Genomic DNA, 57,671 nt, shown 5'->3' with positions numbered 1-57,671 from the left:
TCGGCCATGCGACCTTTGGGGGCGTTGTCTTTCACCGGAGCCATGAACTGCAGGAAGTAGAGCGTGTGGTTGAGGCTCTGCCCGGCGTTGTTGTACATCGGTCCCTCGGGCACGGTCTTCACCAGTTCCTCGATATTCCGGCCCTCAAACTCCGTGCCCTCCACCAAATTGTTGATGGTATTCACGTAGTTTTGCAGGTGCTTTCCGTAGTGGAAACTGATGGTCTGCTCGCTGATAACGGGCTCCAGGGCATTGGCTGCATAGGGGAGCTGCGGCATTTGTATCTTCATTTGCTTGTTGTTTTTGTTGTTTATGACTTGGTTTCTTTCACTTTTCACCAGTCGGAAGCTCACTTCCGGCTCGAGTGCCTGCTGCAAGCAGGGCGTGGGGGGCATTTCCATTGCTATCATTTTCGCTTCTTTTTATGGATTGACGATTGCTCTCTTGTTTTATTTTCCGATGCAAAGTTAATCATGCTTCCCGTTGCTTCAAACAGATATTATCTATCCCCGCATTGAAGAAATCTATCCATGCCGCGCAATCCCACTGTTTACGGGCCTCACCATTTATGATGATTTGTCGCGGAAAAGGGAAAAATATAGCCGCCATCGGATGGCGAATGTGGGAAAAAGGCTATCTTTGCATGTCATCATGGCCCAACGGGCAGCCTGCCAACTGCCCATGCAACACAAAATGAAACGATTATGACACTCCAACAAATTGAATACGTGATGGCCGTCTACCGGCACAAACATTTTGTCAAGGCGGCCGAGGCGTGCAACGTGACGCAGCCCACGCTGAGTTCGATGATTCAGAAACTGGAAGACGAACTGGGCGTGAAGCTCTTCGACCGCAAGCGGCAGCCCGTCGTGCCCACGCCCATCGGCCGCATGGTGATAGAGCAGGGATGGAAGGTGCTGGTGCGCGCACGCAGGCTGAAAGAGCTCGTCGAGGAGGAGAAACACTCGCTGCTGGGCACGTTCCACATAGGCATCCTGCCCACCATAGCCCCTTACCTGATTCCCAGGTTCTTCCCGCAGCTGATGAAGAAATACCCGGAGATGGACATACGCATCATGGAAATGAAGACCGAGGACATCAAGCGGGCCCTGCGCCACGGCGACATCGACGTGGGCATCGTGGCCCAGCTCGACGACATGGACGACTTCGAGAGTCTGCATTTGTTCTACGAACAGTTCTTCGGCTACGTTTCCCAGGGCGACAACCTCTATAATAATAAGGTGATCAAGACCACCGACCTGAAAGGGGAATACCTCTGGATGCTCGACGAGGGCCACTGTTTCAGAGACCAGCTCGTGAAGTTCTGCCAGCTCAAAGGGGCCAGCCAGAGCCAGAGGGCCTACTCGCTGGGCAGCATCGAAACCTTCATGCGCATGGTGGAGAGCGGCAAGGGCATGACGTTCATCCCCGAACTGGCGATACTGCAACTCACGGAGAAGCAGAAAAGCCTCGTCCGTCCGTTCGCCATCCCCATCCCCACGCGCGACATTGTGATGCTGACCGCCAAGAACTTCATCCGTACCACCCTGCGCCAAATGCTGGTGGAGGAGATACAAGCCGCCGTGCCCAAGGACATGCTCGCGCTGAAACAGATGCAGCAGAGGGTGTAGCCGAAAGCACCGCAAACGGGCCCGCGCACGGCAACGGCCGGCCACAGGCCCTGCGATTGCGCCGTAACGGCCGCGCGACAACGCCGTAAACGCGATGCGAATGCACCGCAAACGCCACGCGACGACGGCGCAAACGCAGGGCCGCCAGGCCGCAACGGCAAAACGCCCGCAGGGCCCCGGCCGCCGCCGAAAGCCAGTGGGCCTGCATGAAAAGCCGAAAAAAAATTGAGGGCAATCTGTTCACGTTTCCGCATTATTTAGTACCTTTGCCATTGAAAAGACTGATACACAGAGATGAGCGCCCACAACACGACCCTCATGCTGACCGAAACCGTGGCAAGGCTCTCCGAGCCGGCATCGTTGAAAGGACTGTTTCACCAGCATTGTGACGGATACCCCCTCCCTTCAGGCAAGGTGCTTGAAGAGATTGTCGACTTGGCACGCGCCATCCTTTTCCCTGGTTATTTTGGGAAATCGCAAGTCAACATCAACACGATTAGATACCAGATCGGTGTCAATGTCGAGCGGCTGCACAAGCTGCTGGCCGACCAGATTCTGGCCGGACTGAGCTTTTCGCTCGGCTCCGACGGCTGCAACTCGCTCGCGTGCCTGAAAGCACGCGCCGGCGAAATGGCGGCACAGCTCATCGAGCGGCTGCCCCACGTGCGCCACACGCTGGGCACCGATGTGACGGCGGCCTACAACGGCGACCCTGCTGCTACGGGCTACGGCGAGATCATCTCCTGCTACCCCGTCATCAAAACCCTCACCAACTACCGGCTGGCCCACGAGTTGCTGCTGCTCGGCGTGCCGCTCATCCCGCGCATGATGACCGAAATGGCCCACTCCGAGACCGGCATCGACATTCATCCCGGGGCCTCCATCGGCGAGTATTTCACCATCGACCACGGCACGGGCGTGGTCATCGGCGAGACCTGCATCATCGGCAACAACGTGAAACTCTACCAAGGAGTCACGCTGGGAGCCAAGAGTTTTCCCCTCGACGACGCCGGCAACCCCATCAAAGGAATACCCCGCCACCCCATCATCGAGGACGATGTGGTGGTCTATGCCAACGCCACCGTGCTGGGACGAATCACCATCGGCAGGGGCTGCGTGGTGGGAGCCAACACCTGGGTCATGGACGACATGGCCCCGCAAACCCACGTTTACAACAAGGCCAGGTAGAGACCGCCGCCGTTGGAGACGAAGACCAAGGAACCACAATATCACAATTCAAACAAAATGGAATTTGAACTCATAGCCAAGACTTTCATGGGCTTGGAGCCAGTCTTGGCCCAAGAGCTCACCCAGTTGGGCGCAAACAACGTACAAATCGGCAGACGCATGGTATCATTCACCGGCGACAAGGAAATGATGTACCGTGCCAACTTCCAGCTGCACACAGCCATCCGCATCCTGAAACCCATCCGCCACTTCAAGGCCCGCTCGGCCGAAGAGGTGTACGACGAGGTGCAGAAGATAGATTGGAGCGAATATATACTCAAGGGCAAGACCTTTTCGGTGGACTCCGTGGTGTATTCCGAGGAGTTTCGCAACTCGCGTTTCGTGACCTACAAGGTGAAAGACGCCATCGTCGACCAGTTCCGCGAGAAGACCGGCGACCGTCCCAACATCTCGGTGAGCAATCCCGACCTGCGGTTGCACATCCATATTGCCGACGACGACGCCACGCTGAGCCTCGATTCAAGCGGCGAAAGCCTGCACCGCCGCGGCTACCGCCAGGAGAGTGTCGAGGCCCCGCTCAACGAAGTGCTGGCTGCCGGCATGATTCTCATGACGGGATGGAAGGGCGACTGCGACCTCATCGACCCCATGTGCGGCTCGGGCACGCTGGCCGTGGAGGCCGCACTCATTGCCCGCAACATCTCGCCGGGCGTATTCCGCAAGGGATTTGCCTTTGAGAAATGGGTGGACTTTGACCAGAATCTCTTCGATTCCATCTACAACGACGACTCGCAAGAGCGTGAGTTCGGGCACCACATCTATGGCTACGACGTGGACATGAAGGCCGTAAATACGGCTCGTCTCAACGTGAGGGCCGCCGGCCTGTCCAAGGAGGTAACCATCGAACAGCAGGATTTCAAGGACTTCACCAAGCCCGCCGAGAAGAGCATCATCGTGATGAATCCGCCTTATGGCGAGCGCATCTCCACACCCAACCTGCTCGGCACCTACAAAATGATAGGCGAACGGCTGAAGCATGAGTTCGGCGGCAACGAGGCCTGGATACTGAGCTACCGCGAGGAATGCTTTGAACAGATAGGTCTGAAGCCCAGCATCAAGATTCCGGTGTTCAACGGCAGCCTGGAGTGCGAGTTCCGCAAATACGCGCTCTTCGACGGCAAGATGCGCGAATTCCGCCACGAGGGCGGCGTGGTGAAGACCGAAGAAGAGAAGCGCGAGATGGCGCAGAAGCACCGTTTCAAGAAGAACCGCGAGTTCAAGATGCGCCTGGAATCCAACGAATCCAACGAGGAGGGCGACATCCGCTCGTTCACTTTCCACTCGTTGAGCCACGACGACGCCGTGTTTGCCCGCCGCGAGCGCGAAGACCGCCGCGCCAGCTTCAAGGGACGCGAGGGCTTCAAGGGGGAGCGCGAGGGCTTCAGGGGCGGCCGGGACGGCTTCAAGGGCCGTGACGACTTCGGGGGCCGCCGCCGCGACGGAGGCTTCGGAGGCAGCCGCGGCGGCTTCAAGGGTCGGGACGACTTCAAGAACCGCCGCCGCGACGACGACTTCAAGGGCCGCGGCGGCAAGGGCTTCAAGGGAGGCGACCGCCACGGCGGCAGCAAATTTGGACGCGACAGACGCTTTGAAGATGAAGACTAACAGTTGGATGGTCAAGGCATTGATGGTCATGACGAGCATCATCGGGCCGGCAGCCCCCGCCGCCGCACAGGCCGGCGGCAAGCAGTTCACGCTGGAAGACTTGAACTTCGGCGGCACGAACTACCACAACATGACGCCCCGCAACCGCTGGACCACGTGGTGGGGCGACGAGCTGGTGCGGCTGGACGTGGAGCAGTGCTGCCTCGTGGACAAGAAGACGGGCCGGGAACGCACGCTCTTCACCCTCGACCAGATGAACAAATGGATGGGCACCGACGGCGAGAACCGGCTGCATGCCCTCTACCATGCCTCGTTCCCCTACCCCGGCAAGCCGCTCGTGATGGTGGAGGCCGGGGCGCAACGGGTGCTGGTGGACTTCAGAAAGCATGCCGTGGTGTTCAGTCAGAGCACGGCCGGTGCCGGGAACAGCGACTGGAACGCCGCCTCGCGCTTCATGGCCTACACCGAAGAGGGTGGCCATAATCTCTTTGTGCGCACAGCGACAACGGCCGGCGACAACGGCGACCGGCAGCTCTCGACCGATGGTTCGCACGACGTGCTCTACGGCACGAGCGTGCACCGCGACGAGTTTGGCTACGAGAAAGGCACCTTCTGGAGCCCCGACGGCAAGAAGCTGATGTTCACACGCATGGACCAGAGCATGGTGACCGACTATCCGCTGACGGATATTCCCGAGGTGGACTGGAAGCCCGCGCCCGGCCAGAGCCGCATCGCCACCCCCGCCCCCACCAAGTATCCCATGGCCGGCGAGCCGATGCACAAGGTGACCATCGGCGTGTACGACACCGCGACGGGACGCACAGCATATCTGCAAGGCGGCGACCCCACCGACCGTTACTTCACCAATCCCGCCTGGAGCCCCGACTCGAAGACGGTGTTTCTCTTCGAGCTGAACCGCGACCAGAACGACTGCCGGCTGGTGAGCTACGAGGCTGCCACGGGCAAACGGCTGGCCGAGCTCTGGCGCGAGACCGACGACAAGTATGTGGAGCCCCTGCACCCCATCCGGTTCCTGCCCTGGGACAGCAGTCTGTTTGTGCTGCAAAGCCAGCGCGACGGCTACAACCATCTCTACCTGTACCGCCGTGATGGCCGGCTCGTGAGCCAGCTCACCAGCGGCCCGTGGGTGGTGATGGAGGTGCTGGGATTCAACGAAAAGCAGCACGCGGTGGTCTATGCGTCCAACGAGTGCAGCCCCCTGCAGCGCAACACATGGATGGTCAATCTCAAGACGGGCCGACGCACGCTGCTTGACAACGGCCGCGGATGGCACTCGGCCAGCCTGAGCGGCAGCGGCAGCTACCTTTGCGACAGCTACTCGGAACCCGACGTGCCACGCAATATAGACATCATCGACCTGGACTCGCACAAGTCCCGGCGATACTTCACGGCCGACGACCCCTGGCAGGGATACGCCGTTCCCGAATACAAGAGCGGCACCATCAAGGCGGCCGATGGGCAGACCGACCTGTATTACCGCATGGTGATGCCCGTGGGCTTCGACCCCGCGAAGAAATATCCCACCATCGTCTACGTGTATGGAGGCCCCCATGCCCACAACGTGGACGCCCGCTGGCACTGGGCCAGCCGGGGCTGGGAGACCTACATGGCCCAGAAAGGCTACCTGCTCTTCATCCTCGACAACCGCGGAAGCGAGAACCGGGGCAAGGCTTTCGAGCAGGCCACGTTCCGCCATCTCGGCGACAACGAGGTGGCCGACCAGATGGAAGGGGTGAAGTTTCTGAAGTCGCTGCCCTACGTGGACGCCGACCGCATGGGCGTGCACGGCTGGAGTTTCGGCGGCTTCATGACCATCAACCTGATGACTACCCACCCCGACGTGTTCAAAGTGGGCGTGGCCGGCGGCCCGGTCATCGACTGGAAGTGGTACGAAGTGATGTACGGCGAGCGTTATATGGACACGCCGCAGACCAACCCCGAGGGCTACGCGGCCAGCAGTCTGCTGCCCAAGGCCAAGGAACTGAAAGGACGACTGCAGATCATCATCGGGCTGAACGACCCCGTGGTGGTGCCGCAGCATGCGTTCAGCTTCCTCAAAGCCTGCATCGGGGCCGGCACGCAGCCCGACTTCTTCGTCTATCCCGGCGAGCCCCACAACATGCGCGGACACCAGTCCACCCATCTGCACGAGCGCATCAGCCGGTATTTCGACGACAACCTGTAGTCCTGGGCATTGAACTTGATGCTCGCGCGACGGGTTGATTCCGGCGCGGGAGGGCAAAGCTCAAAACTCAATGTTCAAGGTTCAAAGTAGAAAGTTCAAAGGAATAAAAGTTCAAAGACAATATGAGGATACTGCTTTTAGGAAGTGGCGGTCGGGAGCACGCACTGGCGTGGAAGATTGCCCAAAGTGAGAAATGCGAACAGCTGTACATCGCTCCGGGCAATGCCGGGACACAAGCTGCCGGCGAGAATGTGGCCATCGGCGTGAACGACTTCGAGCGTCTCAAGGACTTCACCCTGAGCCACCACGTGGACATGGTGGTCGTGGGCCCTGAAGACCCGTTGGTCAACGGCATTTACGATGCCTTCAGAGACGATGCACGGACGGCCGCCATCCCCGTCATCGGTCCGTCCAAAGCCGGTGCCATGCTCGAGGGAAGCAAGGATTTTGCCAAGGCTTTCATGAAACGCCACCACATCCCTACGGCTGCCTACGAGACGTTCGACGGCACCACCGTAGAGCAGGGCGTCAAGTTTCTGGAGACGCTCAAGGCTCCTTACGTGCTCAAGGCCGACGGACTGGCAGCCGGCAAGGGGGTGCTCATCGTGCCGACACTCGACGAAGCCAAGCGTGAGCTGCGCGAAATGCTCGGCGGCAGGTTTGGCAACGCGTCGGCCAAGGTGGTCGTCGAGGAGTTCCTCTCGGGCATCGAGTGCTCGGTGTTTGTGCTGACCGACGGCCGTCACTATCAGATTCTGCCCGAGGCCAAGGACTACAAGCGCATCGGCGAACACGACACGGGGCCGAACACGGGCGGCATGGGCAGCGTGAGCCCCGTGCTCTTTGCCACCCCCGAGTGGATGCAAAAGGTGGAAGACCGCATCATCCGGCCGACGGTGGACGGACTGGCAGCAGAAGGCATCGACTACAAAGGGTTTATTTTCTTTGGCCTGATTAATGTCGGGGGCGAGCCCATGGTCATCGAGTACAACTGCCGCATGGGAGACCCGGAGACCGAAAGCGTGATGCTCCGCCTGAAAAGCGACATCGTGGACCTGTTCGAGGGCGTGGCCGAAGGCCGTCTGGACACCCGCAAGGTGGAGTTCGACCCGCGTGCAGCCGTCTGCGTGATGCTGGTGAGCGGCGGTTATCCCGGGGCCTATAAGAAAGGTTATCCCATCAGCGGCATAGACCAAGTGGAGGGAAGCATCGTCTTCCATGCCGGCACAGCTCTGAAAAACGGGCAGGTGGTGACCCATGGCGGGCGTGTCATTGCAGTCTCGTCCTATGGACACGACAAGGAGGAGGCACTGCGCAAGAGCTTCTCCGAGGCCCAGAAAATTCAGTTCACCGACAAATATTTCAGAAGAGACATCGGTCAAGACTTGTAGACCGACCCCGCATGAACAAAAGAATACAGAACAGGATAGCACAATCACGCAGGACGCTTCCCGCCACGGCAGGCTATGCCGTGGCGGTCTGTCTGGCGGCAGGGCTTCTCACACGGCAGCTGTGGGTGCAGGTGTTGCTGCTGGTTGTCTCTGCCCTGATGATGGTGGAACTCAACAATGCCAACAGCCTCATCCGTATCTACAGCCGCACGGTGTCGTGTTCTTTTCTCGTGCTGACCACAACGGCGGCTTTCCTCCTGCCCTCCATGGGGGTGGGTGTGACGCAGCTTTCGTACATCGTCTTCTTCATTTTTCTGTTCCGGGCTTACCAGAATCAAACGGCCTCGGGGCAGGTGTTTTATGCCTTTATAGCCATCGGCGTGGCCAGCATGGCGTTTGTCCAGATTCTGTTTTTTGTCCCGGTGCTGTGGGTGTTGCTGGCCACCAATGTGCTGGCATTCAGTGGCCGCACCTTCTTTGCCTCCATTCTGGGACTGCTGACTCCCTATTGGTTTGTGGCGGCCTACAGGTTCTACACGGGCTGTCTCCAGGCTCTGGGCGACCATTTCGTCGGCTTGTTGCAGCTGGGCATGCCGTTCGACCTCTCCATACTCGACGAACACCGGCTGGTGACAGCCATATTCGTGCTTGTGCTGGCCCTTGTTGGCGGGGGACATTTCCTGCTCTACAGCTATCAAGACAAGATTCGCACGCGCATGATTTACGAGCTGTTCATCACGCTTACTGCATGCAGTTTCATCTTCATGATACTGCAACCGCAGCACTTCGACCCGCTCTTGGGCATGGCGATTGTCACCACCGCGCCTCTCATCGGGCACTATCTGGCCCTTGCCCACTCGCGTCTTTCCAACATCTGCTTCCTCGTCATCGTGACGCTGGCCGTGCTCATCACCGCCTATAATCTATGGATGCCATCACCGATCTTCTCATAAACTATGGCTACTGGGGCATGCTGCTGGCGGCCTTTTTCGCCGGCAGCTTTCTCCCATTCAGCAGTGAAGCCGTCATGTTGGGGCTGTTGGCCGCCGGCCTGGATGCCACGATGTTGGTGGTCTATGGCACGATAGGCAATGTGTTGGGCTCCCTGCTGAACTACGGCGTCGGCCGAATGGGCAAACTTGAGTGGATAGGACGCTACCTGCACGTCAGCCAGCAAAGCCTCGACCGGGCCTCGCGCTTCATGGCCGGGCACGGCGCATGGATGGGCTTCTTTGCTTTCCTGCCCATTCTGGGGTCGGCCATCACCATCACACTGGGGCTCATGCGGGCCAACTTGTTCATTTCGCTGGTGAGCATGACACTGGGCAAGATCTTCCGATACTACGTGCTCCTCTATGGTGCAAGCCTGTTCATGGGTTAAGCGCCCCCCTGTTTTTTGTTCCGTTTGTCTGCCATTCGCAATGATTCCCATGGGCGGTTGTGGGTACACGCGGGGGCTGCCCCTGCATTGCAGAGAGGCTGCAAAAATGGCTTTCGCCCAGGGACGAAACGCTAAACCGGCAAAAAAATGGCTTTTGTCCAAGGACAAAACGTTGAACCGGCATAAAAATGGCTTTCGCCCAAGGACGAAACGCTGAACCGACAAAAAGATGGCTTTCGCCCCTGGGCGAAACGCTGAACCGGCAAAAAAATGGCTTTCGTCCAAGGACAAAACGTTGAACCGGCAAAAAAATGGCTTTCAGCAGGTGCTGAAAGCCATTTTTATGAGAGAGACCGTGTTTTGTTGATGATTCATCCAGCATTCAGAACTGCAACGTTCAACAACTTAAGACCCTCCGTGTAATTTTGAATTTTGAATTCTGAATTTAGAATTGAACATTAGTCCAGCGTCTTCAGCTGCTCGGCCACCTCGTTGTTGATACGCTGGGCAAAGTCCTGCATGGACATGGTGGCCTGTTCGCCACCGCCTTGCTTGCGCATGGACACGAGGCCTTCGGCCGCTTCCTTTTCACCCACGACGAGCATATAGGGCACGCGCTTGAGCTCATTGTCGCGAATCTTGCGGCCAATCTTCTCATTGCGGTCGTCTATATAGGCCCGGATGTCGCGGGAATCAAAATAGGTCTTGAGCTTGAGGGCGTAATCGTTGTACTTCTCCGAGATGGGCAGGATGGCCACCTGGTCGGGCGTGAGCCAGAGGGGGAAGTGCCCTGCCGTGTGCTCTATGAGCACGGCAGTGAAGCGCTCGAGCGAGCCGAACGGGGCGCGGTGGATCATCACGGGCGTTTCCTTGGAATTGTCCTCGGCGGTGTACTCCAGCTTGAAACGCTGCGGCAGGTTGTAGTCCACCTGAATGGTGCCCAGCTGCCAGCGCCGACCGATGGCGTCCTTGACCATAAAGTCGAGCTTTGGACCGTAGAAAGCGGCCTCGCCAACCTCCTCGCTGGCCTTCATTCCCTTTTCGCGACAGGCCTCGCGGATGGCATTCTGGCTCTCCTCCCAGATGTCGTCGGAGCCGATGTACTTCTCGGTGTCCTTCGGGTCGCGCAGTGAAATCTGCGCCTCGTAGTTGTCGAAGCCGAATGTATTGAACACTTTCTGGATGATGTCGATATTGTTTTCAAACTCGCGCTTCACCTGTTCGCGCCGCACGAAGATGTGGGCATCGTCTTGAGTGAACGTGCGCACACGGGTGAGTCCGTGCAGCTCGCCGCTCTTTTCGTAGCGGAACACCGTGCCAAACTCGGCAATGCGCAGCGGCAGATCCTTGTACGAGCGGGGCTTGCGGGCGTACACCTCGCAGTGATGGGGGCAGTTCATCGGCTTGAGCATGTACTCCTCGTCCTCCTCGGGGGTGTGAATGGGCTGGAAAGCGTCCTTGCCATAGTGGGCGTAGTGGCCGGAGGTGATGTAGAGATTCTTGCCGCCAATGCCCGGCGTGATGACCTCCTGATAGTTGTAAGGCTTGAGCAACCGGCGCAGCATCTCCTGCAACCGCAGCCGCAACTGGGTGCCTTTGGGCAGCCAGATGGGCAAGCCCTTGCCCACGCGGTCGGAAAACATGAAGAGTTCCATCTCCTTGCCTATCTTGCGATGGTCGCGTTTCTTGGCCTCCTCAAGCATCACAAGGTACTCGTCGAGCATCTTCTTCTTGGGGAAAGTGATGCCGTAGATGCGCGTCATCTGGTCGCGCTTGGCGTCGCCGCGCCAGAAAGCGCCGGCCACGCTCGTAATCTTGATGGCCTTGATGGGCCCCGTGCTCATGAGGTGAGGGCCACGACACAGGTCGGTGAAGCGGCCTTGGGTATAGGTAGAGATGGTGCCGTCTTCGAGATCCTGCTCAATATGCTCCACCTTATAGGCCTGCCCGTCGGCCTTGAACTCGGCCACGGCCTCGGCCTTGGGTACTTCGCGGCGCACCACCGGCTCGTTCTTTTTGGCCAGCTCGCGCATTTTCTCCTCTATTTTGGGGAAGTCGTTCTCGGAAATGACCTGTCCGTCGGCCGGCATGACATCGTAGAAGAAGCCATTATCTATGGCCGGACCGAAGCCGAACTGAATGCCAGGATAGAGTTCCTGCAGGGCCTCGGCCAGCAAATGGGCGGAGGTGTGCCAGAACGTGTGCTTGCCTTCTTCGTCGTCAAACTTGTAGAGGGCGATGGTGGCATCGGCATTGATGGGGCGATTCAGTTCTGTAGTCTCGCCGTTGATCCCGCAAGATACAACGTCGCGGGCGAGAGCTGGCGAGATGCTCTCTGCGATTTGAAGACCCGTGACCCCCTGTTCGTATTCGCGGACAGAGCCGTCAGGAAATGTGATTTTAACCATATTACAAATTAGTTTTATTGAAATCGCCACAAAAGTACTATATATTTTCGGAACGGGGCCATGAAAGCGTGGTTTTTATTTCCCCTGTCGGGCCTATTTGTCCTTGGCCAGCCGCTTGGCCAGTGCATAGGCATCGTAGAGCCCCAGCTCGCCGGCCTTGCTCAGGTCGGCCAGTCCGGCCTGGGTGTGCCCGGCCTGACAGCGCACCACGCCCCGGTTGTAATACGCCTCGGCCAGACGCGGATCGATCTGGATAGCACGGGTATAGTCGTCGATGGCACGGTCGTAATGCTTGCCCTCAGCCATCAGATTGCCCCGGTCGAAGTACAGATAGGCATTCTTGGGGGCCAGTTTGAGGGCCTCAGCAAAGTCGCCCTCGGCCTGGGCAGCCTTCAAACTCACATTCTGTCCCTTGGAGGCGTCGTAGCTGTTCTGCATGGCCTGACACACGGCACGCTCCCATCGGCCGATGACCGAGCCGGGCTCGACAGCCAGATAGTCGTCCAAATCGGCCAGTGCATCGCTGTAGTTCTGGGCCTCGGCATAGGCCACGGCACGTTGCAGCAGGAGCGCGGTACGCACACGCTGGTCTTTCTCCACGCCGATGCCCTCGCTGAGGGCGTCGATGAGCTGGAAAATCTGCCGGGACTGCACGTCGGTGAGCTTCTCGCGGCTCTGGTTGCACGTGAGCGTGAGCCGGTGCAAGGGGTCGCGCTTGCTGTTGAAACCGTCCACCTCCGGGTCGTAGGCCTCATAGCCCCGCACGCCGTTGCCGTAGCTGAAATACGACAGCTGATACATGGGCAGCAAGGCTACGTCTACGTCGCGGTTCTGAATCGCGCCGCGATACTGGCTCTTGTACTCGTGCTCCACCCGCGGCTTGTCCTCCACAACGATGCTGCTGTATTTGTCCATGTCCACCTCAGACCGCTTGCGCATCTCCTTGATTTTCTTGTTGCTCCACCGCTGTTGTATGCCGACGCGCTTGTCCATCTGTGCCTTGAAAATGCGAAACTCGTCCATTTCGGCCTTGGCCGTCATGCCCAGCCGCCGGTAGCAGCGGGCGCGGCTACTCAATCCGGCCCAGAAGTTAGGAAACTGATCTATCACGGCGGTGTAGTCGCGGATGGCGGCCCGCAGGTCTCCCACCTTGTCGTTGAGCAGGGCACGGTTGTAGATGGCCATGAAATTCTGCGGCTCCATCCGGATGACGAAGTCGAAGTCGCTGATGGCCCGGTTGTCGTCGCCCAGTTGCACGCGGAGCAGTCCGCGGTTGTAGTGGGCCAGAAAGTTGTTGGGTTCCAGGTCGATGGCCATGTCATAATCAGCCATGGCCCCCCTAAGATTGTTGGTGTTGAGCCGTGCAAGAGCGCGGTTCACATAGTTGTTTGCCAATTTTGGCCGCAGGTGAATGGCCTTGCTCAGGCAAGTATCGGCCACGTGCCACTGGCGGCGGTTCAGGGCAATGTACGAGCGCGTGGTCCAGGCATCGGCATTGTAGGGGTCGACGGCCAGGCTTTTGGCCAGCCATGTGTCGGCCTGCGCGGTGTCGCGCTTGTTCAGATAGACCTCCGCTTTGAGCGAATAGCTGGTGGCTACGTTGGCCCAACGCTGGATAATTGTGTCAGCTTCGAGCAGCGCCTGGTCGTAGTCTTTCACGTTCAGACGGCAGATGGCCCGGTTGAGCCAGAAACTCGACACCAACGGATTCAGTCTGATGGCCTTAGTGTAGTCGCCGATGGCCTCCTCATATTTTTCCTGACGGATGCGCGAGATGGCGCGCAGGTCGAGTATCTGCTCAATATAGGGATTCAATTCTATGGCCTTGGTGGCATCCTGCTCAGCCCCCACGTAGTCATCCAAATAGAACTTGGCCACCGAACGGTCGTACCACGGCAGCCACAGATAGGGCTTCAGTGCCAGCACCTTGTTGAAATACTGGATGGAGAGCACATAATCTTCATAGTGCAAGGCCACCTCGCCGCTGGTAATCAGCCGGTCCACATTGTACTGGGCACCCGCCCTGACGGTGGCCAGTAACGCCATGAGCATGACGATGATGTTGCGCTTCATGCCTGAAAAAAAGTAAAAGGAGGAAAGAAAAACTACTTACGACTGGACTTCACCCGATAGTTGCAGTGGAATTTGCCCTGCATGATGCCGCGCAGCTTGTTTCGGATGAGCTGCTTGCGCAGGGGTGTCACCCGGTCTACATACATCGTTCCCTCCAGGTGATCGAACTCATGCTGCATCACGCGGGCCAGATAGCCCTCTACCCATTCGTCGTGCGGCTGCAGTTCCTCGTCCAGATATTGCACATGAATGCGGGAGTAGCGGGTCACATTCTCGCTAAGTCCGGGGATGGAAAGGCAGCCCTCCTCCATGGTTTCCCGCTTCGACTTGGTGTCTACTTCCACTATATGGGCGTTGATGAACGCGTGTCGGTACCCGGCATACTCGGGCAAATCCTCTTTCAGCACATCCAGATCGATCACCACCACCCGGATGGACTTGCCCACCTGGGGGGCTGCCAGCCCCACGCCCGACGAGGCCTCGAGCGTCTCGTACATGTCGGCGATGAACTGTTTCAGGTCGGGATAGTCCGCGGGAATGTCCTGGGCCACCTTTCGCAGCACGGGTTGGCCGTAAGTATAGATAGGTAATATCATTTTCTTGAGTTCATGTAATCCTGAAGAATAATCGTGGCGCTAATCTCGTCTACAAGCCCTTTGTTCTCACGCCTGGCTTTCTTTTTGACTCCGCCCTCTATCATGGCCCGGTGGGCCAGCACCGAAGTGAAGCGCTCGTCATAATAATCGATGGGAATCGCGGGGTGGGCATTGCGCCATCTGCCCACAAAATTTTCCACCCTCGCCAGGTTCTCCGAGGGCTGCCCACTGGTCTGCATGGGCTTGCCGATAACAATTTGTTCGACCTCCTCCCGCACCACATACTGCGAGAGAAAGTCGAACAGGTCTTTGGTTTCCACTGTTGTCAGACCGTTGGCAATGAGTTGCAGGGGGTCGGTCACCGCCAGCCCCGTACGTTTCTTGCCATAGTCTATGGATAGTATCCTTGCCAAATATGCAAAAGTCTTGTCGTTGTCTCGGCCCAAACCTTATTTCTTGAACAGCAACCAAGCGTCGCTCTTCGGATTGTACTGGCTGCCGCGGATGGCATCGCGACTCTGCACGGCCTGTGCCTTGTCGGCATAGGTAGACGCAATGACGCGATACATGTTCAGACTGGAGTTATAAGCCACCTGGGCGTCGTAGCCGCCCTGCTTCAAAGTGTTCTGCATGCCCTCGGCATTGGCTTTCAGCGAGAACGAGCCCACCACCACACTGTAGGCCTGCAAACCGGCGCCGCTCACCACGGTCACGTCTTCAGTACGCACCGTGGCGTTGTTCACGTTGATAACCGTGGTCTGGCTGGCAGGTTTTTCCACCAACGGAGTCACTACCGGAGCCTCCTCCTGTGCGGGCCGGGAAGCCTGCGACTGTTCTTCTTGAGCCTTGGCTTTCTCGTAGGCTTTCTTGTAGGCGCTCTCCTGCGGTTTGCAACTGGTGAAAGCTAAAGCCACGCACAAGGCCATGCCCATTACCGATAATTTCTTCATTTCTCTGTATTTTAGTTGTTGATATTCGCTGTGCGAAATTACGAAAATATTCATAAACGCTGAAAACAAGGGCGCATAAAGTTTGTTAAATCAGGCAAATAGACACCTTTTAACAAAAAAAACCTTTCGCAACCCTTGCCGTTTTACGCGAAATCGCTATATTTGCAACAAGAACATTTCTTACTTTAACGAAAAGATTAAAATATGAAAGCAATCGGTTACATTGGGGCATTCTTTGGGGGTGCCATCGCCGGAGCGGCCTTAGGTCTGCTTCTGGCTCCGGAAAAGGGCGAAGAGACGCGCTGCAAAATCGCAGACGCAGTAGACGACTTCTGTAAGAAACACGACATCAAGCTCAACCGCAAGGATGCGAACGACTTGGTCGACGACATCAAAGATGCCGTAGAAGCTGCCGAGTAAGCTCCTATGTCGCAAGACGGGCACGGGCAGCGGCACGCCACTATCACAGCAGGGGGCCGCTGCCCGTCTTCCGTTTCATCCGTACTTTCGCTTTCTGCCGCCCGGCGGAGAGCCTCAACCATGAAGGTAAACCTCGTCAATTGTTATGTTTTCAAACGACCAGAATATAGAGACCATAGGCCAGCTTGTGGAAACCATCAAGCACTATGTGGGACTGAAAAGCGAATACATCAAGCTGGACATGGTGGAAAAGACGGTGCGCATCCTCACTGCCATCGCCATCATGGCCATACTCTGCGTGCTGCTTTCGCTCATGTTGATCTACCTGAGCTTCGCTGCAGCCTATGCCCTCATGCCGCTTGTTGGCGGCGTTGCGGCGTTTGCCATCATTGCATGCGCCTACTTGGCGATGCTCTTGTTGTGCCTCACCTTTCGCAAGCAATGGATAGAGCGCCCGCTTGTCAAGTTTCTCGCCTCGCTCCTGTTAAGCTAACCGTCAAGTCAATCCGGCCTTATGCTCACCAATCCTTCCTCTCCCGCCTCCTACAACACCATCGAAGAGATTCAGCTTCGCAAGTCACTCCTGCAGAAAGACATGCTGAAAGACGATGGCAAAATCCGCAACCAGTGGCACTCGCTCTTCAGTCCGCCCGCGGCTTTGAGCAAGAATGCGTCTCGTGCCAAGCGCATAAACAGCCTCCTCAACACGGGGGCGGGCCTCTTCGACGCCTTTATGCTTGGATGGAAACTATACCGAAAATTCAAGAGATAACGGCTAACAGATCTTAATTTAGGGGAGGCCAGCGCTAATAAATGTTACAAATACACTATATTCCGGCCATTTATTTGCAACTATGGACTAAACAACGTATCTTTGCAATGTGTTTTTCATAGTATTAGATTTAAGGTTAACAAGGTTGGAGTACAGCGGTACTCCTTTTTTGTGCCCGCTCACATCGGACGGAAACAGCACTCCGGCAATTGCCTTTCCTTGAATCTACAACTCCATCCACTGCGCAGAAAGTATTAAATCCCGGCCTCGGGGCAAAGACATGTGTCGTGCCCGGCACAGACCCCACCGGGGGCTGCATGGACCGCCGGCTGGATTTCCCGGGGCGCTCAAGGCGTCGGGCGTATTCCGCCAACAACCGGCGGCGTTGCGTCCGCGGTTCAAACGCGTTGCGATTACGGGCAGAACGCAGCGCGTTTGGGCCGTAATCGCAACGCGATCTACGCTTCATCGCATCGCGTTTAACGGCTGAAGACAAACGCCGGACAAGCCGCCGGGCAATCGTTCAGGCGATTGCACGGACAATACCAACGAAAAAAGGAGCGGCAAGCAGCGGAACCCGAAGTGCGGTTCCCGTGCTTGCCGCTCCCTGACAGGAGAGCGAACGGCGGCCCGTTACAGGCCGAGGCTGCGCTTGATGGCCTCCACCTTGTCGGCTCCCTGCCGGTCGAGCTCCACATACTGGTCGGCCGAGGTCATCGGAGCCTTGACTTCTATGTAGAACTTAATCTTCGGCTCGGTGCCCGACGGGCGCACGCTCACCTTGGTATCGTCGTCGCAGAACCACTGCAACACGTTGCTCGGCTCGGGCATGTCGAGCTTCGTGGTGCGGCCTTGGGCGTCTTTGGCCTCGAGCGTCTTATAGTCCTTCCACAGCACTACGCGGGAACCGCCGAGGTCTTGAGGCGGGTTATTGCGGAAGTTGACCATCATTTGCTGTATCTCCTCCGCGCCGCTCTTGCCCGGGCGCTCCACATTAACGGTGAACTCCTTGGAGAAACCATACTCCATGTAGATGTCCATCAGGATGTCGTAGAGCGTCTTGCCGTGGTCTTTGGCATAGGCACAGATCTCCGCCAGCAGCGAGCAGGCCGACACAGCGTCCTTGTCGCGCACGAAGTCCTCGGCCAGGAAGCCGTAGCTCTCTTCGCCGCCGCCGATGTATTGCTGCTTTCCTTCCGAGAGGCGAATCTCGTTGGCAATCCACTTGAAGCCCGTGTAGCAGTCGCGCATTTCGATGTGTTGCTTCTCGGCAATCTTGCGAATCACCTCCGTGGTCACGATGGTCTTCACGATGAAGTCCGTCGGTTTCATCTTGCCCGTGGCCTGGCGGTTGGTGATGATGTACCAAAGGAAGAGCAGACAAGTCTGGTTTCCGTTGATGAGCACCCACTCGCCCTTGTTGTTCTTGCAGGCCATGCCCACACGGTCGGCATCGGGGTCGCTGGCCATGAGAATGTCGGCGTCCAGTGCCTTGGCGTCGCGCAGGCCCAGTGTGAGGGCTTCGGCAAACTCGGGATTGGGGCGATCCACGGTGGGGAAGTTGCCGTCCTTAATCATTTGCTCGGGCACACAGTGCACGTTGTCGAAGCCCCAGAAGGCCAGCGAGCGGGGAATCATGACGCGGCCGGCGCCATGCAGCGGCGTGTAGACAATCTTGAGGTCGTGCTGGCGGCGGATGGTCTCGGGGTCAATAGAGATGGTACGAATCTGGCGCAGGTAGGGCTCATCGATGTCTTCGCCGATGATCTGGATCAGATTGGGGTTGCCTTCAAACTTCACATCGTCGATGTTCACCTTGTTCACCTCGTCGATGATGCCCTTGTCGTGGGGTGCCAGCACCTGTGCGCCGTCTTCCCAGTAGGCCTTGTAGCCATTGTACTCGCGGGGGTTGTGGCTGGCCGTGATGTTCACGCCGGCCTGTGCGCCGAGGTGGCGTATGGCAAACGAGCACTCGGGCGTGGGGCGAAGATCGTCAAAGATATAGGCCTTGATGCCGTTGGCCGAGAAGATGTGGGCCACGGTCTCGGCATACAGGCGGCTGTTGTTGCGGCAGTCGTGGCACACAACGGCCGAGATTTGCTGCTTGTCCTTAAAGTTTTTCTTCAGATAATTGGCAAAACCCTGCGTGGCCATGCCCACCACGTATATGTTCATGCGGTTGGTGCCGGCGCCCATGATGCCGCGAAGGCCGCCCGTGCCGAACTCCAGGTCGCGGTAGAAGCTCTCAATAAGGTCCGTTTTGTCGTTGTTGTCAAGCATGGCTTGCACCTGCCGGCGCGTCTCCTCGTCGAAAGCGGGCGACAACCACTGCCTGGCTTTTGCCTCACACTGGGCAATCAGCTCTGCGTTATTTTCCATAATGGTTGATGTTGAATGTTAATATTTAAGTGTTTACGGGCAAAGATAGTGATTATTTTCGGAAACAGGCCCACGCGTATGGATATTTTTTCGTAAATTTGCGCACGTTTACACCGGACACGCGCCCGGTTTGCCGTTCAATCATTAACACCCTGCCAACCCTATGCTGTACTTCACAGGCCTGATTATTGCCGTCTGCACCTTTCTGATTATCGGATTCTTCCACCCCATTGTCATCAAGACCGAATACTATTTGGGCACCAAACCGTGGTGGCTTTTCCTGGTGGGAGGCATCGTCTGCATCGTCTGTTCGCTGCTCATCGAGAATACCATTGTCTCGTCCATCGTGGGTGTGGTGGGTGCCAGTCTGCTCTGGTCCATCGGCGAAATCTTTGCCCAGAAGAAACGTGTGGAGAAAGGTTGGTTCCCCATGAACCCCAAACGGCGCGACCAGTATCAGGCCATCAGCCCCGACGAAACGCTCTGTCCCGTACGTAAGGGCAAAACCATCTACAGCGATGAAGACAGTACTTATACTCATCGGCAGGACGGTCAATAAGCATTTTGCCGCCGGCATCGACGACTACGTGGGCCGCACGGCCCACTACATGCCGTTCGAGGTGAAAGTGATTCCCGAACTCAAGAACACCAAAAGCCTCACGGAAAGCCAGCAAAAGGAGCGCGAGGGCGAGCTTGCATTGAAGCTCCTGCAGCCCTCCGACACGTTGGTATTGCTCGACGAGCACGGGCAGGAACTGCGGAGCGTGGAGTTTGCCGCGTGGCTTCAGGCGCGGCAGAACACGGCCCGCCGGCTGGTCTTTCTCATTGGCGGCCCCTATGGCTTCTCGCCGGCCGTGTACGAGCGGGCCAACGAAAAGCTGTCGCTCTCGCGCATGACGTTCAGCCACCAGATGGTGAGGCTGGTCTTTGCCGAGCAAATCTACCGGGCATGCACCATCATTCGGGGAGAACCCTACCATCATGAGTAGGCAACGCTATATATAAAGAGGTGAGAGGCGGAAAGACGACGAGGGAAAGACGAGGGGGAAGACGGAAACAAACGAAACAATCAAAAACAATCTATTTGAAAAAATGAAACGACAAATCCTTTTATCACTGGTTTTTGCGGCCATGGCCATGGCTCCCGCCAGAGCCCAGCAGTGGCCGATGGCAAGCCGGGAAGCTAAGCCCGGGCTCCGCTGGTGGTGGCTGGGATCGGCCGTAGACACGGCCAATCTGGGATGGAACCTGCGGCAATATGCCGCCCACGGCGTGGGAGCCGTAGAGATAACACCCATCTATGGCGTGCAGGGCAACGCACAGCACAACATCGATTACCTCTCCGACCGGTGGATGGAAATGCTGCGCCACTGCGAGACCCTGGGCAGCCGGCTTGGCATAGAGATAGACATGGCCACCGGAACGGGCTGGCCTTTCGGCGGCCCGTGGGTGCCCTTGGAGGAGAGCGCCTCCAAAATGGTCATCGAAAACGACACCGTAGACCGGAGAAGCTACAAGGCTTTACGCCGCACGCCCGGCGTGGACAAGGATGGGCAGACCCGCTTTGTGGGCCGTTATTACTTCCCCATCGGCAAGAAGAGCTGGCGCGTCATCAGCCTGTGGCAGCGGCTTGGCGTGATGAAAGTGAAGCGACCCGCGCCCGGCGGCAGCGGATGGGTGGTGGATCATTTCGACCGAACGGCCGTGGAACATTACCTGAACCACATTGCCGAGGCCTTTGAGCGCACGCATACTCCCTATCCCCACACCTTTTTCAACGACAGCTACGAGGTGTCCGAGGGCGACTACACCACCCGACTCTTCGACGAGTTCCGACGCAGACGGGGCTATTCGCTCGAAGCCTGCATGGACAAACTCGTCGACAGCGACCGCCAAGTGGTGGCCGACTACCGCGAGACGCTGGCCGACCTGCTGCTCGAGAACTTCACACAGACCTGGACTGCCTGGGCGCACAGCCATGGCGCCATCACCCGCAACCAGGCCCACGGCTCACCCGCCAACCTCATCGACTGCTATTCGGCCGTTGACATCCCGGAGATAGAGGGCTTCGGCCTTACCGACTTCGGCATTCGCGGGCTGCGCAGGGACGCTGGCATGACGCGAAAGAACGACTCCGACTTCTCCATGTACAAGTGGGCCTCGTCGGCTGCACATATCAACGGCAAGCCTTTCACGTCGAGCGAGACCTTCACCTGGCTGACGGAACACTTCCGTACTTCGCTCTCGCAGATGAAGCCCGACATGGACTTGATGTTCTGCGGCGGCGTGAACCACATGTTTTTCCACGGCACAGCCTATTCGCCCAGGGATGCCGCGTGGCCCGGGTGGAAGTTCTACGCCTCGGTAGACATGAGTCCCACCAACACGATTTGGCGCGACGCGCCTTTCTTCATGGACTACATCACGCGCTGCCAGAGCTTCCTGCAGTGGGGGCGGCCCGACAATGACTTTCTGGTCTACGTGCCGGTGCGCGACCTCTGGAACATGCAGTCCAAGGGAAAACGGCTCATGCAGCTGGCCATTCACACCATGGGGCGGCTCGCCCCCGACTTCGTGCATGCCATTGACGAGCTGGATCGCATGGGCTACGACTGCGACTACGTGAGCGAACGCTACCTGCTCACCACCACTTTCACCGGCGGCATGCTGCAAACCGCCGCCGGCACGCGCTACAAAGCCCTGGTCATTCCCGGCAAGGACAACATTCTTACTCCCGCCGTGAACCGCCACATCGAGGCCCTACGCACCCAGGGTGCACAGATTGTTGTGGGTGTCGAGGCCGCCGAGCTGGCCCGTGCAGCCCGCCCGGAGGAGCTGAAGACGCGGCTTGGGCTCAAGATGATTCGCCGGGCTAACGACAAGGGGCACCATTATTTCATCGCCAACCTCAGCAGCCGCGACGTTGATGGCGACGTGCGCCTGGCCGTGCCCTGCGCCCAAGCCCTGTGGTTCGACCCGATGAATGGCCGTCGCTACCGGGCCGACATGGGCAATGGGGCCGTGCATGTCAGCCTGCGCTCGGGCGAAAGCATGATTCTACAGACCTTTACCGATGGCGGGACGCTGCGCCTCGACGGCGACAGCAGCCGGCTGCCCGACGGCACTGCCCTCGCCAGCCGCAAGACCTTGTCTGCCGCCGACAAGGCCAAAGAGCTGCGCGGAGGCTGGACCCTGCGCTTCACCGAGGCCGAACCAAGCTGTGGCAAGACGTTCCATCTGGATGGCTTGCAAGGCTGGGAGACACTCGACGACACCACGCGCACGCTGCGGGGAACGGGCGTTTACGAATGTTCGGTGAGGTTGACCAAGCAGGAACTCGCCGCCAGCAACGACTGGATCATCGACCTGGGCGACGTGCGCGAGAGCGCGCGCCTCTACGTCAACGGCTCGTTCGTGGGCTGTGCCTGGGCCGTACCCTATACGCTTCAGTTCTCCAACAAATTCAAGCCCGGGCTCAACATCATCCGTATTGAGGTGACCAACCTGCCGGCCAACCGCATCAGCCAACTCGACCGCGAGGGCGTGGCCTGGCGACGGATGGAAGACATCAACGTGGTCGACATCAATTACAAGAAGACCAGCTACGCCAACTGGGCCCCGATGCCCTCTGGCCTCACCGCTCCCGTGACGCTCTATCAGTTGAAATCATCCTCAACCCATCAATAAAAAACAAACATGCAAAAACCAATCTGCACTCTTTTGACGCTGTTCCTGCTGGCCGCCCCGGCCATGGGACAGCGCACCGTCGAATATCTGAACGACGGATGGAAGTTCCATTGGGGACAGGCCGACCCGCAACACCTCAATACCGAGGGCTGGCGCACGGTGGACGTGCCCCACGATTTCCAGATAGAACAGCCGTGGGTGGCCCCCTCGGCCGACGAAAGGGAGAACAATTCCGACGGAGCCTCCAACTTCAAGAGCCGGCTTTCGGCCCGGGCTTTCAAAGAGATGGGCGAGGGCTGGTATGTCAAAACCATCACCCCCGATGCCGGTTGGCAGGGGCGGCGTGTGCTAATTGACTTTGAGGGCATCATGTATGTAGGCGACGTTTATCTCAATGGAGAGCGTGTGGGAGGAACCGACTACGGCTACGTGGGCTTCGAAATCGACCTCTCCCGTAAGCTGCGCTACGGCCAACCCAACACTATTGCCGTGCGGGCCTCGACCGGCAGCCCCACCGACTCGCGATGGTACACCGGCGGCGGCCTCTTCCGCAACGTGCATTTGGTCACCACCGACGCCCAGTTGTACTTTGCGCGCCACCCGCTTTACGTCACCACCACCGACAACCGAGAGGTGCATGTACAGGTAGAAGTGGCCAACTTGACCAAGTACAACTCCGTGAATCTGCAGTTGGAACTGATCGACAATACGGGGCGCACGGTTTACGCCAAACGGCAGGACATGCCCTACATGCGGCGGTACAAGACCAACGAACTGCGGTGGGAACCTGTTGTTGTAAGCAATGCTCATCTGTGGAACATCGACGATCCCTATCGCTACACGGCCCGCGTCACCTTATATAATCATGAGGGCCGGGCTGTCGACTGCGTGTCCACGCGTTTCGGCATCCGCAGCTTTGAGATTGGTCCCGACTTCGGCCTCAAACTCAACGGCCGCAAACTGCTGCTCAAGGGCATAGCCAACCACCACACTCTGGGTGCCCTTGGTGCCGCCGCTTATCCGCGCGCCATGGAGAAGCGGCTCAAACTGCTCAAGGACTTCGGGTTCAACCATGTCCGTACCAGCCACAATCCCTATTCCGAGAGTTTCCTCAATCTCTGCGATTCGCTGGGCTTTGTCGTCGTGGACGAGCTCTACGACAAGTGGTTGCAGCAGTACACGGGAGGTCGCACACCGTGGATGCAGCAGTGGCCTTACCAGTTGCCGGAGTGGATCAAGCGCGACCGCAACCACCCTTGCGTGGCTCTTTGGAGCCTCGGCAACGAGTTGCAGACCTACGCCAACCTGCCCTTCGACGACGGAGGAGTCACTCCTTATCGGATGCTCAAGGCCGTGCTCCAGCGTTACGACGACACACGCAAGGTCACTGTAGCCATGCACCCGCGCGGCCGTAACCTGCAAACCGACTCGCTGCCCTGCGACCTGGCCCTGCAAACCGACGTTCAGGCCTACAACTACCGCTACATGTACTTCCCCGGCGACGGCCGCAAGTTCCCCTGGATGACATTCTACCAGAGCGAGGCCAACCTCTCGATGATGGGCCCCAACTTCTTCGGCATGGACCTCGACAAGGTGATTGGGCTGGCCTACTGGGGCATGATTGATTACCTGGGCGAGAGCATGGGCTGGCCACGAAAGGGCTGGACCGACGGCGTGTTCGACATCTCGCTTCAGCCCAAGCCCATGGCGTGGCTGCTTCGCTCCATGTTTAAGCCCGAGGAGCCGGTCTGCCATATTGGCATTGTCGACAGCAAGGCGCGCCAAACCGAGTGGAACGGCATCGTCTTTTCCAACGACGGCATGAGCGACCACTGGAACCGCATCCCCGGTCAGCAGCTCACAGTCAAGGTGTTCACCAATGCACATCGCGTGGAACTCGTGGAAAACGGACATAAGATAGCCGAGCAAGCCAATACGGCCGACCCGCAGAAGCGCAACCAGCTACAGTTCGACCAAGTGACCTACCAGCCCGGTTATCTGGAGGCTGTGGCCTATGATGAGAAAGGAAAACGCGTGGCCAGCCACCGCATCGAGACTGCCGGCGAGATGAAACGGCTGAAAGCGGAGCCCGATGCCGAGGTCTGGCATGCCGACGGGCAGGATTTACAGCACGTGCGCATCACTGCATTGGACAGCCGCGGACGGCGGGCGGTCTCGGCCCAACTGCGGCTCACGTTCAGCGTGACGGGCGATGCGCGCATCGTGGCCGTGGACAATGGCAACAATGCCTCCGACGAACTGCATGCCGTTGCCGAGCGCAGCCTCTGCAACGGCTCTGCCCTCGTCATCCTCCGGGCCGGCAAAAAGGCCGGCAAGGTGGTGCTCACCATCCGAGATGACAAGGGAAAATCACAGAAGCTGGTGCTCAATACCGTTAAATAAATTGGGCAATGCGCTGCTCTTCGGAGAGCTGGCACACCAGCAACACGCCGTCGCGCTCGGCCACGATACAGTTGTCCAGCCCCTGCAACACCACCTTTCGCTCCTGCGATGTGTGCACCATGCAGTTGCGGCAGTCCACCAATTTGACGTCTTTCCCCACGACCGCGTTGCCGTAAAGGTCGTGGGGCGCATCCAAGAGCAGCGAGCTCCACGCTCCCAAATCGCTCCATCCGAAGCTGGCCGGGCAGACAAAAAACTCCTCTGCTTTCTCCAACACGGCGTGGTCCAGCGAGATCCCCTCGCAGTCGGCATAGACGCCGGCGACGGCTTCCCGCCCTTCCGGTGTGTCCAGCACGTCTTTCTGGCGTTCAAAAATACGGTTGATGCGCGGCGCATAGATGCGCAGTGCGTTCACGATGGTCTCCACGCTCCAGATAAAGATGCCCGTGTTCCAATAGTAGTTGCCCTCCTGAATGTAGCGCGTTGCCGTGGCCAAGTCGGGCTTCTCATGGAACTGATCCACGCGGAACACCCCTTTATTGCGGGCTGAATTAGAGCTCAGGTCGGCCTGGATATAGCCGTAACGGGTCTCCGGCCGCATGGGTTTCGTACCCACTGTAAGGATGGCATCCGTCTCGCTTGTAAAGGTGAGGCCGTTGCCAATGACGTGTTTAAAGGCTTCGACATCGGTCACCAGGTGGTCGGCCGGCGTCACCACGACATTGGCTTTAGGGTCTGCCATCTTGATGCACCAGCTCACATAGGCGATGCAGGGAGCCGTCCCCCGGCTGCAAGGCTCCAGCAGCACGTGGTCGGCCGGCACTTCGGGGAGCTGCGCCCGCACGAGTCCGGCATAGCGTTCATGGGTAACCACCCATACCCTGTCGGGCTCGAACAGCCCGCCGAAACGGTCGAGCGTCATTTGTATCAGCGTGCGCCCCGTGCCCAGCACATCGACAAACTGTTTGGGAGTTTCGGCAGTACTCACGGGCCAGAAACGGTCGCCCGCCCCACCTGCCATGATGACCAGATGATGATTCAAACGAGACATAAATCCGAGATTAAAGCAATGATAAGGGCAAAAATAACCAAAATAAATAGCATGAACAAGAAATTGCCCTTGCTTTTTCTCTTTTGGCATGAAATTAGCATGCAAGTCGGCATGGCGGGACGGCCGTCGCCGTTCTGATTGCTCCGGCTTATGGCAGTACAGTATATTCTCATCGGACTCATCCTCGTAGTGTGCACGGCATACGTGGTCCGCCGCGTGTACCATGCCCTGACGCATGCCGGCGACCCATGCCACGGTTGCCGGCTCAAGTCTTCGTGCGCACGCCACAAGCAGCCGAGGGAGCATCGGGCCATGAAAGAGCCGTGCACGGACCAGGCGCAGTAGGCCCGCATCCATGCCCAAACCCTGCCACGCACCGGCTTTTTACCGTTAAAACACCGTTATCTCGGGGATTTGTTGTACCTTTGCAGCCGATTTCAACAACGTTCAATCAGGTATTAAAACATTGAAATGATAACATTGACCAACCTCGCCATCCAGTTTGGCAAGCGAGTTCTCTACAAAGACGTAAACATCAAGTTCACACGCGGAAACATTTATGGTGTCATCGGCGCCAACGGAGCCGGCAAATCCACCCTGCTGCGCGCCATCAGCGGCGAGCTGGAACCCAACAAAGGCTCCGTGGAGCTGGGGCCGGGCGAGCGCCTCTCCGTGCTGGAACAGGACCACTTCAAATACGATGCCTACAGCGTGATGGACACCGTACTCATGGGTTACGAGGCCCTTTGGAACAACATGAACGAGCGCAACGCCCTCTACGGCAAGGCCGAGATGACCGAGGAAGACGGCAACCGCGCCGCCGAACTGGAGGAGAAGTTTGCCGAGATGAACGGATGGGAGGCCGAAAGCAACGCTGCACAGCTGCTGCAAAACCTGGGCATCATGGACGACCTGCACCAGAAACAGATGAGCGAACTCTCCAACAACGAGAAGGTGCGCGTGATGCTGGCCAAGGCTCTCTTTGGAAAACCAGACAACCTGCTGCTCGACGAGCCCACCAACGACCTCGATCTCGACACCGTGGAGTGGCTGGAGACCTATCTTGGAGAGATTGACGAGAGCCAGACGGTACTCGTAGTGAGCCACGACCGACACTTCCTCGACTCTGTTTCGACCCAGACCATCGACATCGACTTCGGCAAAGTAACCGTCTTTGCCGGCAATTACAGCTTCTGGTACGAGAGTTCGCAGCTGGCCCTGCGACAGGCGCAGAACCAGAAGATGAAGGCCGAAGAGAAGAAGAAACAGCTGGAAGAGTTCATCCGCCGCTTCTCGGCCAACGTGGCCAAAAGCCGTCAGACAACCTCGCGCAAGAAGATGTTGGAGAAGCTCAACGTGGACGAGATTCGCCCGTCGAGCCGCAAATATCCCGGCATCATCTTCCAGATGGAGCGCGAACCGGGCAACCAAATACTCGAAGTACAGGGTCTCAAGGCCGTGGATACCGACGGAACGGTGCTCTTCGACCATGTGGACTTCAACATTGAAAAGGGAGAAAAGGTGGTGTTCCTGAGCCACAACCCCAAGGCCATGACCGCCCTTTTCGAGATTATCAACGGCAACCGCCAGGCCGACGCCGGCGAATACAAGTGGGGAGTGACCATCACCACGGCCTACCTGCCCCTGGACAACACCAAGTTTTTCGAGACCGACCTCAACCTCGTGGACTGGCTCAGCCAGTATGGCCCCGGCAACGAGGTGGCCATGAAAGCCTATCTGGGCCGCATGCTCTTCCGCCAGGAAGAGGTGGAGAAGCAGGTAAACGTGCTCTCGGGCGGCGAGAAAATGCGCTGCATGATTGCGCGCATGCAGCTGCAAAACGCCAACTGCCTCATTCTCGACACGCCCACCAATCACCTCGACTTGGAGAGCATTCAGGCGTTCAACAACAATTTGGTGGCGTTCAAGGGCAACATTCTCTTCGCGAGCCACGACCACGAGTTCATCCAGACCGTGTCCAACCGCATCATTGAACTCACGCCCGGCGGCACCATCGACAAGCTCATGCCCTACGACGAGTATATCTACGACGAGCAAATCAAGGAGCAGAAGGCCCGCATGTATGGCAAGGCCTGACACCTTATTATATTATAACAACTGCCCCACCCCGTTGGCGGCGTAAAGACGAGAGAGTGGCATGCTTTTTGCAGCCACTCTCCTAAATTCAATTCATCATATCATGGAAGAAACTAACAAAGCTGAAAGAAAGATAAAGGTGGAGGGCGACAACCTCGACCCCAAGGAACAGCAGGCCGAAGCATGCACCGCCCAGAACGACGACACACGCGACCAGAAGGCCGGCGACGAAGCCCAGGACGAGGCCCAGACCGATGGAGCGGAGACCGCAGCCGGGCAGTCGAAGGAATCCAAGACCCCGCTGGAGGAGGCACAAGAGCAGGTGGCCCGGCTGAAAGACCAGCTGCTGCGCACGGCCGCCGAGTTCGACAACTACAAAAAGCGCACGCTCAAGGAGAAGACCGAGCTGATACTCAACGGCGGGGCCAAGGCCATCACGGCCATCCTGCCCATACTCGACGACTTCGAGCGCGCCCTGGCCGACACCAGCGACGACCCCGCGGCCATCAAGGAAGGCACGCGCGTCATCTTCAACAAGTTCCTGAAGACGCTGGAGAGCCTGGGCGTGAAGAAGATGGAAGTGGACGGACGCGACTTCGACACCGACTATCACGAAGCCATTGCCATGGTGCCCGGCATGGGCGACGACAAGAAAGGCAAGGTAATCGACTGCGTGCAGACCGGCTACACCCTCAACGACAAGGTGATTCGCCACGCCAAGGTGGCCGTGGGGCAGTAGGCCCCGCCCCCATCGCAACGCTAAGCAACACACGCGCTAACTGAACATCCATGGCAGAGAAAAGAGACTACTACGAGGTATTGGGCGTCGCCAAGGACGCCTCGGAAGACGACATCAAGAAGGCCTACCGCAAGCTGGCCATCAAATACCACCCCGACCGCAACCCCGGCGACAAGACAGCCGAGGAGAAATTCAAGGAGGCCGCCGAGGCTTACGAGGTGCTGCACGACGCCCAGAAGCGTCAGCAGTACGACCAGTTCGGCTTCAACGGCCCGCAAGGCAGCGGATTCGGCGGGTTCGGCGGCGGTGCCGGCATGAACATGGACGACATTTTCTCCATGTTCGGCGACATCTTCGGCGGGCATGGCGGCGGATTCGGCGGATTCGGGTTCGGCGGTGGCGGCGGCGATCAGCAGCGCGTCTACCGCGGCAGCGACCTGCGGCTCAAGGTGAAACTGTCGCTTCAGGACGTGGCCAGCGGCGTCACCAAGAAGTTCAAGGTGCGCAAGGACGTGGCGTGCAGCCACTGTCACGGGTCGGGCGCCGAGGGCGGCGCTGCACCCGAGACCTGTCCCACCTGCCACGGAACAGGCATTGTGAGCCGCACGGTGCGCTCCATGTTCGGCATGATGACCACCCAGGCCGAGTGTCCCACCTGCCACGGCGAGGGCACCGTCATCAAGAACAAGTGCAAGGAGTGCAGCGGCACGGGCACCGTCAAGGGCGAAGAAGTGGTCGAAATCAACATTCCCGCCGGCGTGGAAGAGGGCATGGTGCTCAACGTGCACGGCAAAGGCAACGCCGGCGCCCACAACGGCATCAACGGCGACATACAAGTGCTGGTGGAGGAAGAGAAGAACGACACTTTCATCCGCGACAAGCAGGACGTGCTCTACAACCTGCTGCTCGACTTCCCCACGGCTGCACTCGGCGGCGAAGTGGACGTGCCCACCATCGACGGCCGCAAAGTCAAGCTCAAGGTAGACCCCGGCACTCAGCCCGGCAAGAGCGTGCGGCTGCGCGGCAAGGGCCTGCCCGCCGTCAAGGGCTACGGCTCGGGCATGGGCGACCTCATTGTCAGCATGAGCGTCTATGTGCCCAAGACCCTCTCGCGCGACGAGCGCAAGGCCATCGAAAAACTGCGCGAGAGCGAGAATTTCCAGGGTGACAAGACCACCCGGCAGAGCATCTTCGACAAGCTCCGCAGCCATTTCAATTAACCATTAGCCCGTCATCGCACGATGATTCCGGTGAAATCGCAACGCGATTACCGCGTGTTCGCACTGCGATTTCACCGGAATTATCGTGCGATTTCCATACCATCATGAACTATCCAGAGACTGTAGCCTATTTGTTCAGCAGCACCCCCGTATTCGAGCACGTGGGCGCCACGGCTTATAAAGAGGGCCTGGGCAACACCCTCGCGCTCGACTCGCACTTCGGCCACCCCCACCACGCCTACCCCACCATCCATGTTGCCGGCACCAACGGCAAGGGCTCGTGCTCGCACGCACTGGCCGCCATCCTGCAACAGGCCGGCTACCGCGTGGGGCTCTACACCTCGCCCCACCTCGTGGACTTCCGTGAGCGCATCCGCGTGAACGGCGAGCCCATCAGCGAGGAGCGTGTCGTGACATTCGTCGAACGGGAGCGCGGCTTCTTCGAGCCGCTGCATCCCTCGTTCTTCGAGCTCACCACGGCCCTGGCTTTCCTCTGGTTCAAGGAGCAAAAGGTGGACGTAGCCGTCATCGAGGTGGGGCTCGGCGGCCGGCTCGACTGCACCAACGTCATCACTCCCCTGCTCTCGGTCATCACCAACATCAGTCTGGACCACACCCAGTTTCTGGGCGACACGCTGGCCAAGATAGCCGGCGAGAAGGCCGGCATCATCAAGCACGGCGTGCCGGTAGTGGTAGGCGAGGCCGTGCCCGAGACGCGGCCCGTGTTCGAGCGGGCGGCTGCCGGCCGGCAGGCTCCCGTCGTCTTTGCCCAGAACAACCCCGAGGTGACGGCCTCAACAGCCGTCGCAACGGGCGGCCGCGACTACCAGACGCGCAGCTACGGCCCGCTGCACGGCGAGCTGGGCGGCGACTGCCAGACCCTCAACACCAACACGGTGCTGACGGCTGTCAGCGTGTTGCGGCGGCTCGAAGACAGGACAGGGCTGCACGTCTCGGCCGCCGACGTGCGCCGGGCGCTGCCCCGCATGGCCAGCCTCACCGGCCTGATGGGCCGCTGGCAACAGCTGCACGAGGCCCCGCGCGTGGTGTGCGACACCGGGCACAACGTGGGCGGCTGGCAGCTGCTGGCCCCGCAAATCGCGGCCCAGCCGTGTAGACAGCTGCGCATAGTGTTCGGCATGGTCGACGACAAGGACATAGACGCCGTGATGCGGCTGCTTCCCCGCAACGCCGTCTACTACTGGACACAGGCCGCCAACCACCGCGCCATACCCGCCCCGCGGGTGCAGGCCCTGGGCTCGGCCCACGGACTCCGCGGCCGCCAGTACCCCACGGTCGCCGCTGCCCTCCGGGCAGCCATGGCCGATGCCGCCCCCGACGATTTCGTCTTCATAGGCGGGTCGAGCTATGTCGTGGCTGACCTCCTGACGTTAAACTATTTTTAACACCGGCTCCACCGTTTTTTTCACGCTTTAGCTTGGATTTGTCTTTTATTTTTAGTTACTTTGCAGATACGTAAGACAACTAAAAACTTATTGTTTATGACGAACACAGCTGAAACGGAAAACAGCTGTGGCCTGAAGCGTGAAGACTTTCAGGCCACAGTAAACGGAAAGAAGACCGACCTCTTCATCCTGAAGAACAGTAAGGGAAACGAGGTGGCCATCACCAATTATGGCGGTGCGCTGGTAGCCATCATGGTGCCCGACAGAAACGGCAAGCGGGCCAACGTGATTCAAGGCCATGACAATATACAGGACGTCATCAACTCGCCGGAGCCTTATCTCTCCACGCTGATTGGACGTTACGGCAACCGCATTGCCAAGGGCCGCTTCACGCTGCATGGCAAAGAATACTTCGTACCGGTGAACAATGGGCCCAACGCCTTGCACGGCGGCAAGAAAGGATTCAACGCCCGCGTGTGGGATCCCGAGCTGATGAACGACCACACGCTCGTGCTCCACTACGTGGCCGCCTACGGTGAAGAGGGCTATTCGGGCGAGCTGAAGACTACTGTGGTCTACACTTGGACCGATGACGACGAGCTGCACATCGACTACATGGCCTCCACCAACAAGAAAACGGTCATCAATCTGACGAGCCACGGCTTCTTCTCGCTGAGCGGCATCGCCAACCCCACACCGACCATCGACAACCTGCTGTGCCAGATCAATGCCGACTATTACCTCCCCATCGACGACACTTCCATCCCCACGGGCGAAATTCGCTTCGTTAAAGGCACTCCGTTCGACTTTACCACGCCGAAGGAAGTGGGGCGCGACATTGACGCCGACGACGAGCAAATCAAGAACGGCGCCGGTTACGACCACTGCTATGTGCTGAACAAAAAGGAGGAAGGCGAGCTGAGCTTCGCCGCCAAAATCACTGAACCCGTGAGCGGCCGCACCATGGAGGTGTACACCACAGAGCCTGGCGTGCAGCTCTACACCGACAACTGGGCCGACGGCTACAAGGGCCAGCACGGAGCTACGTTCCCCCGTCGCTCGGGCATTTGCTTTGAGTGCCAGCACTTCCCCGACACACCCAACCACCCGTACTTCCCCTCGGTGGTGCTGAATCCGGGCGAGCAATACAAACAGAAAACCATCTATCGCTTCGGTGTGGAGTAGCATCGGGCAAAGCATAAGGGAGGGATGAGCAAGGCGTTGGCAGCCAACGGCTTGGCATCCGTCCCTTATTCCCTTTTTCTACTTGGAATGAATCAGTAAAAACCAATATCAAATGGAACAAAACCCAACCAGTCAACGACCGAACTATATGTTCGCACTCATCGTGGTGTTCATCGTCTGCTTCCTCATTGGATTCATCACAACGATGAACAACTCCATGATTTCCTTCTGCTCCAAAGCCTTCGACCTGACAGCCCAACAGGGGCAATACGTCAACACCGCCTTTTACGGGGCCTACCTTCTGAGCATTCCCTTTGCCATGCTCATGAGCAAAATCGGCTACAAAGGCACGCTCATCCTGGGCCTTGGAGTGGCCGGTGCAGGCTTCGTCATCAACTCCATTGGCATCGATTCGGCCATAGCCGCCGGCGCAAACGTCTATACGGTGTTCCTGGCCAGCATGTGCCTGGTGGCCTGTGGCGTGGTGATGTTGCAGAATGTGGCCAATCCTTACGTGATGGTGCTGGGCAGCCCGGAGAGGGGCGCTTTCCGCATGACGCTGAGCCAGGCCCTCAACTCCGTGGCCACCACGCTGGCTCCGCTGTTCATCACCTATGTCATCATCCGCGGACAGACCCCTGAGCCGAAAGCCGTTCCCGGCCCGTTCCTCGGCTTGGGCATCTTCACCATATTGATTTGCGGCATTCTGGTGTTCCTGAAACTGCCGAAAATCGACGAGGGCAAGCAGGCCGAGGAGGCCGGCGTGCACCGCGAGTACAAGAGCAGCGTGTTCAAATACCCGCACGTGTGGCTCGGCGCCCTGGGCATTTTCATGTACATGGGCGTGGAGATTGGCGTGCCGTCGATGCTACCCTACAAGTTCCGCGACATGGTGGGCGAGGGCTCCGACTACACCGCCCTGGCCACCAGCTACCTGGCTTTCTACTGGGGAGGCATGATGGTGGGCCGTTTCCTCGGAGCCGCCATCCTGGCCAAGTTTGAGCCGCGGAAGCTGCTTACGGCCTGTCTCTGCCTGGGCGCGCTGTGCATTGCCCTGAGCGTGGTGCTGCCGGGAATGGTGGGCATCTGGTGCATGATTGCCGCAGGCTTGTTCCATTCGGTGATGTGGCCGCTCATCTTCAACCTGGGTCTGCAAGAGCTTGGTCCCCACACCAAGTCGGCCACGGGCGTCATCAACACGGGTGTCATCGGTGCAGCCATCCTGATGCCCCTCATGGGCAAGCTGGTGGACAGCACGAGCGTCATCGTGGCTACCTGCTGCCTGTTCGTCTTCTACGCCTACATCATCTGGTTCTGCAACTGGGGATCGAAGACGGGACTCTCTCATCAACAAGACTAACCATTCACTTTTTAAACGATACAAATATGGATATAGAATTCGTAAGAAGCCGCTTCATCAAGCATTTCGACGGCAAGACGGGAAATATTTACGCATCTCCCGGCCGCATCAACCTCATTGGTGAGCACACCGACTATAACGGCGGGTTTGTGTTTCCGGGTGCCGTGCAGCAAGGCATCATGGCCGAGGTGCGCCCCAACGGGCAGAAGACCTGCAACGTCTACTCCATCGACCTGAAAGATATGGCCCACTTCACCCTTGACGACCCCCAGGGACCCAAGGCCACTTGGGCCCGCTTCATCTACGGCATCTGCCGTGAGATGATGGCGTTGGGCGTAGATGTGAAGCCGTTCAACGCCGCCTTTGCCGGCGACGTGCCCCTCGGCGCCGGCATGTCGTCGAGTGCAGCCCTGGAGAGCTGCTTCGCCTATGCACTGAACGACCTCTTCGGCGACAACAAAGTGTCCAAGTGGGACATGGTGCTCGCCGGCCAGGCCACGGAGCACAAGTACATCGGCGTGAACTGTGGCATCATGGATCAGTTTGCCTCTGTGTTCGGACAGCAGGGCAAGCTCATGCGGCTCGACTGCCGAAGCCGCGAGTTCCAGTACTTCCCGTTCGAGCCGAAAGGCTATAAGCTGGTGCTGCTCAATTCCAAGGTGAAGCACGAACTCAAGGGCTCTCCCTACAACGACCGCCGCAATTCCTGCGAGAACGTGGTGAAGGCGCTGACCGCACACTTTCCGGGAAAGACGTTCGAGACTCTGCGCGATGCCGACTGGGACGAGCTGGAGGCCGTAAAAGCTGAGGTGAGCCAGGAAGACTATACCCGCGCCCACTTTGTGCTCGGCGAGAAAGATCGCGTGCTGGCTGTCTGCGATGCACTGGAAAAAGGCGACTACGAGACGGTGGGAAAGAAGATGTATGAGACCCATTACGGCCTGAGCAAGGAGTACGAGGTGAGCTGCGAGGAGCTCGACTACCTGAACGACTTGGCCAAGGAGAACGGCGTGACGGGTAGCCGCATCATGGGCGGCGGCTTCGGTGGCTGCACCATCAACCTGGTGAAAGACGAAATCTACGACCGGTTTGTGGCCGATGCCAAGGCCAAGTTCAATGCCAAGTACGGTCATGAGCCCGCCGTGATCGAGGTGGTGATTGGCGATGGCTCACGCAAGATTTGCTAACTCCAAGCATCTCCCATGGCCTCGGCCGGCAAATCGGTTTTGCCCTTGCCGGCCGAGGCGAGGATTCCGACCCGCCATTGCATATTGCAGTGACGGGTTTTCCTGTATCCATTAGGGGCTCGGGCAGCTGCCTATCCTGCGTTCGAGGGAGTGCTTCGCAAGGCCACGGCACCCATCCGGCCGCCCCATCGAAGCTGCTCTACCCTTGATTTACATCAAAAAGTGTGAAAAATACCCTTTTCGTGAAAAAAGAATGGGAAAGGCATACAACTTTCGAGGAAATGTTGTAACTTTACCACCAAATGACGAACTATCACTAACAATACCATCTATATGAAAAAAATGACACAAGCCATGTGCCTGGCCGGACTGGGAGTCCTGGTTTTGGCATCGTGCGCCGGTGGTGGCAATGCCGCCAAGGAAACCGTTTCGGGACTCGATCCCGCAGCCTTTGACACCACGCTGAACGGTAAGAAAGTGGAACTGATAACCCTCAAGAATGCACAGGGCATGGAAGTTTGCCTCACCAACTATGGCGGCCGCGTGGTCTCCATCTGCGTGCCCGACAAGGACGGAAAGCCCACCGACGTGGTGCTGGGCTATGACAACATCAGGCAGTATGCCGATACGGCAAACACCCCCTCGGACTACGGTTCAAGCGTGGGCCGCTATGCCAACCGCATCAAAGATGCTAAAATCAACGTGGCCGGCAAGGAATACAAGCTGCGCGCCAACGACAACGAGAACTGTCTGCACGGCGGGGGCAACACCGGCTGGCTGAATCAGGTGTACGACATTCAGGCCCTGACCGACAGTAGCGTGACTTTTGCCATCACGGCTCCCGATGGAGAGAACGGCTTCCCGGGCACCGTAAAAGCTACGGCTACCTATCTGGTGAAGAGCGACAACACGCTCGACATGGTGTTTGAAGCCACGACCGACAAGGAGACGGTGGTGAACATGACCAACCATAGCTACTTCAACCTCAACGGAGACCCGTCGAAAGAGGGCATGGATCAAGTGATGTACATCAACGCCGACAAGTTCACCCCGGCCGATGCCAAGTATATTCCCACCGGCGAAATCAGGGACGTGACGGGCACTCCCATGGATTTCCGCAAGGCGCATGCCATTGGAGAGACCATCGTCGACACCACTTTCGACCAAATAAAGAACGCCACAGGTTACGACCATAACTGGTGCCTGAACACCTATAAGGACGGCAAGGGCGACGACACACAGGTGGCAGCCAGCCTCTACTCGCCCAAGACGGGCATCCTACTCGAGGTGTTTACCAACGAGCCGGGCATCCAGGTCTACACGGGCAACTTCCAGGGCACGGGCATTGCCTGCAAGCACGGCGTGAAATACCCCAAGCACGTGAGCGTGTGCTTCGAGAGTCAGAAGTATCCCGACAGCCCCACCAAGATAGCCAACAAGACCAAAGGCTGGGAGATTTCAAATCCTTATCTGAAGCCCGGACAGAAATACGTGTCTCACTTGGCTTACAAGTTCAGCGTGAAATAAAGTCCGACGTTGGAGCTGGAAGCAACCGAAACAAGAAAGAAACCGAATCAAAATCCTAAATTACAAATAATTAATCACTTTCAACAACAATGAATTGGACATCGAATGAGTTCCTCTGGCTGGACTGGGCCGTGCTGGGCATCGGCCTGGTGGGAGTAATCTGGGCCGTGTGGCACGCCATCATGAAAGACAAGAAAGCCTCCGCGGGTGAAAATTCGTCGGACTATCTCTTTGGCAAGGGCGAGCCTTGGTATGTGATTGGCATGGCCATCTTTGCAGCAAATATCGGTTCAGAACACCTGGTCGGCCTTGCCGGCACGGGTGCCAAAGACGGTGTGGGCATGGCCCACTGGGAAATGCAGGGCTGGATGATTCTGATCCTGGGCTGGGTTTTCGTGCCTTTCTACGAACTGCTCATCACTAAACTGGGCAAGATCATCACCATGCCCGACTTCCTTAAATTCCGATACAACAATGCCACAGGCTACGGTCTGAGCATCATCACGCTGGTGGCCTACGTGCTCACCAAGGTGAGCGTGACGGCCTACACAGGCGGCATCTTCTTTGAGTACCTGCTGGGACTGAACTTCTGGGTGGGCGCCATCGGCCTGATAGCCGTTACCTGCGTGTTCACCGTCTTTGGAGGCATGAAAGGTGTCATGACACTCTCGTCCATTCAAACGCCTATTCTCATCATCGGCTCGTTCCTCGTGCTATTCCTTGGCCTGTCTGCCTTAGGTGGAGGAAGCATCGTTGAGGGCTGGGGAGCCATGATGGACAACGCCCGTGCCATGCACGACGGCTACGGCATCAACCATATGTTCCACACCGATCCGGGCGACCCGATGTACAAGGAATATCCTGGCTATGTGGTGTTCCTCGGTGCAAGCATCATCGGTTTCTGGTACTGGTGTACGGACCAGCACATCGTACAGCGTGTACTTGGCCAGACCAAGGGCGAGGATCCCGGCGTTGTCATCGCACGTGCCCGTCGTGGTACCATCGCCGCCGGCTTCTTCAAGATCCTCCCCTGCTTCATGTTCCTCATCCCGGGCATGGTTGCCGCTGCTCTGGCACAGAAAGGCAACGGGTTCGTCATGGGCGACACCGACGCCGCCTTTGCCCTCATGGTCAAGAACATCCTGCCCGTGGGCATCAAAGGCATCGTGACCATCGGTTTCGTCTGCGCCCTCGTAGCTTCGCTGGCTGCTTTCTTCAACAGCTGCGCCACACTCTTCACCGAGGACTTCTACAAGCCCATGAAGAAGAATATGAGCGAGGCACACTATGTGCTCATCGGCCGTATCGCCACGGTAGTGGTGGTGCTTCTGGGCTTGATTTGGATGCCGGTCATGATGAGTCTTGGCTCTCTCTATAGCTACCTGCAGGGCATTCAGTCGCTGCTGGCGCCGGCCATGGTGGCTGTGTTCACGCTGGGCATGTTCTCTAAAAAGATTACACCGGCCTCCGGTGCCTGGGGACTCTTCGGCGGATTCCTTGTGGGCATGCTCCGCCTGATGACCAATGTGGCCACCGATACTGGCAAGATGGCGGCCGACCAGATTAGCTTCTTGGGTCTGCCTACCGGCTTCTGGGAGAGCACGACCTGGTTCTGGCAGACCAACTGGCTCGTATTCGAGTGCTGGCTGCTCGTGTTCATTATAGTGCTCATGGTCGTGGTATCGTTCTTCACCAAGGCCCCCTCGCAAGAACAGGTGGATGCCATCACTTTCACGGGCAGTTACAAGAAGACCATCCGCGAGAGTTTCAGCATCTGGGACATCCTGGGCACGCTGCTCGTAATTGGACTCTGCGCTGCATTCTACGCCTATTTCTGGTAAACACATCGGTTCGGGCCGGCAACACAACACGCCGGCCGGGACTCCTTTCAAGTCAAATCCACAATACATCAACACAATGACAAACTATTACAGCGAGCATTCCAAGGTGTGGGTCTCCGTAGACTGCATCATCTTTGGATTCGAGGCAGACAAACTCAAACTGCTCATTGGCAGACGCCAGATGGACCCCGGACGCGGCGAATGGTCGCTCTACGGTGGTTTCGTCGGGAACGACGAGAGCCTGTCCGAGGCTGCCAGCCGTGTGGTCTTTCAACTGACCGGACTCAAAAAGCTCTACTTGCGGCAGGTGGGTGCCTATGGCGCCATCGACCGTGACCCGGGCGAACGAGTAATTTCGGTGGCCTATTGTGCGCTCATCAATGTGAAAGACTACGACGACAAGCTGCGCGAGAAGTACAATTTGGAGTGGGTTTCGCTTCCAGACCTCCCACAACTCTATTCCGACCACAACCGTATGGTCAACGATGCCATCGGCCAACTGCGCCGCCGCATCAACACCGAGCCCATCAGTTTCAACCTGCTTCCCGACCTCTTCACGCTAACCCAGCTGCAGCATGTCTACGAAGCCGTGCTGGAAAACGAGATTGACAAGCGCAACTTCCGCAAGCGAATCAAGCAGATTGACTTCATCGAGAAGACCGAGCTCATCGACAAACTGACCTCCAAGCGCGGTGCCGCCCTCTACCGATTCAACCGCAGGGCCTACGACGAGGACCCGTCGTTCAAGCTGTAGCCCTCCCGGCTGACTCTCATCGAGAACCTTTAACAAATACACTATCCCTTTATACCATATTATATTTCATGCTCGAAGAATTAAAAGAAAAAGTATTCCGTGCCAACCTCGACCTGGTGAAACATGGACTCGTGCTCTTCACTTGGGGCAATGTCTCCGGCATAGACCGGGAGAAAGGCCTTGTTGTCATCAAGCCGTCGGGCGTCAGCTATGATGCCATGAAGGCCAGCGACATGGTAGTAGTTGACCTGCAGACCGGCAAAGTGGTGGAAGGCGACCTCAACCCATCCAGTGACACGCCCACCCATCTCGTCATCTACCGCAACTTCCCTGAGGTCGGAGGCGTGGTGCATACCCACTCCACCTATGCCACCGCCTGGGCTCAGGCCGGACTTGACATCCCCAACATCGGCACCACGCACGCCGACTACTTCCACGATTCCATCCCCTGCACGGATGCCATGACCGAAGACCAGATGGCCGAATACGAGTACAACACCGGCGTGGTCATCGTTGACCGCTTCCGCAAGGACGGCATCAACCCTGTGCACACACCGGGCGTGCTGGTGAAAAACCACGGCCCCTTCACTTGGGGAAAGAATGCCGACGAGGCCGTTTACCATGCCGTGGTGGCCGAGCAAGTGGCCAAGATGGCCTTTATATCGTTCTCTGTAAACCCCAAGACCACGATGAACCCGTTGCTTGTGGAGAAGCACTTCTCGCGCAAGCACGGTCCCAACGCCTACTACGGGCAGAAGAAGAAAGGCTGATGCCCGTGCGTTCTTCCACGCTTTCATCCCTGACATATTAACTTCAGCAAATATAATTTTCACTTAAAACATAAAAAACTATGATTGAAGCATTTAAAGATTTTGAGGTTTGGTTTGTAACCGGCGCGCAGCTCCTCTATGGAGGCGATGCCGTGGTACAGGTAGACGGCCACTCCAAGGAGATGGTCGAGGGCCTCAACAACTCTGGCCTCCTGCCCATCAAGGTGGTTTATGCCGGCACTGCCAACAGTTCCAAGGAGGTGGCCGACGTAATGAGCCGCGCCAATGTGGACAAAAAGTGCGTGGGCGTGATTTGCTGGATGCACACTTTCTCACCTGCCAAGATGTGGATCAAGGGCATGCAGATCCTGCGCAAGCCGTTGCTCCACCTCCATTCACAGTATAATCAGCAGATTCCCTGGGACACGATGGACATGGATTTCATGAACCTCAACCAGAGTGCCCATGGTGATCGCGAGTATGCCCACATCCTCTCCCGTCTGCGCAAGCCCCGCAAGACCGTCATCGGCTACTGGAAAGACGAAAAGACCCTGAAGCATATTGCCGTATGGGAGCGCGTCTGCGCCGGCGTGGCCGATGCTCAAGACTGCCTCATCATCCGTTTCGGCGATCAGATGAACAACGTAGCCGTGACCGATGGCGACAAGGTTGCTTTCGAGCAAGTACTGGGTTACCATGTGGACTACGTACAGTTCTCCACCGTGCTGGAGTATTTCGAAAAGGTGAAAGACGAGGAAGTTGACGCCCTCGTGCACGACGTGTACTTCAAGGAGTATGTCGTAGCCGATGCCCTGAAAGACAAGAGCACCGTGGAATACAAGAAGATTTGGAACTCTGCCAAGGCTGAACTCACCCTCCGCGCCGTGCTCAAGGCTTTCGGCGCCAAGGGTTTCACCACCAATTTCGACGATCTCGGCGACGTTGACGTCGAGAAGACCGGCCACGGATTCGACCAGATTCCGGGCCTTGCCTCACAGCGTCTGATGAGTGAGGGCTACGGCTTCGGCGCCGAGGGCGACTGGAAGGATGCCGCTCTCTATCGCACCACATGGTTCATGAGCCAAGGATTGCCTGGTGGCACCTCGTTCCTGGAGGACTATACGCTCAACTTCGACGGCGAGAACACATCCATCTTGCAGTCGCACATGCTGGAGGTTTGTCCCGCCATCTCCGAGGAGAAGCCCCGCCTGGAAGTGCACTTCCTCGGTATTGGCGTGCGCAAGACCCCGACGGCCCGTCTGGTGTTCACCACCAAGCAGGGCCATGGCATCACGGCAACCATAGTAGACATGGGCAACCGCTTCCGTCTCATTGCCAACGATGTGAACCTCATCAAGTCGAAGCCCCTACCCAAGTTGCCCGTGGCCTCCGCCCTCTGGATTCCCGAGCCCACCTTCGAGGTTGGCGTGGGCTGCTGGATGGAAGCTGGCGGCACCCATCATTCCTGCTTCAGCTTCTCGCTGACCGACGAGTATTGGCGCGACTTTGCAGAGATTGCCGACATCGAAGCCTGCATCATCAACAAGGACACCGACTACCAGCAGTTCCGCAAGGAGCTCCGCTGGAACGAGATCTACTACATGCTCAACAAGTCGTTGAGATAATCCATTCGTGGCCGGGGAGGACAGGACAGGAACATCCTGCGCTTCCTCTCCGGCCTGTCTTTTTCTCCATTCTCCATTACCAACTCCCTAACGCTTCTTATTCATTATCTGAACCATCATGGATGCAAAATCAACCATCGCGGCCGGCAAGGCAATGCTGGGCATAGAGTTTGGCTCTACCCGTATCAAGGCCGTGCTCATCGACCAGGAAAACAAACCCATAGCCCAAGGCAGCCACACATGGGAAAACCAGCTTGTGGACGGCTTGTGGACTTACAGCATAGACAACATTTGGGCAGGACTGCAGGACTGCTACGCGCAACTGCGTGCCGACGTCCAAAGCCAGTACGGCGTTGAACTGGAGCAGCTGGCCTCCATCGGCATCAGCGCCATGATGCACGGGTACATGGCATTCGACAAGCAACAGCAAATTCTGGTACCGTTCCGCACTTGGCGCAACACCAATACCGGCAAGGCGGCCGCCGAACTCTCCGATCTTTTCAACTTCAACGTGCCCCTGCGTTGGAGCATTTCGCATCTCTACCAGTGTGTGCTCAATGAGGAGCCGCACGTCAAGGACATTCATTTCCTCACCACTTTGGCCGGATACATCCACTGGCAGCTCACAGGCCGGCGAGTGCTCGGCATCGGCGATGCCTCGGGCATGATTCCCATCGACCCTGAAACCAAGACTTACGATGCCGGGATGGTCGAGAAATTCGACCGCCTTGTGGCTCCCAAGGGCTTCGGCTGGAAGCTCCTCGACATCCTGCCCCAAGTGCTTGTGGCTGGCGAAAATGCCGGCACACTGACAGCCGAGGGCGCACGTCGGCTTGACGTGTCGGGCCATTTACAGGCCGGCACACCACTCTGTCCGCCCGAGGGCGACGCCGGAACGGGCATGGCCGCCACCAATGCCGTGAAACAGCGCACGGGCAATGTTTCGGCCGGCACCTCCTCGTTCTCCATGATTGTGCTGGAGAAGAACCTCTCCAAACCCTATAAGATGATCGACATTGTAACCACCCCCGACGGCAGTCCCGTCGCCATGGTGCACTGCAACAACTGCACCTCGGAGATTAACGACTGGGTGGGGCTTTTCCGCCAGTTCGAGGAACTCATGGGCATCAAGGTCGACATGAACGAACTCTACACCCGCCTCTTCCAGGCTTCGCTCGACGGCGATGCCGACTGTGGCGGTCTGCTCTCCTACAACTATGTGTCGGGCGAGCCTGTTACCGAGCTCGAAGACGGCCGCCCTCTCTTTGTACGTGCAGCCAACGACAAGTTCTCGCTGGCCAACTTCATGCGCACCCAGCTCTATGCAGCCATCGGCGTGCTGAAGATTGGCAACGATGTGCTGTTCAAGGAGGAGAAAGTCGGCGTAGACCGCATCACCGGCCACGGCGGCTACTTCAAGACTCCCGGCGTGGGTCAGCGGTTCCTCGCTGCCGCTCTCAACTCTCCCATCTCGGTGATGGAGACTGCCGGCGAGGGTGGCGCCTGGGGCATTGCCCTGCTGGCTTCCTATCTGGTAAACAAGAAAGGCGCACAGTCGCTGGCCGACTTCCTCGACCAGCAGGTGTTTGCCGGCAACACCGGCACCGAGGTAAAGCCCACCCCCGAGGACGTGGCGGGCTTCGACGTCTATATTGAGAACTACAAAAAAGGCCTTGCCATCGAGCAGGCGGCTGTGGCCTACAAGGACGCTCACTAATCATATCCGCAACAAGACATGAAGAAAACCATCACAACCCTCTGCCTCTCGGCAGTCATCGCACTGCCCTCCATGGGGCAGGACGCCACCGCCACCATCCATGCCACCCAGGGCGTACACAAGATTCCCCGCGAAATCTACGGGCAGTTTGCCGAGCATCTTGGTTCCTGCATCTACGGCGGCCTGTGGGTGGGCCCCTACTCCCGGGTGCCCAACACGCAGGGCTACCGCAACGACGTGCTTCAGGCCCTGAAAGATCTCAAGGTGCCTGTGCTGCGCTGGCCCGGCGGCTGCTTTGCCGACGAGTATCACTGGATGGACGGTATCGGCCCGCGCGACCAGCGGCCCAAGATGCAGAACAACAACTGGGGCGGGACCATAGAGGACAATTCTTTCGGCACGCACGAGTTCCTGAACCTTTGCGAGCTGATTGGCGCAGAGCCTTACATCAGTGGCAATGTGGGCAGCGGCACCGTCGAGGAGCTGGCCAAGTGGGTGGAGTACATGACCAGCGACGGAGACACGCCGATGGCCAAGCTGCGCCGCAAGAACGGCCGTGAGAAATCATGGAACGTGAGATACCTTGGCGTGGGCAACGAGAGCTGGGGCTGCGGCGGCAACATGCGGCCGGAGTACTATGCCGACCTCTACCGTCGCTACTCGGTCTATTGCCGCAACTACGACGACCACCGGCTCTACAAGATTGCCTCGGGGGCCAGCGACTACGACTACAACTGGACCAAGGTGCTCATGGACAACGTGGGCAACCGCATGAACGGCCTCTCACTCCACTACTACACCGTTAAGGACTGGAGTAACCACAAGGGCTCGGCCACCAAATTCAGCAACCAGGAGTACTACTGGACCATCGGCAAGTGCCTGCAAATAGAGGACGTCATCAAACGTCACAGCGACATCATGGACCAGAAAGACCCGCAGAAGCGCATCGGACTGCTCGTCGACGAGTGGGGAACCTGGTGGGACGAGGAACCCGGCACCATCCGCGGGCACCTCTATCAGCAGAACACCATGCGCGATGCCATGGTTGCAGCCCTGTCGCTCAACGTGTTCCAGCGTCACACCGACCGCGTCAAGATGGCCAACATCGCCCAGGTGGTGAACGTGCTGCAGAGCATGATTCTCACCGATACCGTGGGCACGGGCCGCATGGTGCTCACCCCGACTTACCACGTGTTCCAGATGTACAAGGACTTTCAGGAGGCCACCTACCTGCCCATGGACGTAAAGACCGACTCCATCGACGTGGAGGGCGGCCACATGTACCAGATGAAAGCCGGCAAGATTCCCGCCGTGTCTCTCTCGGCCGCCCGGAAAACCGACGGCACCATCGTCGTTTCACTGGTCAACCCCAGCCTCGACAAGGCCCAGCAGGTGGAGTTCACGCTTGAGGGTGCTTCGCCCAAAACAGCAAGCGGTAGCATCCTCTCCGGCAAGAATATGACCGATTACAACGACTTCGACAACCCCGAACGCATCCGCCCCACCCTCTTCAAGGACGTCAAGATCAAGAAGAACAACGTGCGGCTGACCGTTCCGGCCAAATCCATCATCGTTGTCACCCTCAAATAATCATTAATCATATCATAACAATGAACGACATTCAAGCAATGAACCACGCAGCCGACAACATCCGCATCCTGGCTGCTTCTATGGTCGAGAAAGCCAATTCCGGACATCCCGGCGGCGCCATGGGCGGTGCCGACTTCATCAATGTGCTCTTCGCCGAGTACTTGATCTACGACCCCAACGACCCCACATGGACCGGTCGCGACCGTTTCTTCCTCGACCCCGGCCACATGAGCCCCATGCTCTACGCGGGCCTGGCCCTGCGTGGCTTCTTCTCCATGGACGACCTCAAGCAGTTCCGCCAGTGGGGTTCGGTGACACCCGGCCACCCTGAACTCGACGTTGCACGCGGCATCGAGAACTCGTCGGGCCCGCTCGGACAGGGACACGCCATGGCTGCAGGTGCTGCCGTAGCCGAGAAGTTCCTGGAGGCGCGCCTCGGCCACACCATGATGCAGCACAAGGTTTACGCCTATATCAGCGACGGCGCCGTGGAGGAGGAAATCTCACAGGGCGTAGGCCGCATTGCCGGCAACCTTGGGCTGAACAACCTCATCATGTTCTACGACTCCAACGACATACAGCTTTCCACCGAGACCAAGGTGGTAATGACCGAGGACACCAAGGCCAAGTACGAGGCTTGGGGCTGGAATGTGCTGGAGATCAACGGCAACGACGTGGCCCAGATTCGCAAGGCCCTCGACGCTGCCCTGCTGGAACAGGAGCGCCCCACACTCATCATCGGCAAGACCATCATGGGCAAGGGCGCCCTCAAGGCCGACGGCAGCAGCTACGAAGCCAGCATCAAGACCCACGGCGCACCCCTCGGAGGCGACGCCTATACCAACACCATCAGGCATCTTGGCGGCGACGTGGAGCATCCCTTTGTCGTATTCGACGACGTGAAAGCCGTCTATGCCGCCCGCAAGGAAGAGCTGAAAGCCATCGTGGCAGCCCGCCGGGCCGAAGAGGCCGAGTGGCGCAAGGCCAATGCCGGCAAGGCAGCCCTCATGGACGAGTGGTTCTCGGGCAAGGCGCCCAAGATAGACTGGAGCAAGGTGGAGCAGAAAGAGGGTTCGGCCACACGCGCTGCCAGCGCAGCCTGCCTCACCGCACTTGCCGAGCAGGTGCCCAATATGATCTGCGCATCGGCCGACCTTTCCAACTCCGACAAGACCGACGGCTTCCTCAAGAAGACCACCAGCATCGTGCGGGGCGACTTCAGCGGAGCCTTCTTCCAGGCTGGAGTGAGCGAGCTCACCATGGCCGACATGTGCATCGGCATGATGCTCCACGGCGGTGTCATCGCTGCCTGCGGCACGTTCTTCGTGTTCTCCGACTACATGAAGCCGGCCGTGCGCATGGCTGCACTGATGCAAGTGCCCGTGAAATTCATCTGGACCCACGACGCTTTCCGCGTGGGCGAGGACGGCCCCACCCATGAGCCCGTGGAGCAGGAAGCCCAGATTCGCCTCATGGAGAAGATGAAGAACCATGCCGGACGCGACAGCGTGCGCGTGTTCCGCCCGGCCGACGCCGACGAGACTACCGTCTGCTGGAAGCTCGCCATGGAAAATGTAGACACGCCCACGGCTCTCATCCTCTCGCGCCAGGGCATTGCCAAGCTGCCCGCAGGCACCGACTACGAGCTGGCTGCCAAGGGAGCCTACGTCGTGGCCGGCTCCGACGAGAACCCCGACGTGATTCTTGTGGCCAGTGGCTCCGAGGTTTCCACCCTCGAGGCCGGCACCGAGGCCCTGCGTAAGGACGGCATCCGTGTGCGTGTGGTGAGTGCTCCCTCCGAGGGTCTCTTCCGCAACCAGAGCGCCGAGTACCAGGAAGCCGTGCTTCCTTTCGGCATCAAGAAGTTCGGCATGACGGCCGGGCTCCCCGTTACGCTCGAAGGACTCGTGGGCATAGGACCCGACAGCAAGGTGTTCGGCATGACCAGCTTCGGCTTCTCGGCCCCCTACAAGGTGCTCGACGAGAAACTTGGCTACACCGGCGAGAACGTTTACAACCAGGTCAAGGCGTTCCTGGCCTAAAGGCAACCAAGGCGTTAAGGAGCCAAGAAGCCAAGGAGTGAGGACAAACGTGTCTTGATGCGTGACGTCTTAACTCCTTAACTACCTAACTCCTTAACTCCAAACCTTGCAAATCAGCTCATGGACATCAAGACCATAGGCTTGGCCAGCGACCATGCGGGCTACGCCTTGAAACAGTTTGTCAAGCAGTATCTCGACGAGAAGGGCCTCGCCTACAAGGACTATGGCACCTACTCGGAAGAGAGCTGCGACTATTCCGACTACGGACACGCCCTGGCCCGCGGCATCGAGCAGGGCGAAGTCTATCCGGGCATCGCCATCTGCGGCTCGGGCGAGGGCATCAGCATGACGCTCAACAAGCACCAGGGCATTCGTGCCGGCCTGAGTTGGATGCCGGAAATCGCCCACCTCATCCGCCAGCACAACGATGCCAACGTCCTCGTCATGCCGGGCCGCTTCATCGACGAGGCCATGGCACGCCGCATCATGGACGAGTTTCTGAACACCGATTTCGAGGGCGGGCGCCATCAGCGACGCATAGACAAGATGCCGGTCTGACCCCGCCGTCCACACACCAGCAGCCCCCATCCGCACCAAAAGCGGATGGGGGCTGCCGTTTTTCCGGGTCTGTTATGCCGTCAGAGCCTCGCCGGTTACACGTGCTTGCGCGAGAAGATGCTGAGATTGTCGGAGGCTTTGAACACCACCTTGTCGCGGGCCTCAATAGTTATCTTCTCGCCCGTGGCCGGATTCACGCCCTGCCGCTCGGCCACATGCTTCACGCTGAAGCGGCCGAAGTCGGGGATGGCAATCTCGTGGTCGCCCTCACACAGGTTGTCGGCCATCACGCCGAGGATGGCATTCACGTACTTGGCGGCATGGCTCTTCGAGAGTTCGGCCCGCTCCGCCACGGCATCAATCAATTGGGTTCTGTTCATTGTCTTTTGTTTTTTGGTTTGTATCTGTCTGCAAAGATACTGCTTTTTATCCGAAAACCGCCGCGCCGCAGTGCCGAAAAGCCGTTGCCGCCATACAAACGTGCCGCTGCCGCAGTGCAATCACGCCGCAATCGCCAGCCGTTTGCACTGTTTTCGCGATGCGATCACGCCGTTTTCGCGCTACGTTTGCGCCGTGTTCGCACCGCGTTTAACGCGTATTCTCGATACAAAATAAACCGAGCCATCAAGCCATGCCCTGCCGACAGAGGTTGGTCATGCCGCCCACCGGCCTCCGTCGAACGCTTTCCGCAGAATGAATGCAATCTGAGGCAGCCGCGAAACGCCATGCACACATCTGTGAAATCTGTGGAATCTGTGAGACCTTTTTCGTTGCACAAATGTATGATGGCTCAAGATGTCTCACAGATTCCACAGATTTCACAGAGGCTGCGCCATGAATGCGCATGGGGGTTGACGTAGGGACCGGCCTCCGTCGAACGCTTTTCGCAGAATGAATGCAATCTGAGGCAGCCGCGAAACGCCATGCGCACATCTGTGAAATCTGTGGAATCTGTGAGACCTTTTTCGTTGCACAAATGTATTATGGCACAAGATGGCTCACAGATTCCACAGATTTCACAGAGGCTGCACCATGAATGCGCATGGGGGTTGACGTAGGTGCCGTCCGCCGTGCCGGCCCGCACGCCCCAACGGGGCGTTGGATTTTGAGGAAGAAAGCCGGCGGCAGGGCCTTAGCCCACAATGGTGAACTTGGCGAATTTCAGGAGCAGTTGCTTGCGGCCAGTGGTATCGAAGTCCACCGTGGCCTTGCGGTTCTCGCCCGTTCCCTCCACGCCGACCACCGTGCCACGGCCAAAACGCTGATGCTCGATGACCTGACCCGCATGGAGTCCGGCCCCCGTACCCGCCGAAGCAGAGGGGGCAGAACCCGCGCCGGCCGAAACCGGAGAGGCAGATCCTGGCTCGGCACGCCCGCCACCGGTCATGGCACGCGACACGCTCTGCCACTTCCCGCTCTGCCGGAGCTTCGCCTCAAACGACGAAGAGAACGGATTGACGGCCTGTTCGGGGCGGTGCGGAGCCGTCTCCTTGGGCTTGGGGTCGGCCATGAACTGCCCGGCCACAGGGCGGGAGTTCTGCATCCGCCCGCTCATGCGGCGGTATTCGCCTCCCCAGACCCTTGCCCCCGTATAGGGTTGGTCGGTCTCATAGTCGTCGTCCCAGGGGCGACGGCGTGCAGGTTTGTCCTCGTCCCAAGGCCGACGGCGCGGCCGGTCTTCGCCAAAGGGATTGCCCCCGATGCGCCCGCCCTCTGTCTGGACGGTGACAAACTCCGGGTCAATGTCGTTGATAAACCGGCTCGGGTTGACAAAACTGTCCATCTTGCCATAAAGCCAGCGCGAGTGGGCCCAAGTGAGATAGCAGTGCTTCTCGGCCCGGGTGATGGCCACGTAGAGCAGTCGGCGCTCTTCCTCCAGCTCGCGGGGCGTGCCCACGGAGAGCGTGCTCGGGAAGATGTTCTCCTCCATGCCCACCACAAACACCGTGGGGAACTCCAGTCCCTTGGCCGCATGGATGGTCATCAGCGTCACTTTGTCGTCGGAGCCGTCGTCCGAATCCTGGTCGGTCATCAGCGAAACAGTGGCCAGATAGTCCTGCAACCGGGCCTCGTCGGCATGGTCGTCCTCGCGCTGGGCCTGCACAAAATCGGCCATTCCCGAAATCAGCGCGTCGATGTTCTGCCGCCGGCTGTCGCCCTCCACCGTCTTGTCAGCGGCCAGGTCGGCCTTGATGCCGCTCTCGACCATGATCTCGTCGCCCAAAGTCAGCGCGTCCGTGGTCTGTGCTTTCGCCATGAATCCGCTCATCAGCGCATGGAAGGCGGCCAGCTTGCCCAGCGTGCCACGGTTCACGTCCAGTCCGTATGCGGCCGGACGGGCAATCGTCTCCCACAGGCTCACCTCGTGTTGCTCGGCCGCACGGACAATCTTCTGCACCGTGGTGTCGCCGATTCCCCGCGCCGGATAGTTGATGATGCGGCGAAAAGCCTCCTCGTCGTTGGGGTTCACGGTCAGCCGGAAATAGGCTATCACGTCCTTTACCTCCTTGCGCTGGTAGAAGCTCAGCCCGCCATAGATGCGGTAGTGGCTGCCCATGCCCACCTCGGGCTTGCGCATTTCTTCCTCGAAGGTGCGGCTCTGCGCATTCGTGCGGTAGAGAATGGCAAAGTCGCTCCACCGGCACCCCTCCTGATTCTTGATGCGCCGAATCTCCCGGCACACCATGGCCGCCTCGCGCTTGTCGGATATGGTTTCCAGAATGGTCACCTTGTCGCCCTCCTCCTTGCGGCTGTACACCTCCTTGGGAATCTGCCGCGAGTTGTGTTTCATCAGTGAATTGGCGGCCGCCACAATGAGCTGCGTGGACCGATAGTTCTGCTCCAGCTTGAACATCCGGGCGTCGGGGTAGATGCGGTTGAAGTTCAAGATGTTGTCTATCTTTGCCCCACGGAAAGCGTAGATGCTCTGATAGTCGTCGCCCACCACGCAGATGCGGCCGTGGTCGCGGGTGAGCTTGGTCACAATCTGCTGCTGCACGTAGTTGGTGTCCTGGTATTCGTCCACAAAGACATACTGAAACCGCTCTGCATATTTCTGCCTCAACGGCTCATGGTCGCGCAGCATTTGGAAGGTGTTCACCAGCAAGTCGTCGAAGTCCATGGCGTTGGCCTGGCGCAGTCGCTGCTGGTAGGAGGCGTAGATTTTGAACGTCTCGGGCATGTTGCGATGCCTGTCGCGGGCCAGCAGGTCGCCGTCTTCGGCATACTGTTCGGGCATGCACAGCCGGTTTTTGGCCGCCGAGATGGCCGCATGGACGGAAGCCGGCTTGTAGGTCTTGTCCTCCAGCCCCATCGACTTCACGATGTTCTTGATGAGCGAACGCGAGTCGCTCTCGTCGTAGATGGTGAAATCGCTGCGGTATCCAATGCTGTCGGCCTCCACACGGAGGATGCGCGAGAACACCGAATGGAACGTACCCATCTGCAAATAGCGGGCCCGCTCGCCACCGACCAGCTGTGCAATGCGCGACTGCATCTCGCGGGCGGCCTTGTTGGTAAAGGTGAGGGCCAGCACATTCCAGGGTTTCATGTCGTAGTGGGCCAGCAGCCAGGCTATCTTGTAGGTGAGCACACGCGTCTTGCCCGACCCTGCTCCGGCAATGACGAGCTGCGGGCCGTCGCAATAAGTCACAGCCGCGCGCTGGCTTTCGTTGAGCTGTTCGAGCAGTTGTTCTTCACTTTGCATATTTCTTGAGGATTGAATGAAGATGTCCGAGAGCCGAGTTGTCAAGTCGTCAGGAAGCCAGGCCCTTTGCCTCAACTCCCTAACTCCGTAACTTCTTAACTCCTTATTTATAGGTTCCACCCACGGCAGTGCGGGGGTCGTAGTCCTCGCCCTCCTTGGGGAAAGTGGGGATATAGCGCATGTTGGCCATGATTTGCCGCTGCCTCAGGCGCATGTAGCCGCTCGGATTCCGGGAGGAGAACCGGCGTGGGTTGGGCAGCGTGGCAGCGATGAGGGCGCAGTCGCCGCGCGAAAGCTCGGCTGCCGTCTTGCCGAAGTTGTACTCGGCACAGGCATCCACGCCATAAATGGCGTCGCCCATCTCGATGGAATTGAGATAAACTTCCATGATGCGCTGCTTGCTCCACAGCAGTTCGACCAGCGCCGTGAAGTAAACCTCGAAGCCTTTTCTCACCCACGATCGGCCGGGCCACAGGAATACGTTCTTCGCCGTCTGCTGCGAGATGGTGCTGGCACCGAACTTTTTGCCGCCCTTGTGCTTCAGATTGCGCTTGGCTGCACTGCCAATGGCGTTGAAATCGAAGCCATGGTGCAGCAGAAAACGGGAGTCCTCGCTGGCCATCACGGCCACGGGCATGTGCGGCGACACCTCGTCGAGCGGCACCCAATGGTGGTGCATCGTCAGGTTGCCGTTCTGCAGGCAGCGGATTACCATCAGGGGAGTCACATATACAGGGACAAAACGATAGGCCACCACGGCCAGTATGGTGGATGCAAAGAAGAGGCTCAAGGCCCAACGCACCATTTTTTTAACTATGAACATACCAGTGAGCACGCTGATTCATGCCAAAAGGGGGATGTGGGCCGTGCCGGCCCGCATCCCCGATGAATGTTTGACGGAAGGATTGCCGCTGTTTACTGCAGCGTGCCGGCATTGGCGGCGTCCACCATTGCCTGGGAAGCATAGAGATAAACTTCCACCCGGCGGTTGGCCTGCGACACGGTCTTGTTCTCAATCTCGTCCTGGCTACCCTTGCCTTCAACGTTTTTCAGCTGCGACTTGCTCACGCCGCACGAGCTCAAATAGTCGGCCACGCTCTGTGCGCGCTTCTGGCTTAGGGGCACGTTGATGGCGTCGCCGCCCGACCGGTCGGTGTAGCCCAGGATGTCAACATGGCAGTCGGCGTTCTTCTTCAGCACGCCGGAGAACTTGGCCAAGTCGTTCTTGCTGTTGGTATTCAGCGTGGCTTTGTTGGTGGCAAAGAGGATGCCCGAGTCGAAAGTCACCTTGACGGCCTTCAGTCCGTTGGCATCTGTCACCTCCTCCACCTTGGCATTTTGCACCTCTGCAGCGGTCTCTTTGGCCACCTTGTCCATGTGCTTGCCGATGATGGCACCGGCGCCGGCACCCACAGCACCGCCGATAGCCGCACCCACGGCTGTGTTGCCGGCTATCTTTCCGATGATGCCGCCGAGCACCGTACCGGCACCTGTGCCGATGAGGGTGCCCGTACCCATCTTGGTTGAACAACTGCACACCGTGAGCATGCACAATCCTACTGTTGCAATCTTAACACTTTTCATCTTGTTTATCCTTGTTATACTTGTTTTTTAACCTTGTTATGCTTGTAAATCCATCTGTTTCCGGGCCGCCGTCGGCCGGCCGTTTGCCTCGTCAAACTTCGTGCAAAGGTAGCTCTTTTTTCGGTAGGCGGGCCCGTTATCAAAGTTTTTTTAGTAACTTTGCGGCAAAATTAAACAATAGAAAGCATCGGGCCGGCGGGGAAATGCCTATGTCGCCGTAGGAATTTCCCTAAACCGTGGCACCGTGCCTACAGACAAATATTTTGAAAATGGCTAAAGAACTGAAAGACTTAACCAAGCGTGCCGACAATTACAGCCAGTGGTACAGCGACTTGGTGACCAAGGCAGACCTTGCCGAGGCGGCCCCCGTCCGCGGATGTATGATTATCAAACCCTACGGCTACGCCATCTGGGAGAAGATGCAGGCCCAGCTCGACAAGATGTTTAAAGCTACCGGCGTGCAGAATGCCTACTTCCCCTTGCTCATCCCCAAGAGCTTCTTCGCCAAGGAAGCCGAGCACGTAGCCGGCTTCGCCAAGGAGAGCGCCGTGGTGACCCACTACCGCCTCAAGTCCGCAGCAGACGGCAAAGGCATCGTGGTGGACCCCGAGGCCAAGCTCGAAGAGGAGCTCATCATCCGGCCCACATCGGAAACAATGATCTGGAACACCTACAAAAACTGGATACATTCCTACCGCGACCTGCCCATCCTGTGCAACCAATGGTGCAACGTGATGCGCTGGGAGATGCGCACGCGACCGTTCCTCCGCACCTCCGAATTCCTCTGGCAGGAGGGCCACACCGCCCACGCCACCTCTGAAGAGGCCCAGGTCGAGGCCCGGAAGATGCTCAAAGTGTATGCTGAATTTGCCGAGCAGTGGATGGGAGTACCCGTCGTACAGGGTGTGAAGAGCGAGTCCGAGCGCTTCGCCGGAGCCCTCGACACCTATACCATTGAGGCCATGATGCAGGACGGCAAGGCCCTGCAGAGCGGCACAAGCCACTTCCTGGGGCAGAACTTTGCCAAGAGTTTCGACGTGACTTTCCTCAACAAGGAGAACAAGCCCGAGTATGTATGGGCCACGAGCTGGGGCGTGTCCACCCGCCTCATGGGCGCCCTCATCATGGTTCATTCCGACGACAACGGCCTCGTGCTGCCGCCGAGGCTGGCCCCCATCCAGGTGGTCATCGTGCCCATCAGCAAGAATGCCGAGCAACTGGCGGCCATCACGGCCAAGCTGCAGCCCGTCATCGACAGGTTGCGGGAGCTGGGCATCAGCGTGAAATACGACGACTCGGACAACAAACGACCGGGCTTCAAGTTTGCCGACTACGAGCTCAAGGGCGTGCCCGTGCGCCTCGTCATGGGCGGCCGAGACCTGGAAGACAACACCATCGAGGTGATGCGGCGCGACACGCTCGAGAAAGAGAACGTGTCGTTCGACGGCATTGTGGAGCGCGTCGAGGCCTTACTCGACGACATTCAGCAGAACATCTTCGAGAAGGCACGCCGCTATCGCGACAGCCACATCTACGAATGCGACGACTACGAGGAGTTCAAGGAGCGCGTCAAGGGCGGCGGCTTCTTCCTCTGCCACTGGGACGGCACGGCCGAGACCGAGGCCAAGATCAAGGAAGACACCCAGGCCACCATCCGTTGCGTGCCTTTCGGCGTGGAGCAGACCCCCGGCACCGACATGGTGAGCGGCAAGCCCGCCAAGCATCGGGTCATCATCGCCCGCTCGTACTAAGCGGCGCGCCCACCGCCTTGGGCGCAATTATAAGGCATTTTACCTCATCCGGCGTAGGGCCGCGCGACGTGTCGCGCGGCCCTACGCCTTTTCTTTTTGCCCACGAGAACGTGGACGCCTTCTATCTGGAGTTCGACGACGAACGCTCGGGGGGCTTCGAGCCGCTGCGCCAGGTGGCCGAGGGCAAGAAAGTGGTGCTCGGACTCGTCACCACCAAGTCGCCCCAGCTGGAAGACCCGCGGGCCGTCATCGCCCGTATCCACGAGGCTGCCCGCATCATCCCACTCGACCGGCTCTGCCTGAGCCCCCAGTGCGGATTCGCCTCGTGCGAGATTGGCAACAAGCTCACCGAGGAAGAGCAGTGGGCCAAGATAGACCTCGTGCGGCAGATTGCCGCCGAAGTGTGGAAGTGAAAGGCTTCATCGCCCCGTCATTACGGTGCAACGGCACTCCCGTTACGCCGTAAACGCATTGCGATTGCACCACAAACGCCGCGCGATTACGCCGCAAACGCCGCGCGATTACGCCGCAAACGCGAGGGCTCCGCGGCGGGCCGGCAGGACGAAGTGTTAAAGTTTGCACGATTTTGCAGCCCCGACGAACAGCGTAACCGATTTTTTCGTATCTTGCATTCCGTATTGTCAAACACCTAAACTAAGGACAAGTTATGAGAATTGGTATCCCCAAAGAGATTAAGCAGGGCGAGAACCGGGTGGGCATGACGCCTGCCGGCGTCAGCGAGTTGGTGGGCCACGGCCATCGTGTCTACGTGCAACACACGGCCGGCGAGGGCAGCGGATTCAGCGACAAGGACTATACCGACGTGGGAGCCGCCGTGCTGCCCACCATCGAAGCCGTGTACGAGGCGGCCGACATGATAGTGAAGGTGAAGGAACCCATCGAGCCCGAGTACCCGTTGGTGCGGCAGGGGCAGCTCGTGTTCACCTATTTCCACTTTGCCAGCGACCGTGCACTCACCGAGGCCATGCTGCACAGCAGGGCCGTGTGCCTGGCCTACGAGACGGTGCAGCTGCCTGACCGCTCGCTGCCCCTGCTGGTACCCATGAGCGAGGTGGCCGGGCGCATGGCCGCCCTGAACGGCGCTTACTACCTGCAAAAGACCAAGGGCGGCAACGGCAAGCTCGTCGGCGGCGTGCCAGGAGTGGAGCCCGCCCGCGTGCTGGTGCTGGGCGGAGGCACCGTGGGCGAGGCGGCGGCCCGCATGGCATCCGGCATGGGGGCCGCCGTGACCATCACCGACATCTCCCTGCCACGGCTGCGGCAGCTGGGCATGGAGCTGCCCGCCAACGTGCACACGCTCTATTCCAGCGAGCACAACATCCGCCAACAGCTGCCCGCAACGGACATTGTGATCGGCTCCGTGCTGGTGCCGGGAGCCAAGGCCCCCCACCTCATCACGCGTGACATGCTGCGACAGATGCAGCCCGGCACGGTGCTCGTGGACGTGGCCATCGACCAAGGCGGCTGTTTCGAGACCTCACGACCCACCACCCACGGCCAGCCCGTCTACGAGGTGGACGGCATCGTGCACTATTGCGTGGCCAACATTCCCGGGGCCGTGCCCCACACGTCGACCATGGCCCTCACCAACGCCACGCTGCGCTACGCCCTGGCCCTGGCCGACAAGGGCTGGCAGCAGGCCTGCCACGACGACCCCGCGCTGGCCCTGGGCCTGAACCTGGTGGACGGACGGGTGACTTTCGAGGCCGTGGCCGAGGCCTGGGATCTGCCCTACCAGCCGCTGTAGGGCCCGCCCCACGCGGCGTGCGACGGCGACGGCGCGTTTTCCGTGCGATTCCTTGGCCAATTCGGAATCTTTTTCTAAATTTGTCCGCACAACTTTAACGGACAATCGAAAATGGAACAGAACATCAACCCGGAGAAAAGCATGGAGGAACGCCGTCGCGAGATGGAGGCCGAGATTGCGGCCAACGAGGCCGCCGACCGCGCATACCGCCGCCGACTCGTGCGCAATCTCATCATCATTGGCGTGGTCATCGTGACCGCCATCGGCGGTTACCTGGGTCTGCGGCCCCACGACGAGCCCGAGGTGTACTACACCGACGGCAGCATCGACTACGCCAAACAGGCCGACAAGCTACGCCGCACCAGCGGATTCAAGAGCGTGCAGGAGTTCCGCGGTGGCTATGCCATCGTGAGCGACGGCAAGAAATACGGCATCGTCGACGTGAAGGGCACCGTCGTCTGCCCCGTGAAATACGAAGCCATCGAGTCCAACTACAGCGAGCACTACCCCGACCTCTGCGAGGTGCGCCTGGCCGGAAAGCTCGGACTGGTGGACAAGCAGGGGCGCGAGGTGGTGAAACCCATATACGACGACATCGGTCCACTCAACGGTTCGTCCATGCAGGTGACGCTGGGCAAGGAGCAATTCTACATCGACACCGAGGGCAACCGCATTGAACTTTAAACAAAAACGACCATGGACTACCTACCCCACGACCCAGCCATCCTGGTGTCGAGCATCAATATGCTGCTGCGCGACGAGGAATTCTCCTCGCTCGAGGAGCTCTGCTACAACTTTGACCGCAATCCCCGCGAGCTGAAAACCTATCTGCGCCGCCACGGCTACGTGTACAGCGAGAAACAGCACCAGTTCAGACCAGAGGGCTACAACCGGTGAGCCCCACATAGGGAGCACGCTGGGACGGCCTCTTTGGAACGCACGCAGAGACGCGGAGACAGCGGAGCACTCCGCGCTTCTCCCACAACCTCTGGCAAAAAAACTCAAAAAACTCTGCGCCTCTGCGTGAGAACTCATCATCGAGA

The 57,671-nt window shown here is 58.5% G+C and carries 49 protein-coding genes (1 of these 49 running past the window's edge); 36 read left to right on the top strand and 13 right to left on the bottom strand.

The window, feature by feature from the left end:
• Positions 1–410: the 5' portion of a superoxide dismutase gene (locus tag L888_RS0107985; RefSeq protein WP_005846470.1), read on the bottom strand. The gene continues 295 nt to the left of window position 1, outside the view; 410 of the gene's 705 nt are visible here — the first part of the coding sequence; the start codon lies at positions 408–410; the stop codon falls past the left edge of the window.
• A 294-nt stretch (positions 411–704) separates the two neighbouring features.
• Between L888_RS0107985 and L888_RS0107975 the strand changes: the two genes are divergently transcribed.
• The 7 genes from L888_RS0107975 (at position 705) to L888_RS0107945 (ending at position 9,462) form a co-directional block, all read left to right on the top strand.
• Positions 705–1,631: a hydrogen peroxide-inducible genes activator gene (locus tag L888_RS0107975; RefSeq protein ID WP_005846474.1), complete on the top strand. Its 927-nt coding sequence runs from the start codon at positions 705–707 to the stop codon at positions 1,629–1,631.
• A 294-nt stretch (positions 1,632–1,925) separates the two neighbouring features.
• Complete coding sequence (locus L888_RS0107970) at positions 1,926–2,819, top strand: serine O-acetyltransferase (RefSeq protein ID WP_027952511.1); 894 nt, start codon at positions 1,926–1,928, stop codon at positions 2,817–2,819.
• A 57-nt stretch (positions 2,820–2,876) separates the two neighbouring features.
• Positions 2,877–4,484 (top strand): THUMP domain-containing class I SAM-dependent RNA methyltransferase, encoded by a 1,608-nt coding sequence (locus L888_RS0107965; protein ID WP_027952510.1) that lies wholly within the window; start codon positions 2,877–2,879, stop codon positions 4,482–4,484.
• Positions 4,474–6,690 carry a S9 family peptidase gene (locus L888_RS0107960; protein ID WP_027952509.1) on the top strand — a complete coding sequence of 739 codons (2,217 nt, stop codon included), beginning with the start codon at positions 4,474–4,476 and terminating at the stop codon, positions 6,688–6,690. Before L888_RS0107965 ends, L888_RS0107960 begins: the two co-directional genes overlap by 11 nt.
• A 122-nt stretch (positions 6,691–6,812) precedes the next feature.
• The gene (purD, locus tag L888_RS0107955) at positions 6,813–8,081 is read left to right on the top strand and encodes a phosphoribosylamine--glycine ligase (protein WP_027952508.1); all 1,269 of its coding nucleotides are present in this window, start codon (positions 6,813–6,815) and stop codon (positions 8,079–8,081) included.
• An 11-nt stretch (positions 8,082–8,092) separates the two neighbouring features.
• Positions 8,093–9,034: a hypothetical protein gene (locus tag L888_RS0107950; protein ID WP_027952507.1), complete on the top strand. Its 942-nt coding sequence runs from the start codon at positions 8,093–8,095 to the stop codon at positions 9,032–9,034.
• Positions 9,007–9,462: a YqaA family protein gene (locus L888_RS0107945; RefSeq protein WP_005846483.1), complete on the top strand. Its 456-nt coding sequence runs from the start codon at positions 9,007–9,009 to the stop codon at positions 9,460–9,462. Before L888_RS0107950 ends, L888_RS0107945 begins: the two co-directional genes overlap by 28 nt.
• Here L888_RS0107945 and L888_RS14670 read toward each other — a convergent pair.
• The 6 genes from L888_RS14670 to L888_RS0107920 form a co-directional block, all read right to left on the bottom strand.
• Positions 9,452–9,844 carry a hypothetical protein gene (locus tag L888_RS14670; protein WP_169732673.1) on the bottom strand — a complete coding sequence of 131 codons (393 nt, stop codon included), beginning with the start codon at positions 9,842–9,844 and terminating at the stop codon, positions 9,452–9,454. The genes L888_RS0107945 and L888_RS14670 overlap by 11 nt on opposite strands.
• A 76-nt stretch (positions 9,845–9,920) precedes the next feature.
• Entirely contained in the window at positions 9,921–11,870 is a 1,950-nt protein-coding gene (gene thrS, locus L888_RS0107940) for a threonine--tRNA ligase (protein ID WP_005846487.1), read from the bottom strand.
• A 93-nt stretch (positions 11,871–11,963) separates the two neighbouring features.
• A complete protein-coding gene (locus L888_RS0107935) occupies positions 11,964–13,943 on the bottom strand; it encodes a tetratricopeptide repeat protein (protein WP_027952506.1) in 1,980 nt (659 codons plus the stop codon).
• 32 nt (positions 13,944–13,975) lie between these two features.
• Positions 13,976–14,539, bottom strand: coding sequence for a peptide deformylase (def, locus tag L888_RS0107930; protein WP_005846491.1), 564 nt, complete (start codon positions 14,537–14,539; stop codon positions 13,976–13,978).
• Positions 14,536–14,952, bottom strand: coding sequence for a Holliday junction resolvase RuvX (gene ruvX / locus L888_RS0107925; RefSeq protein WP_027952505.1), 417 nt, complete (start codon positions 14,950–14,952; stop codon positions 14,536–14,538). Before ruvX ends, def begins: the two co-directional genes overlap by 4 nt.
• Before the next feature lie 36 nt (positions 14,953–14,988).
• Positions 14,989–15,489, bottom strand: coding sequence for an SPOR domain-containing protein (locus L888_RS0107920; RefSeq protein ID WP_015310380.1), 501 nt, complete (start codon positions 15,487–15,489; stop codon positions 14,989–14,991).
• 204 nt (positions 15,490–15,693) lie between these two features.
• On the opposite strand from L888_RS0107920, the gene L888_RS0107915 reads away from it, so the two are divergent.
• From L888_RS0107915 to L888_RS0107905, 3 genes are all read left to right on the top strand, one after another.
• Positions 15,694–15,909, top strand: coding sequence for a YtxH domain-containing protein (locus L888_RS0107915; protein WP_005846498.1), 216 nt, complete (start codon positions 15,694–15,696; stop codon positions 15,907–15,909).
• A gap of 145 nt (positions 15,910–16,054) precedes the next feature.
• The gene (locus L888_RS0107910; protein ID WP_005846499.1) at positions 16,055–16,402 is read left to right on the top strand and encodes a phage holin family protein; all 348 of its coding nucleotides are present in this window, start codon (positions 16,055–16,057) and stop codon (positions 16,400–16,402) included.
• Positions 16,403–16,423: 21 nt separating this feature from the next.
• Positions 16,424–16,681, top strand: coding sequence for a hypothetical protein (locus tag L888_RS0107905; protein ID WP_005846501.1), 258 nt, complete (start codon positions 16,424–16,426; stop codon positions 16,679–16,681).
• A 633-nt stretch (positions 16,682–17,314) separates the two neighbouring features.
• Here the strand turns inward: L888_RS0107905 and L888_RS0107900 are convergent.
• Positions 17,315–19,060, bottom strand: a complete 1,746-nt coding sequence (locus tag L888_RS0107900; protein WP_027952504.1) for a phospho-sugar mutase — start codon at positions 19,058–19,060, stop codon at positions 17,315–17,317.
• 163 nt (positions 19,061–19,223) lie between these two features.
• On the opposite strand from L888_RS0107900, the gene L888_RS0107895 reads away from it, so the two are divergent.
• The 4 genes from L888_RS0107895 to L888_RS0107880 all read left to right on the top strand — a co-directional run bounded on the left by L888_RS0107895 (position 19,224) and on the right by L888_RS0107880 (position 25,150).
• Positions 19,224–19,619 carry a DUF4491 family protein gene (locus L888_RS0107895; protein WP_027952503.1) on the top strand — a complete coding sequence of 132 codons (396 nt, stop codon included), beginning with the start codon at positions 19,224–19,226 and terminating at the stop codon, positions 19,617–19,619.
• The gene (gene rlmH / locus L888_RS0107890) at positions 19,579–20,049 is read left to right on the top strand and encodes a 23S rRNA (pseudouridine(1915)-N(3))-methyltransferase RlmH (RefSeq protein WP_027952502.1); all 471 of its coding nucleotides are present in this window, start codon (positions 19,579–19,581) and stop codon (positions 20,047–20,049) included. Before L888_RS0107895 ends, rlmH begins: the two co-directional genes overlap by 41 nt.
• A gap of 103 nt (positions 20,050–20,152) precedes the next feature.
• Positions 20,153–22,747, top strand: a complete 2,595-nt coding sequence (locus tag L888_RS0107885; RefSeq protein ID WP_027952501.1) for a glycosyl hydrolase — start codon at positions 20,153–20,155, stop codon at positions 22,745–22,747.
• 9 nt (positions 22,748–22,756) lie between these two features.
• Positions 22,757–25,150, top strand: coding sequence for a glycoside hydrolase family 2 TIM barrel-domain containing protein (locus tag L888_RS0107880; protein ID WP_027952500.1), 2,394 nt, complete (start codon positions 22,757–22,759; stop codon positions 25,148–25,150).
• Here the strand turns inward: L888_RS0107880 and L888_RS0107875 are convergent.
• Complete coding sequence (locus tag L888_RS0107875; protein ID WP_027952499.1) at positions 25,143–26,201, bottom strand: mannose-1-phosphate guanylyltransferase; 1,059 nt, start codon at positions 26,199–26,201, stop codon at positions 25,143–25,145. The two genes, L888_RS0107880 and L888_RS0107875, sit on opposite strands and share 8 nt — an antisense overlap.
• A 150-nt stretch (positions 26,202–26,351) precedes the next feature.
• Between L888_RS0107875 and L888_RS0107865 the strand changes: the two genes are divergently transcribed.
• The 17 genes from L888_RS0107865 (at position 26,352) to rpiB (ending at position 47,819) form a co-directional block, all read left to right on the top strand.
• Positions 26,352–26,546: a hypothetical protein gene (locus L888_RS0107865; protein WP_027952498.1), complete on the top strand. Its 195-nt coding sequence runs from the start codon at positions 26,352–26,354 to the stop codon at positions 26,544–26,546.
• Positions 26,547–26,672: 126 nt separating this feature from the next.
• Positions 26,673–28,298, top strand: coding sequence for an ABC-F family ATP-binding cassette domain-containing protein (locus L888_RS0107860; protein ID WP_027952497.1), 1,626 nt, complete (start codon positions 26,673–26,675; stop codon positions 28,296–28,298).
• 103 nt (positions 28,299–28,401) lie between these two features.
• Positions 28,402–29,037, top strand: coding sequence for a nucleotide exchange factor GrpE (locus L888_RS0107855; RefSeq protein ID WP_015310381.1), 636 nt, complete (start codon positions 28,402–28,404; stop codon positions 29,035–29,037).
• A gap of 50 nt (positions 29,038–29,087) precedes the next feature.
• The gene (gene dnaJ / locus L888_RS0107850) at positions 29,088–30,257 is read left to right on the top strand and encodes a molecular chaperone DnaJ (protein WP_027952496.1); all 1,170 of its coding nucleotides are present in this window, start codon (positions 29,088–29,090) and stop codon (positions 30,255–30,257) included.
• 104 nt (positions 30,258–30,361) lie between these two features.
• On the top strand, positions 30,362–31,663 hold the full coding sequence (locus L888_RS0107845) for a bifunctional folylpolyglutamate synthase/dihydrofolate synthase (protein ID WP_027952495.1): 1,302 nt from the start codon (positions 30,362–30,364) through the stop codon (positions 31,661–31,663).
• A gap of 96 nt (positions 31,664–31,759) precedes the next feature.
• Positions 31,760–32,848, top strand: coding sequence for an aldose epimerase family protein (locus L888_RS0107840; protein ID WP_005846525.1), 1,089 nt, complete (start codon positions 31,760–31,762; stop codon positions 32,846–32,848).
• Positions 32,849–32,960: 112 nt separating this feature from the next.
• Entirely contained in the window at positions 32,961–34,208 is a 1,248-nt protein-coding gene (locus L888_RS0107835; RefSeq protein WP_027952494.1) for an MFS transporter, read from the top strand.
• A 26-nt stretch (positions 34,209–34,234) separates the two neighbouring features.
• Positions 34,235–35,395 (top strand): galactokinase, encoded by a 1,161-nt coding sequence (gene galK / locus L888_RS0107830; RefSeq protein ID WP_027952493.1) that lies wholly within the window; start codon positions 34,235–34,237, stop codon positions 35,393–35,395.
• A gap of 333 nt (positions 35,396–35,728) precedes the next feature.
• A complete protein-coding gene (locus L888_RS0107820) occupies positions 35,729–36,922 on the top strand; it encodes an aldose epimerase family protein (protein ID WP_005846530.1) in 1,194 nt (397 codons plus the stop codon).
• Between the two features lie 89 nt (positions 36,923–37,011).
• Positions 37,012–38,763 (top strand): sodium:solute symporter, encoded by a 1,752-nt coding sequence (locus L888_RS0107815; protein WP_005846532.1) that lies wholly within the window; start codon positions 37,012–37,014, stop codon positions 38,761–38,763.
• Positions 38,764–38,839: 76 nt separating this feature from the next.
• Positions 38,840–39,517: an NUDIX hydrolase gene (locus tag L888_RS0107810; RefSeq protein ID WP_005846534.1), complete on the top strand. Its 678-nt coding sequence runs from the start codon at positions 38,840–38,842 to the stop codon at positions 39,515–39,517.
• Positions 39,518–39,585: 68 nt separating this feature from the next.
• Complete coding sequence (locus L888_RS0107805; protein ID WP_005846536.1) at positions 39,586–40,287, top strand: L-ribulose-5-phosphate 4-epimerase; 702 nt, start codon at positions 39,586–39,588, stop codon at positions 40,285–40,287.
• Between the two features lie 80 nt (positions 40,288–40,367).
• Positions 40,368–41,912, top strand: coding sequence for an L-arabinose isomerase (araA, locus tag L888_RS0107800; protein WP_027952492.1), 1,545 nt, complete (start codon positions 40,368–40,370; stop codon positions 41,910–41,912).
• Between the two features lie 118 nt (positions 41,913–42,030).
• Positions 42,031–43,629: a xylulokinase gene (locus L888_RS0107795; protein ID WP_027952491.1), complete on the top strand. Its 1,599-nt coding sequence runs from the start codon at positions 42,031–42,033 to the stop codon at positions 43,627–43,629.
• Positions 43,630–43,647: 18 nt separating this feature from the next.
• A complete protein-coding gene (locus tag L888_RS0107790) occupies positions 43,648–45,219 on the top strand; it encodes an alpha-N-arabinofuranosidase (protein WP_027952490.1) in 1,572 nt (523 codons plus the stop codon).
• A gap of 20 nt (positions 45,220–45,239) precedes the next feature.
• Positions 45,240–47,261, top strand: coding sequence for a transketolase family protein (locus L888_RS0107785; RefSeq protein WP_027952489.1), 2,022 nt, complete (start codon positions 45,240–45,242; stop codon positions 47,259–47,261).
• A 120-nt stretch (positions 47,262–47,381) separates the two neighbouring features.
• On the top strand, positions 47,382–47,819 hold the full coding sequence (gene rpiB / locus L888_RS0107780; RefSeq protein WP_005846546.1) for a ribose 5-phosphate isomerase B: 438 nt from the start codon (positions 47,382–47,384) through the stop codon (positions 47,817–47,819).
• Between the two features lie 95 nt (positions 47,820–47,914).
• Here rpiB and L888_RS0107775 read toward each other — a convergent pair whose 3' ends face one another.
• From L888_RS0107775 to L888_RS0107760, 4 genes are all read right to left on the bottom strand, one after another.
• Positions 47,915–48,199, bottom strand: coding sequence for an HU family DNA-binding protein (locus L888_RS0107775; RefSeq protein ID WP_027952488.1), 285 nt, complete (start codon positions 48,197–48,199; stop codon positions 47,915–47,917).
• A gap of 752 nt (positions 48,200–48,951) precedes the next feature.
• Entirely contained in the window at positions 48,952–51,525 is a 2,574-nt protein-coding gene (locus L888_RS0107770; RefSeq protein ID WP_027952487.1) for an ATP-dependent helicase, read from the bottom strand.
• Between the two features lie 103 nt (positions 51,526–51,628).
• Entirely contained in the window at positions 51,629–52,348 is a 720-nt protein-coding gene (gene mtgA / locus L888_RS0107765) for a monofunctional biosynthetic peptidoglycan transglycosylase (protein WP_027952486.1), read from the bottom strand.
• Between the two features lie 92 nt (positions 52,349–52,440).
• Complete coding sequence (locus tag L888_RS0107760) at positions 52,441–53,109, bottom strand: OmpA family protein (RefSeq protein WP_005846556.1); 669 nt, start codon at positions 53,107–53,109, stop codon at positions 52,441–52,443.
• A 269-nt stretch (positions 53,110–53,378) separates the two neighbouring features.
• Here L888_RS0107760 and proS point away from each other — a divergent pair, with 269 nt between their 5' ends.
• The 5 genes from proS to L888_RS0107735 all read left to right on the top strand — a co-directional run bounded on the left by proS (position 53,379) and on the right by L888_RS0107735 (position 57,525).
• Positions 53,379–54,860, top strand: coding sequence for a proline--tRNA ligase (proS, locus tag L888_RS0107755; protein ID WP_027952485.1), 1,482 nt, complete (start codon positions 53,379–53,381; stop codon positions 54,858–54,860).
• A 17-nt stretch (positions 54,861–54,877) separates the two neighbouring features.
• Positions 54,878–55,273, top strand: coding sequence for a uroporphyrinogen decarboxylase/cobalamine-independent methonine synthase family protein (locus L888_RS0107750; RefSeq protein WP_245594846.1), 396 nt, complete (start codon positions 54,878–54,880; stop codon positions 55,271–55,273).
• Between the two features lie 254 nt (positions 55,274–55,527).
• On the top strand, positions 55,528–56,628 hold the full coding sequence (gene ald, locus L888_RS0107745) for an alanine dehydrogenase (protein ID WP_027952483.1): 1,101 nt from the start codon (positions 55,528–55,530) through the stop codon (positions 56,626–56,628).
• Positions 56,629–56,739: 111 nt separating this feature from the next.
• Positions 56,740–57,312 (top strand): WG repeat-containing protein, encoded by a 573-nt coding sequence (locus L888_RS0107740; RefSeq protein ID WP_027952482.1) that lies wholly within the window; start codon positions 56,740–56,742, stop codon positions 57,310–57,312.
• A gap of 12 nt (positions 57,313–57,324) precedes the next feature.
• Positions 57,325–57,525, top strand: coding sequence for a DUF4250 domain-containing protein (locus L888_RS0107735; RefSeq protein ID WP_015310385.1), 201 nt, complete (start codon positions 57,325–57,327; stop codon positions 57,523–57,525).
• Positions 57,526–57,671: the final 146 nt, after the last annotated feature.

The organism is Hallella seregens ATCC 51272 (assembly GCF_000518545.1).
GTDB lineage: Bacteria > Bacteroidota > Bacteroidia > Bacteroidales > Bacteroidaceae > Prevotella > Prevotella seregens.
Note: the sequence above shows the minus strand (reverse complement) of the source record. Positions and strands in the feature narration are given on the sequence as shown.

What these genes read in the sequence shown, in the direction of transcription:
- L888_RS0107975 (WP_005846474.1), top strand. Translation starts at nt 705, where the DNA reads ATGACACTCCAACAAATTGAATACGTGATGGCCGTCTACCGGCACAAA.
- L888_RS0107970 (WP_027952511.1), top strand. Translation starts at nt 1,926, where the DNA reads ATGAGCGCCCACAACACGACCCTCATGCTGACCGAAACCGTGGCAAGG.
- L888_RS0107965 (WP_027952510.1), top strand. Translation starts at nt 2,877, where the DNA reads ATGGAATTTGAACTCATAGCCAAGACTTTCATGGGCTTGGAGCCAGTC.
- L888_RS0107960 (WP_027952509.1), top strand. Translation starts at nt 4,474, where the DNA reads ATGAAGACTAACAGTTGGATGGTCAAGGCATTGATGGTCATGACGAGC.
- purD (WP_027952508.1), top strand. Translation starts at nt 6,813, where the DNA reads ATGAGGATACTGCTTTTAGGAAGTGGCGGTCGGGAGCACGCACTGGCG.
- L888_RS0107950 (WP_027952507.1), top strand. Translation starts at nt 8,093, where the DNA reads ATGAACAAAAGAATACAGAACAGGATAGCACAATCACGCAGGACGCTT.
- L888_RS0107945 (WP_005846483.1), top strand. Translation starts at nt 9,007, where the DNA reads ATGGATGCCATCACCGATCTTCTCATAAACTATGGCTACTGGGGCATG.
- L888_RS14670 (WP_169732673.1), bottom strand. Translation starts at nt 9,844, where the DNA reads ATGCTGGATGAATCATCAACAAAACACGGTCTCTCTCATAAAAATGGC.
- thrS (WP_005846487.1), bottom strand. Translation starts at nt 11,870, where the DNA reads ATGGTTAAAATCACATTTCCTGACGGCTCTGTCCGCGAATACGAACAG.
- L888_RS0107935 (WP_027952506.1), bottom strand. Translation starts at nt 13,943, where the DNA reads ATGAAGCGCAACATCATCGTCATGCTCATGGCGTTACTGGCCACCGTC.
- def (WP_005846491.1), bottom strand. Translation starts at nt 14,539, where the DNA reads ATGATATTACCTATCTATACTTACGGCCAACCCGTGCTGCGAAAGGTG.
- L888_RS0107920 (WP_015310380.1), bottom strand. Translation starts at nt 15,489, where the DNA reads ATGAAGAAATTATCGGTAATGGGCATGGCCTTGTGCGTGGCTTTAGCT.
- L888_RS0107915 (WP_005846498.1), top strand. Translation starts at nt 15,694, where the DNA reads ATGAAAGCAATCGGTTACATTGGGGCATTCTTTGGGGGTGCCATCGCC.
- L888_RS0107910 (WP_005846499.1), top strand. Translation starts at nt 16,055, where the DNA reads ATGTTTTCAAACGACCAGAATATAGAGACCATAGGCCAGCTTGTGGAA.
- L888_RS0107905 (WP_005846501.1), top strand. Translation starts at nt 16,424, where the DNA reads ATGCTCACCAATCCTTCCTCTCCCGCCTCCTACAACACCATCGAAGAG.
- L888_RS0107900 (WP_027952504.1), bottom strand. Translation starts at nt 19,060, where the DNA reads ATGGAAAATAACGCAGAGCTGATTGCCCAGTGTGAGGCAAAAGCCAGG.
- L888_RS0107895 (WP_027952503.1), top strand. Translation starts at nt 19,224, where the DNA reads ATGCTGTACTTCACAGGCCTGATTATTGCCGTCTGCACCTTTCTGATT.
- rlmH (WP_027952502.1), top strand. Translation starts at nt 19,579, where the DNA reads ATGAAGACAGTACTTATACTCATCGGCAGGACGGTCAATAAGCATTTT.
- L888_RS0107885 (WP_027952501.1), top strand. Translation starts at nt 20,153, where the DNA reads ATGAAACGACAAATCCTTTTATCACTGGTTTTTGCGGCCATGGCCATG.
- L888_RS0107880 (WP_027952500.1), top strand. Translation starts at nt 22,757, where the DNA reads ATGCAAAAACCAATCTGCACTCTTTTGACGCTGTTCCTGCTGGCCGCC.
- L888_RS0107875 (WP_027952499.1), bottom strand. Translation starts at nt 26,201, where the DNA reads ATGTCTCGTTTGAATCATCATCTGGTCATCATGGCAGGTGGGGCGGGC.
- L888_RS0107865 (WP_027952498.1), top strand. Translation starts at nt 26,352, where the DNA reads ATGGCAGTACAGTATATTCTCATCGGACTCATCCTCGTAGTGTGCACG.
- L888_RS0107860 (WP_027952497.1), top strand. Translation starts at nt 26,673, where the DNA reads ATGATAACATTGACCAACCTCGCCATCCAGTTTGGCAAGCGAGTTCTC.
- L888_RS0107855 (WP_015310381.1), top strand. Translation starts at nt 28,402, where the DNA reads ATGGAAGAAACTAACAAAGCTGAAAGAAAGATAAAGGTGGAGGGCGAC.
- dnaJ (WP_027952496.1), top strand. Translation starts at nt 29,088, where the DNA reads ATGGCAGAGAAAAGAGACTACTACGAGGTATTGGGCGTCGCCAAGGAC.
- L888_RS0107845 (WP_027952495.1), top strand. Translation starts at nt 30,362, where the DNA reads ATGAACTATCCAGAGACTGTAGCCTATTTGTTCAGCAGCACCCCCGTA.
- L888_RS0107840 (WP_005846525.1), top strand. Translation starts at nt 31,760, where the DNA reads ATGACGAACACAGCTGAAACGGAAAACAGCTGTGGCCTGAAGCGTGAA.
- L888_RS0107835 (WP_027952494.1), top strand. Translation starts at nt 32,961, where the DNA reads ATGGAACAAAACCCAACCAGTCAACGACCGAACTATATGTTCGCACTC.
- galK (WP_027952493.1), top strand. Translation starts at nt 34,235, where the DNA reads ATGGATATAGAATTCGTAAGAAGCCGCTTCATCAAGCATTTCGACGGC.
- L888_RS0107820 (WP_005846530.1), top strand. Translation starts at nt 35,729, where the DNA reads ATGAAAAAAATGACACAAGCCATGTGCCTGGCCGGACTGGGAGTCCTG.
- L888_RS0107815 (WP_005846532.1), top strand. Translation starts at nt 37,012, where the DNA reads ATGAATTGGACATCGAATGAGTTCCTCTGGCTGGACTGGGCCGTGCTG.
- L888_RS0107810 (WP_005846534.1), top strand. Translation starts at nt 38,840, where the DNA reads ATGACAAACTATTACAGCGAGCATTCCAAGGTGTGGGTCTCCGTAGAC.
- L888_RS0107805 (WP_005846536.1), top strand. Translation starts at nt 39,586, where the DNA reads ATGCTCGAAGAATTAAAAGAAAAAGTATTCCGTGCCAACCTCGACCTG.
- araA (WP_027952492.1), top strand. Translation starts at nt 40,368, where the DNA reads ATGATTGAAGCATTTAAAGATTTTGAGGTTTGGTTTGTAACCGGCGCG.
- L888_RS0107795 (WP_027952491.1), top strand. Translation starts at nt 42,031, where the DNA reads ATGGATGCAAAATCAACCATCGCGGCCGGCAAGGCAATGCTGGGCATA.
- L888_RS0107790 (WP_027952490.1), top strand. Translation starts at nt 43,648, where the DNA reads ATGAAGAAAACCATCACAACCCTCTGCCTCTCGGCAGTCATCGCACTG.
- L888_RS0107785 (WP_027952489.1), top strand. Translation starts at nt 45,240, where the DNA reads ATGAACGACATTCAAGCAATGAACCACGCAGCCGACAACATCCGCATC.
- rpiB (WP_005846546.1), top strand. Translation starts at nt 47,382, where the DNA reads ATGGACATCAAGACCATAGGCTTGGCCAGCGACCATGCGGGCTACGCC.
- L888_RS0107775 (WP_027952488.1), bottom strand. Translation starts at nt 48,199, where the DNA reads ATGAACAGAACCCAATTGATTGATGCCGTGGCGGAGCGGGCCGAACTC.
- L888_RS0107770 (WP_027952487.1), bottom strand. Translation starts at nt 51,525, where the DNA reads ATGCAAAGTGAAGAACAACTGCTCGAACAGCTCAACGAAAGCCAGCGC.
- mtgA (WP_027952486.1), bottom strand. Translation starts at nt 52,348, where the DNA reads ATGTTCATAGTTAAAAAAATGGTGCGTTGGGCCTTGAGCCTCTTCTTT.
- L888_RS0107760 (WP_005846556.1), bottom strand. Translation starts at nt 53,109, where the DNA reads ATGAAAAGTGTTAAGATTGCAACAGTAGGATTGTGCATGCTCACGGTG.
- proS (WP_027952485.1), top strand. Translation starts at nt 53,379, where the DNA reads ATGGCTAAAGAACTGAAAGACTTAACCAAGCGTGCCGACAATTACAGC.
- ald (WP_027952483.1), top strand. Translation starts at nt 55,528, where the DNA reads ATGAGAATTGGTATCCCCAAAGAGATTAAGCAGGGCGAGAACCGGGTG.
- L888_RS0107740 (WP_027952482.1), top strand. Translation starts at nt 56,740, where the DNA reads ATGGAACAGAACATCAACCCGGAGAAAAGCATGGAGGAACGCCGTCGC.
- L888_RS0107735 (WP_015310385.1), top strand. Translation starts at nt 57,325, where the DNA reads ATGGACTACCTACCCCACGACCCAGCCATCCTGGTGTCGAGCATCAAT.